The organism is Leptolyngbya sp. FACHB-1624 (assembly GCF_047649235.1).
GTDB lineage: Bacteria > Cyanobacteriota > Cyanobacteriia > Leptolyngbyales > Leptolyngbyaceae > Leptolyngbya > Leptolyngbya boryana.
Map to the genome: position 1 here is coordinate 1038090 of NZ_CP180258.1, position 57671 is coordinate 1095760.

The 57671-nt window shown below is 47.5% G+C and carries 41 protein-coding genes (2 of these 41 cut by a window edge); 28 read left to right on the forward strand and 13 right to left on the reverse strand.

Going from position 1 to position 57671, the window contains the following annotated elements; genetic code table 11:
- Positions 1–1469, forward strand: partial view of a GAF domain-containing protein gene (locus ACMUEV_RS04770; RefSeq protein ID WP_190653459.1) — the 3' portion only. The gene continues 604 nt to the left of window position 1, outside the view; 1469 of the gene's 2073 nt are visible here — the last part of the coding sequence; the start codon falls outside the window, past its left edge; the stop codon is at positions 1467–1469.
- A gap of 19 nt (positions 1470–1488) precedes the next feature.
- Here the strand turns inward: ACMUEV_RS04770 and pgsA are convergent, their stop codons facing one another.
- The 3 genes from pgsA to ACMUEV_RS04785 form a co-directional block, all read right to left on the reverse strand.
- Positions 1489–2010, reverse strand: coding sequence for a CDP-diacylglycerol--glycerol-3-phosphate 3-phosphatidyltransferase (pgsA, locus tag ACMUEV_RS04775; protein ID WP_190653458.1), 522 nt, complete (start codon positions 2008–2010; stop codon positions 1489–1491).
- An 87-nt stretch (positions 2011–2097) separates the two neighbouring features.
- Positions 2098–2814, reverse strand: coding sequence for a sugar transferase (locus ACMUEV_RS04780; RefSeq protein WP_190653545.1), 717 nt, complete (start codon positions 2812–2814; stop codon positions 2098–2100).
- A 179-nt stretch (positions 2815–2993) separates the two neighbouring features.
- Positions 2994–4052: a hypothetical protein gene (locus ACMUEV_RS04785; RefSeq protein WP_190653457.1), complete on the reverse strand. Its 1059-nt coding sequence runs from the start codon at positions 4050–4052 to the stop codon at positions 2994–2996.
- Between the two features lie 374 nt (positions 4053–4426).
- On the opposite strand from ACMUEV_RS04785, the gene ACMUEV_RS04790 reads away from it, so the two are divergent.
- Positions 4427–5131 carry a Crp/Fnr family transcriptional regulator gene (locus ACMUEV_RS04790; protein WP_017290414.1) on the forward strand — a complete coding sequence of 235 codons (705 nt, stop codon included), beginning with the start codon at positions 4427–4429 and terminating at the stop codon, positions 5129–5131.
- A 53-nt stretch (positions 5132–5184) separates the two neighbouring features.
- Here the strand turns inward: ACMUEV_RS04790 and glcF are convergent, their stop codons facing one another.
- Positions 5185–6513: a glycolate oxidase subunit GlcF gene (glcF, locus tag ACMUEV_RS04795; RefSeq protein ID WP_190653456.1), complete on the reverse strand. Its 1329-nt coding sequence runs from the start codon at positions 6511–6513 to the stop codon at positions 5185–5187.
- 2 nt (positions 6514–6515) lie between these two features.
- On the reverse strand, positions 6516–7781 hold the full coding sequence (locus tag ACMUEV_RS04800) for an FAD-binding oxidoreductase (RefSeq protein WP_190653455.1): 1266 nt from the start codon (positions 7779–7781) through the stop codon (positions 6516–6518).
- Between the two features lie 191 nt (positions 7782–7972).
- Between ACMUEV_RS04800 and ACMUEV_RS04805 the strand changes: the two genes are divergently transcribed.
- The 3 genes from ACMUEV_RS04805 to ACMUEV_RS04815 are packed head-to-tail and all read left to right on the forward strand — an operon-like array spanning position 7973 to position 12817.
- Positions 7973–10978 (forward strand): PAS domain S-box protein, encoded by a 3006-nt coding sequence (locus tag ACMUEV_RS04805; RefSeq protein ID WP_190653454.1) that lies wholly within the window; start codon positions 7973–7975, stop codon positions 10976–10978.
- A gap of 2 nt (positions 10979–10980) precedes the next feature.
- Complete coding sequence (locus ACMUEV_RS04810) at positions 10981–12111, forward strand: ATP-binding protein (RefSeq protein ID WP_190653453.1); 1131 nt, start codon at positions 10981–10983, stop codon at positions 12109–12111.
- On the forward strand, positions 12089–12817 hold the full coding sequence (locus tag ACMUEV_RS04815; protein ID WP_017290409.1) for a response regulator transcription factor: 729 nt from the start codon (positions 12089–12091) through the stop codon (positions 12815–12817). Before ACMUEV_RS04810 ends, ACMUEV_RS04815 begins: the two co-directional genes overlap by 23 nt.
- A 128-nt stretch (positions 12818–12945) precedes the next feature.
- Here ACMUEV_RS04815 and rpe read toward each other — a convergent pair whose 3' ends face one another.
- Complete coding sequence (gene rpe, locus ACMUEV_RS04820) at positions 12946–13641, reverse strand: ribulose-phosphate 3-epimerase (RefSeq protein ID WP_190653452.1); 696 nt, start codon at positions 13639–13641, stop codon at positions 12946–12948.
- Between the two features lie 127 nt (positions 13642–13768).
- On the opposite strand from rpe, the gene ACMUEV_RS04825 reads away from it, so the two are divergent.
- Entirely contained in the window at positions 13769–15370 is a 1602-nt protein-coding gene (locus ACMUEV_RS04825; RefSeq protein ID WP_242044833.1) for a S8 family serine peptidase, read from the forward strand.
- Between the two features lie 131 nt (positions 15371–15501).
- Positions 15502–16758, forward strand: a complete 1257-nt coding sequence (locus ACMUEV_RS04830) for a serpin family protein (RefSeq protein WP_242044831.1) — start codon at positions 15502–15504, stop codon at positions 16756–16758.
- Positions 16759–16815: 57 nt separating this feature from the next.
- Here the strand turns inward: ACMUEV_RS04830 and ACMUEV_RS04835 are convergent, their stop codons facing one another.
- Positions 16816–20328 carry an NB-ARC domain-containing protein gene (locus ACMUEV_RS04835; RefSeq protein WP_190653451.1) on the reverse strand — a complete coding sequence of 1171 codons (3513 nt, stop codon included), beginning with the start codon at positions 20326–20328 and terminating at the stop codon, positions 16816–16818.
- Between the two features lie 273 nt (positions 20329–20601).
- On the opposite strand from ACMUEV_RS04835, the gene ACMUEV_RS04840 reads away from it, so the two are divergent.
- The 9 genes from ACMUEV_RS04840 (at position 20602) to ACMUEV_RS04880 (ending at position 31096) form a co-directional block, all read left to right on the forward strand.
- Entirely contained in the window at positions 20602–21129 is a 528-nt protein-coding gene (locus ACMUEV_RS04840) for a helix-turn-helix transcriptional regulator (RefSeq protein WP_190653450.1), read from the forward strand.
- Positions 21130–21348: 219 nt separating this feature from the next.
- Entirely contained in the window at positions 21349–22521 is a 1173-nt protein-coding gene (locus tag ACMUEV_RS04845) for a DegT/DnrJ/EryC1/StrS family aminotransferase (RefSeq protein WP_190653449.1), read from the forward strand.
- A 46-nt stretch (positions 22522–22567) separates the two neighbouring features.
- Positions 22568–23443, forward strand: coding sequence for a cyanoexosortase B (crtB, locus tag ACMUEV_RS04850; RefSeq protein ID WP_017290402.1), 876 nt, complete (start codon positions 22568–22570; stop codon positions 23441–23443).
- A gap of 1 nt (position 23444) precedes the next feature.
- The gene (locus ACMUEV_RS04855; protein WP_017290401.1) at positions 23445–24122 is read left to right on the forward strand and encodes a cyanoexosortase B system-associated protein; all 678 of its coding nucleotides are present in this window, start codon (positions 23445–23447) and stop codon (positions 24120–24122) included.
- A 112-nt stretch (positions 24123–24234) separates the two neighbouring features.
- A complete protein-coding gene (locus ACMUEV_RS04860; RefSeq protein ID WP_242044826.1) occupies positions 24235–25455 on the forward strand; it encodes a polysaccharide biosynthesis/export family protein in 1221 nt (406 codons plus the stop codon).
- A gap of 34 nt (positions 25456–25489) precedes the next feature.
- Positions 25490–27667 carry a GumC family protein gene (locus ACMUEV_RS04865; protein ID WP_017290399.1) on the forward strand — a complete coding sequence of 726 codons (2178 nt, stop codon included), beginning with the start codon at positions 25490–25492 and terminating at the stop codon, positions 27665–27667.
- 135 nt (positions 27668–27802) lie between these two features.
- Positions 27803–29374: a B12-binding domain-containing radical SAM protein gene (locus ACMUEV_RS04870; RefSeq protein ID WP_190653448.1), complete on the forward strand. Its 1572-nt coding sequence runs from the start codon at positions 27803–27805 to the stop codon at positions 29372–29374.
- 4 nt (positions 29375–29378) lie between these two features.
- On the forward strand, positions 29379–30029 hold the full coding sequence (locus ACMUEV_RS04875; protein WP_190653447.1) for a glutathione S-transferase family protein: 651 nt from the start codon (positions 29379–29381) through the stop codon (positions 30027–30029).
- A gap of 683 nt (positions 30030–30712) precedes the next feature.
- Positions 30713–31096 (forward strand): hypothetical protein, encoded by a 384-nt coding sequence (locus ACMUEV_RS04880; protein ID WP_144056269.1) that lies wholly within the window; start codon positions 30713–30715, stop codon positions 31094–31096.
- A 55-nt stretch (positions 31097–31151) separates the two neighbouring features.
- Here the strand turns inward: ACMUEV_RS04880 and ACMUEV_RS04885 are convergent, their stop codons facing one another.
- Positions 31152–31316 (reverse strand): hypothetical protein, encoded by a 165-nt coding sequence (locus ACMUEV_RS04885; protein WP_017290395.1) that lies wholly within the window; start codon positions 31314–31316, stop codon positions 31152–31154.
- A gap of 126 nt (positions 31317–31442) precedes the next feature.
- Entirely contained in the window at positions 31443–33266 is a 1824-nt protein-coding gene (gene recN / locus ACMUEV_RS04890; protein WP_190653446.1) for a DNA repair protein RecN, read from the reverse strand.
- Between the two features lie 287 nt (positions 33267–33553).
- On the opposite strand from recN, the gene ACMUEV_RS04895 reads away from it, so the two are divergent.
- Both ACMUEV_RS04895 and ACMUEV_RS04900 read left to right on the forward strand, forming a co-directional pair.
- The gene (locus ACMUEV_RS04895; protein WP_017290393.1) at positions 33554–35518 is read left to right on the forward strand and encodes an ABC1 kinase family protein; all 1965 of its coding nucleotides are present in this window, start codon (positions 33554–33556) and stop codon (positions 35516–35518) included.
- 245 nt (positions 35519–35763) lie between these two features.
- Positions 35764–37650: an ABC-F family ATP-binding cassette domain-containing protein gene (locus ACMUEV_RS04900; RefSeq protein ID WP_190653445.1), complete on the forward strand. Its 1887-nt coding sequence runs from the start codon at positions 35764–35766 to the stop codon at positions 37648–37650.
- Between the two features lie 82 nt (positions 37651–37732).
- Here ACMUEV_RS04900 and ACMUEV_RS04905 read toward each other — a convergent pair whose 3' ends face one another.
- Together ACMUEV_RS04905 and ACMUEV_RS04910 are read right to left on the reverse strand one after the other, a co-directional pair.
- A complete protein-coding gene (locus tag ACMUEV_RS04905; RefSeq protein ID WP_190653444.1) occupies positions 37733–39355 on the reverse strand; it encodes a C39 family peptidase in 1623 nt (540 codons plus the stop codon).
- 171 nt (positions 39356–39526) lie between these two features.
- A complete protein-coding gene (locus ACMUEV_RS04910; protein ID WP_190653443.1) occupies positions 39527–39964 on the reverse strand; it encodes a peroxiredoxin in 438 nt (145 codons plus the stop codon).
- Positions 39965–40137: 173 nt separating this feature from the next.
- Between ACMUEV_RS04910 and psb32 the strand changes: the two genes are divergently transcribed.
- The 3 genes from psb32 to map all read left to right on the forward strand — a co-directional run bounded on the left by psb32 (position 40138) and on the right by map (position 42210).
- On the forward strand, positions 40138–40776 hold the full coding sequence (psb32, locus tag ACMUEV_RS04915; protein ID WP_263970837.1) for a photosystem II repair protein Psb32: 639 nt from the start codon (positions 40138–40140) through the stop codon (positions 40774–40776).
- Between the two features lie 216 nt (positions 40777–40992).
- Positions 40993–41394 (forward strand): acyl-CoA thioesterase, encoded by a 402-nt coding sequence (locus ACMUEV_RS04920; protein ID WP_190653442.1) that lies wholly within the window; start codon positions 40993–40995, stop codon positions 41392–41394.
- Positions 41395–41448: 54 nt separating this feature from the next.
- Positions 41449–42210, forward strand: coding sequence for a type I methionyl aminopeptidase (gene map / locus ACMUEV_RS04925; RefSeq protein ID WP_190653441.1), 762 nt, complete (start codon positions 41449–41451; stop codon positions 42208–42210).
- Between the two features lie 37 nt (positions 42211–42247).
- On the opposite strand, the gene ACMUEV_RS04930 is transcribed toward map, so the two are convergent.
- Positions 42248–42619 carry a hypothetical protein gene (locus ACMUEV_RS04930; protein ID WP_017290385.1) on the reverse strand — a complete coding sequence of 124 codons (372 nt, stop codon included), beginning with the start codon at positions 42617–42619 and terminating at the stop codon, positions 42248–42250.
- 108 nt (positions 42620–42727) lie between these two features.
- Between ACMUEV_RS04930 and ACMUEV_RS04935 the strand changes: the two genes are divergently transcribed.
- A complete protein-coding gene (locus ACMUEV_RS04935; protein ID WP_190653440.1) occupies positions 42728–43855 on the forward strand; it encodes an AI-2E family transporter in 1128 nt (375 codons plus the stop codon).
- A gap of 51 nt (positions 43856–43906) precedes the next feature.
- On the opposite strand, the gene ACMUEV_RS04940 is transcribed toward ACMUEV_RS04935, so the two are convergent.
- A complete protein-coding gene (locus ACMUEV_RS04940) occupies positions 43907–45643 on the reverse strand; it encodes an EAL domain-containing response regulator (RefSeq protein ID WP_190653439.1) in 1737 nt (578 codons plus the stop codon).
- 937 nt (positions 45644–46580) lie between these two features.
- On the opposite strand from ACMUEV_RS04940, the gene ACMUEV_RS04945 reads away from it, so the two are divergent.
- The 6 genes from ACMUEV_RS04945 to ACMUEV_RS04970 all read left to right on the forward strand — a co-directional run.
- A complete protein-coding gene (locus tag ACMUEV_RS04945; RefSeq protein WP_199329726.1) occupies positions 46581–47954 on the forward strand; it encodes an AAA-like domain-containing protein in 1374 nt (457 codons plus the stop codon).
- Positions 47951–51499 (forward strand): AAA-like domain-containing protein, encoded by a 3549-nt coding sequence (locus tag ACMUEV_RS04950; protein ID WP_190653438.1) that lies wholly within the window; start codon positions 47951–47953, stop codon positions 51497–51499. Before ACMUEV_RS04945 ends, ACMUEV_RS04950 begins: the two co-directional genes overlap by 4 nt.
- Positions 51500–51680: 181 nt before the next feature.
- Positions 51681–52961 carry a cytosine permease gene (codB, locus tag ACMUEV_RS04955; protein WP_190653437.1) on the forward strand — a complete coding sequence of 427 codons (1281 nt, stop codon included), beginning with the start codon at positions 51681–51683 and terminating at the stop codon, positions 52959–52961.
- A 98-nt stretch (positions 52962–53059) separates the two neighbouring features.
- On the forward strand, positions 53060–54244 hold the full coding sequence (locus ACMUEV_RS04960; RefSeq protein WP_190653436.1) for a sensor histidine kinase: 1185 nt from the start codon (positions 53060–53062) through the stop codon (positions 54242–54244).
- Between the two features lie 63 nt (positions 54245–54307).
- A complete protein-coding gene (locus tag ACMUEV_RS04965; protein WP_190653435.1) occupies positions 54308–56335 on the forward strand; it encodes a response regulator in 2028 nt (675 codons plus the stop codon).
- A 37-nt stretch (positions 56336–56372) separates the two neighbouring features.
- A protein-coding gene (locus ACMUEV_RS04970; protein ID WP_190653434.1) for an anthranilate synthase component I crosses the window boundary here: on the forward strand, positions 56373–57671 show its 5' portion. Its footprint extends 60 nt past the window's final position; the window shows 1299 of its 1359 coding nt (coding positions 1–1299); its start codon is at positions 56373–56375; its stop codon lies beyond the right edge, outside the window.

Below are 57671 nucleotides of genomic sequence, written 5' to 3' on the forward strand. Positions count from 1 at the left end.
AAATCACCAATCAAACCGCTTTACTCGCCGAAACCAAAGCTCAAACCAAAGCACTGCTCTACCAAAAAACTTTAGTCAAAATTACCAATCGCATTCGACAATCTTTCGATTTTGCGGCGATTTGTCAAATCGCTTGTGATGAAGTGCGGCAATTGCTCACAGCAGATCGAGTCAGTATCTATCGCTTTAACTCGGATTGGAGCGGCAACTTCTTATTTGAGTCAGTTGCAGAAGACTGGAAGCCGCTTGTTGGTGTGTCCCCAACCATTGAAGATACGCACTTAATGGAAACACAGGGCGGACGTTACGCAAAGAACGAAACCTTCGCTGTGCCCGATATTTATGAAGCGGGACATTCAGACTGCCATATTGCACTCCTCGAAGAATTTCAAGCCAGAGCGTACGCGATCGCGCCCATTTTTGATGGCGAACGTCTCTGGGGGCTTCTGACAACATTTCAAAATGCTGCACCTCGACAGTGGCAAGCGGATGAAATTGAACTGCTTGCCCAGATTGGCGAACAACTTGGTATTGCGCTACAACAAGCCGATTTTGTACGCCAAATTCAAGCTCAGGCAACCGAACTTAAAGAGACCCTAGAAGAACTACAACAGTCGCAGATACAACTCATCCAAAATGAAAAAATGGCAAGTCTGGGACAATTGGTCGCTGGAGTTGCCCATGAAATCAACAATCCAGTCAACTTCATTCACGGCAATATCGGGCATGTCAAGGGATACGCTCAAGATCTCCTGACTCTCGTTCGGTTATATCAACAACTGGATCCGACTTCTGAAACGGATCTCAAAGCATTACGTCAGCACATTGAAGCATTAGACATCGACTTTATTCTGGAAGATTTTCCCAAGACCATTGCTTCGATGGAAGTTGGAACCGATCGGATCAAACAAATTGTTCTATCGCTGCGTAATTTTTCACGGTTAGATGAAGCCTTAGTTAAAGTTGTGGATCTTCATGAAGGCATCGATAGCACGTTGCTGATTTTGGGACATCGCCTCAAAACTTGTAGCGATATCACAATTGAAGTGATCAAAAACTATGGCGAACTTCCTCAAATCGAAAGCTATCCAGCGCAACTCAATCAAGTGTTTATGAACCTTGTCGCGAATTCTCTCGATGCGATCGAAGAAGCGATCTCCTGTGGAAAACTTGGCAATTCGGATCAACCTTCACCGACGCTTTGGATCACGACTCAACCCTATGACTCCGATCAAGTTGAAATCCGGATTCGGGATAATGGAATTGGGCTAGCACCCGATACCGCAACTAAGATTTTTGATCACTTCTTCACGACGAAACCCGTTAGCAAAGGAACAGGGTTAGGCTTAGCCATCTCTCGACAAATTGTGGTTGAAAAACATAGGGGCAGTCTTGTCTGTACGCCCAATCCAGATCAAGGGGTTGAATTCACCATGCGATTACCCTGTAAGTTACCCATAGACTCTTAGTCTGCCCTGCCGAATTGATCTACTCTTTAGCTTTTTCGGGAAGGAGGTAAATTGCTCCTGAAATCCAGGTTAAAGCAACCGAAACCCAGAAAAGGCTGACCGCTAGACTCTGCCATTCTTTAGAAAGGGGTGCGATGAGCAGTGCGATCGCAGCAATCTGACTCACCGTTTTGAGCTTGCCCCAGAAATTTGCTCCTTGCACCGATTTTTGCAGATTCGGATCAACGCGCCATCCTGCGATCGTCAATTCCCGCGCCAAAATCATAAACACTCCCCAAGCCGGAATCTGCTGCAATTCTACCAACGAGAGTAAAGGAGCCAGCACCAAGAGTTTATCCACCAAGGGATCGAGAAATTTACCTAAATCCGTCACTTGATTGAGCTTTCGCGCCAGATAGCCATCGACCCAATCGGTTCCAGCAGCAATGAGAAAAACCCCGACCATTATCCAGCGAGTCTCGATCGTCGGAGACTGCAAGCCATAGAGCAAAATCGGCACACCGAGCAGGCGCGACACTGTAATCCAAGTTGGCAGATTCATAAAACGATTGACATAAAAAAATTGGAAGAATCCAAACAGGACTCTCCCAATTATCAAGCTAAAGGAGTTACCGAACGCTGGCAAGCCTTAACAAGCACCATCCTTCTTGAGGACAACTGCAACCGTCTTGAAAATTAATTGCAAATCGTAGAGTACTGACCATTTGCGCTGATATTCCAAATCCATTTCGACGATGCTTTCAAAATCGCTGACATTAGAGCGCCCGTTTGCCTGCCATTCTCCCGTAATGCCGGGTTTCACTCTCAAGCGTTTCCAGTGATGTGCTTCATAGGCTTTCACTTCGTCAACGGTCGGCGGACGGGTTCCAACCAGACTCATTTCACCTCGCAACACATTCCAGAATTGCGGAAACTCATCTAAGCTAGTGCGACGTAAAAACTTACCTACCCGAGTAATTCTCGGATCGTCTTTGCTCTTGAAGATATTGCCCTTCGCCTCATTCTGAACCAGATGCTTCAAATTCTCGGCATTCGTCACCATCGAGCGAAATTTCCAGATACGGAACGGACGACCATTTACACCGCAACGAATTTGGCTGTAGAAGACTTTGCCCGGATTATCAATTTGGATCGCGATCGCAATCGGAATCAAAATCAAGCCTGTGATCAATAAGCCAACCGCAGCGCCTAAGATGTCGATCGTACGCTTGAGTTTACTCTGCACTGAAGCATGAGGTAGACGGACTTCAGGACTTAAGCGGAGGGCATGGCGCGCTGAGGCACCTTCTTGAGAATTGAGATGAGAAGCAGGAAAGTGGGAGGGAGGAAGTTCAGTAAACGTCATCACGGAGATAGCCAGGTAGTAGGATTCGGAGAACTCATCTGTCACTATATTCATGCCTACTGATCCCGAACCTGACATCCCGTAAGGGTTTGTCTAAACTTTGAACTGCCGCTCAATTGTATGAAGTTTGAATGTTGATAAGGGAAAATCCGCCTTTTCAGTGATGAAACGCTTCCAACTCAGCCATTAGGCGGATTTTTCGATTCCTCAAGAAATAAATTTTCGATGCCCTCCAAGGTGAAAATAATGGGTTCCTCAGCACTCGGAGTGCTCTGAGACGAGTGAGGGACAGACGGATTTAACTGTTCTAACGTGGTTTCTTGGCTCAACTCGGAATAAGCCATTGCATCGATCGTCGGTTCAACCTTGGGTGAACCCGCCTGAAACAGACTTTTGAGGTCAGATGGGATGTCCCGACCACTGCTGATCCCGTTTTGAGGCGGGGCCGCTGGAATCGACAGTGGAAATTCATCGACTTCTACTTCTAATTGATCAATGAGTTGAGTCAATACAGTAATGGTTTCAAGCGAGGACGATCGTTCCGACTTGATCTGATTCGGGACGAATTCAGTCCCGGCATAAGGCATCCTGAAAGCCTCTGGTGAAATGGAGGGGTCAGAGGCTTGTAGAAAGGTCGAGGCATCTCGCCCCATCTGGGCTGCCAATCGCCCGACAATTCCAGAAAACATCGCTTCACTCTGCTGTCCCAGACTATGCAGTTTATCGATACCTTGGGACAGAGAATCCTGATACGCCTGAATGTCTTTTTGCAGAGATTCAAAGACGACATGCAGAGTTGTATCTAAAGTCGTCAGCGCTTGATCAGCTTGATTCACATCAGGTAGACCAGGTTGCGAAACTGCTTCAGTCGGCGCGGGTTGCTCTAGCATTTGGCGATGTGCTTCGAGTTGACGAATTTCTTTGGTGAGCGCGTTTCGCTGCTGCATTAAGGTTGCAACTTCAGCGTGCAGTGGATGTAGCAGGGTCGATCGCAAAGCATTCATTTCTTGGATCACAGATTGCATGACATCCTGAGCTTGAGCCTCAGTTTTCGTCGTCTGATCGGCTTGATTGAGGTGCGATAATACGGCTTCTAAATAAGCTCGAACTTGTTTGAGAACTTGGCGCTGCCGGGCAATTTGTGCCGCAGATCCCCAAGGCAATCGAGGACTCCGCTGAGCGAGAACATCTTGCACTTCCGTCAGCAAACGCTGAATTTGATCTTGATTAGCAGTCACAACAAAAAACCCTTGAGTAAAAATTCGGCAAGACCGGACTTGGCTTGACTCTCAACTTATCTTTAAGGTTGCCCGAACTGCGTCATCTGTTGCCAGTGTTACAGGGAATTACACGATCGTTCTATTTCACGAAACAAAGCTTTACGCCAAAATCAGGAGAATTTTCAGGTTGAATTTTAGATTTTGCGGTTTGGCGGGTGACGAATTTGGCTAAATTCATGCCAAATTCTACAAACCATCTAAAATATGTCTAAATTGCTGAGGAGCGCGGCTGTGCAATCGTTGAGGTGAATGGGCATTCTAGCCTCGTCCCTCATTATGTCATTTGGGTCATCTCGCGCTCATTTTCATGCCGCACTCTGGTTATACCCTCAATGGAAGACCGATTCACAACTCTCCGCGACACGACGATTAACGCTTCGATCCGCTCAGCCCCGTTCTTTGAGGGGTTGCCTGAAAGTGCGATCGAAAAAGCGATCGCCCATGTCGTCATGCGAAACCATCCTGCGAATCAAGTGATCCTGCTAGAGAATGATTGGGGTAGCTCGGTCTACTTCATTCTCAGCGGTTGGGTGAAGATTCGCACCTATAACCTAGATGGCAAAGAAGTCACCCTGAATATTTTGGGCAAAGGTGAGCTATTTGGCGAAATGGCTCCGCTCGATGAAGTTCCGCGATCGACCGATGTGATTACGCTGGCTCCCACCGTGATTGGCAATATGCCCGCTCAAGATTTTGTGCAATTGTTAGGGTCTGAGCCAGAAGCCGGAATTCGGTTGGCGCAATTAATGGCGCGACGGTTGCGCCAAGTGAATCGACGCTTGAGATTGCGCGAGTCGGATAGTACATCGCGGGTCGCGGACATTCTGTTGTTCTTAGCGGATGGTCAAGGGAAGCGCAGTCCATCTGGAACAGAAATTCCAAACTTACCGCATCGAGAACTCAGTAGTTTGAGTGGATTAGCACGTGAGACAGTAACGCGAGTGTTGAGCAAGTTAGAGAAAAAAGGACTGATCGTGCGAGATCGAGATGTGCTGTGCATTCCCGATGCTCATGCTCTAGAACGGCTCATGATTTAGCATCATGCGTCAAGATTTTAAGGCTCCAAGATTTGAGAAATCTTGGAGCTTTTTTATAGCTGAATGCCGCGAATCGAATAATCTAACAATTGCATCGGATGCAGCACCGGAACTGCTTTGCCCTGCAGTTTCAAATGTCGAGAAATTTGCACATAACAGCCAATATTTGCCGATGCGATGACACTCGCACCTGTATTCGTTAAATTCTCAACCTTTTGCTGCCCTAACTCATTCGCCACTTCTGGCTGAAGAATATTGTAGATGCCAGCACTTCCACAGCAGAGTGCAGCATCGATGGGTTCACGCAATTGTACGCCCGGAATCTTTCTGAGCAGTTGTCGAGGTTGAACGCTGATCTTTTGACCGTGCAGCATATGGCAAGCATCCTGGTAAACCAGAGTTAGCGGCTGTTCTTGTAGGGGAGAAAGCTTTGCCGTTAAGCCGACTTCGGCAAGAAATTCTTGCACATCTTTCACCTTTTTAACAAAGGCCTTTGCTGGCTCTGCATAATTCGGATCGTCTTGCAGAATGTGACCATATTCTTTCAGCGTATGACCGCACCCGGAGGCATTGACCAAAACGGCATCAACCTCAGTATTGGCAAAGGTATCAATCATCTGGCGGGCAAAGTGTTTCGCCTGTTCTTCTTGCCCTTGGTGATGAGACAGCGCGCCACAACAGCCTTGAGTTTGGGGCACAAGGACTTCACAGCCGTTTGCGGTTAAAACCCGCACAGTCGCATCGTTGACCTCTGGATTAAATAATCTCTGCACACAGCCGAGCAGCATTCCGACTCGATAGCGTTTTTCGCCTTGGGCAGGAATGAGAGCCGGAATGGTATCGGTAAACGCTTTCGCTGGAATATCTGGCAGAATTGCTTCCATCGCAGACAGTTGAGGCGCGATCGCGCTCAAAAATCCCATCGATCTGACGATTTTTTGTAATCCCGACTTCTGATAAATGCCCAACGGTCGCAGCAACGCCCGCATCCGATTCGGATAAGGAAAGACCGAGAAAATAAATTGGCGTAACAGCTTTTGCGGCAGCGATCGCGCATCTTGTCGCTCCACCTGCGGACGAGTCGCGGCAATGAGCTGGTCATATTGCACCCCCGACGGACAAGTCGTGACGCAAGCCAAACAGCCCAAACACGAATCAAAATGCTGAATCGTTGCGGGGTTCAGTGGAATCTCACCTTCGTTGATCCCATCCATCAAATAAATTCGTCCTCTGGGCGAATCCATTTCTTTACCGATGACCCGGTAACTGGGGCAGGTTGATAGACAAAAGCCACAATGCACACAAGAATCGATCAGCTTCGGATCAGGAGGATTTTGGGCATCGAAGCCGCCAGAATTTTTCGCTGGGTTAGAAGTTTGCATTCTTAAATTCCGCCGACAAAACGATGAGGACTAAACAGGGTTTGCGGATCAAATTGAGCTTTGACGCGCTGCATCACGTTCAGAGCATTGCCAGAATAACCCCAAACATCAAGCTGTTGCTTAAACGCGATCGAGCCTTGCAACACAGATAGATATCCTCCACTCGCGGCACAAATCGATCGGGCTTCGAGAATTTGCGTGGAGCGCGCATCAGGGACACTCAACTGCCCGATGCCGCTTCCGGCATGAATCACCACTTTCGCAGCAGGCAAAATGGATGCGAGTTGATCCAAAACTGTCACTGCGCTCGACGGTCTAACTCCTATTTTGCAAACAATTGTGTTCCTTTGGTCAGAGACATCCATACGATCCTGGAATGTCTGCCATAGATCTGCATCTGAAACGAATAAGCCTAGGGCAGTTGCGACTTCTGTGAGCCGCTGAATCTGTAAATTCACGCTTTCAGGAATGCTCTGAAACCGAACGAGTAAGCCCACCGTAGATTTCTCCGTGAGCGAGTTTGAGAGCAGATCAACACTGGTCGGAGTCAACGCTGAACTTAACAGCGTTTGAGCCGCTTGTGCTAGTGAATCTGAATCACCATAAACCAGAATTGATTGGGTATTTGCTGGGATGGGATAAACTCGCAGCGTCGCCTGCGCCAGAATTCCGAGCGTGCCATACGATCCGGTGAGGAGCTTCATCAGATCGTACCCTGCCACATTTTTCACGACTCGTCCGCCTGCTTTGACAATTTCACCATCGTAGCGAACAAATGTAATGCCCAGTAGCATGTCGCGCACGCTGTTGTAGCGATGTCTGAGCGATCCAGTATCTGCAGTTGCAATAATTCCGCCGAGCGTTGCCCGATCGCGAAATTGCGGATCGATCGCACAAAATTGACCGACTTTTCCCACGATCGCTTGCAATTGCGCAAACGAAATTCCAACTTCAGTCGTCACCGTCAGGTCGCCTTCTGCATGTTCGACTAAGCGATCGAGCTTTTCGGTACTTACAACCAGGGTCACTTCATCGATCACTCCGCCCCAATGCAACTTGGTCGCATGACCACAGGGTAAAATTCGCCATTGATGTTGATAGGCACAGGCGACAATCGCGCCCAATTCCTCGATCGTCGCGGGAGAAACCCAATAAATCCGATCTGGATGAACCAGCGATCGCGAGAGTTGTGTCTGCTGACATTCGGTCAAATCTTGCCAAGACCGAATTTCTGAAATAGAGCCGAGTGTTTGAAGAACTGCTTGCATCCGATAATTTACGTAAGTGCCCGTACGGGAAAATAGTGAGAGCTTTATGAGAAAAATTCGGTTCAGATCCCATTATCTAGGGAATAATGCGCTTATGTTCAAGGCAAAAGGCAAACATGAGAAAACTCGTCTGAATTTCATGTGAATTCTGAAATTCTTGGTTTGCCTTTTTTTATTCTTTGGAACGATCGATGCACCAGATTGATGCGCCGCCAACCCTGACTCAACTTCGCGACCTTTTGAACCGCTCAGATACTAATCTCGCGGAACCCTCTACGATCGAGCTTCTCCACTCGACTTTTACCCAACTCGAATCGACCATAGTTGCCCTTCAGCAAGAACTCCGCCAAGAGAGAGCCGCTCGGCAGCAAGCTGAAGCAGCCCTCCAAAATGCAACCCAACGTAATGACTCTACTGGGTTAAAACACTCTCTAGAATTGACGCAAGCAGTCCTTGAATCGATTACCGATGGACTTTTAGCGATCGACTGTGACGGTAAAATCCTCAGCCTCAATCAAAAATTTCGCCAACAATGGGGGCTTTTAGACCATCCCATGCAGAACGATAGGGATTCTGTCAAAGCATCCTGTGAACTGCTGGTCAATCCAGAGGCGTTAGATCAGCAAATTGAGGCTGAGTACGCAGATTTTGAAATCGAAAATCGTGCGGTAATCCAGTTCAAGGATGGGCGATTTTTGGAGCGATTCTCGAAGCCGTTACGCCTGAATCAAATCACGATTGGACGAGTCATTAGTACGCGGGACATTACAGAACAATACTGCGCTCAACTCGCGCTCACTGAAAGTGAACGGTTATTACGTACCGTTGTCACCAATACGCCAACGATTCTCTATGCGATCGATCAACACGGCGTTTACACATTGGCTGAAGGCAAAGGGTTAGACGCGATCAATCTAAAATCTAGCGATCTCGTTGGCAAATCGATTTACGAGTTCTATCGAGAGTTTCCCAACATTATTCAGGATATCGATCGCGTATTGAGCGGCGAAGAACACCGTTCTGTCTTAGACTTCGGAGGCGTAACGTTTGATAACCGCGCGACTCCCCTCTACAATGCCCAACACCAGGTCGTCGGCATGATCGGAGTGGCAACAGATGTCACGGCTCAGCGCCAAGCTGAACGAGCCTTGTATCGAGCCAAACAAGATTTAGAAGTGCGCGTGGCAGCCCGTACCGCCGAACTTCAAGCCTCCAATATCAATTTACAAAGAGAAATTAATCAGCGAAGACGCATCGAGCAAAGCCTGCTTGAGAAGCAAAATTGTCTGGAATTGTTGAATCGCCTCTCACAAGGAACGACAGCTGGATTGTCGGTAGAAGCATTGATCAAGTTAGCGATCGACGAAACCGCACAACTCTTTCCAGAGGTGCGCGTGCTCTATGGCGTGATCGAATCGCGGCAGATCAAGGTGCTTCATTCTGCACAGCGCGATGAGATGCCCGCTCTAACTGGAATCTTAGAAGGACTTTATCTCACACCTCAATACTTAGCACTGGTTGCCGAACGGAATCCGGTGCTGATCGAAGATGTACTGCAAGAGCCTGCCCTTGCATCTATGTCCACTGAGATGCTCAAGCGCAGAACACGCGCGATCGCTATGATTGCAGTGCAGCATACCGCCGATCAGATTGCCATTTTGTCACTCAATGCTGCCTATCCAAAACAATGGTCTTTCTGTGAAGCGCAGACGCTGACAGAAGTATCGAATTATTTGTCGATCGTGCTGCAAAAAATCCGCGCCCAGGAAGAACGCCAAAAAGCTGAAGAGCGCTTGAAGTTATTTAAGTCGGTTGTGATCAATGGCAATGATGCCGTCATTATTACAAATGCCGACGTTGATGAACCCAAGATTAGCTATGTCAACGAAGCGTTTATCGAATCAACCGGCTACACCCCCGAAGAAGTGATTGGAAAAACGCCACATATTCTGCAAGGAGAGCGAACAGATCGGGCGCAATTGGCACGAATTCGCGAAGCAATGCACGAAGGTAGAGCAATCCAAGTCGAGATCATGAACTATCGCAAAGATGGTTCAGAATACTGGGCAGATTTAAACATTGTGCCGATTTCAGATGCGCGTGGGACTTTGACTCACTTTGTCGCGCTACAGCGAGATATTACCGATCGCAAATGGTCAGAAAGAGCATTACTCGCGACTCAAGCAAGATTAAAGTATCTACTGTCTTCAAGTCCTTCTGTGATCTATACCTGCCAGCCGAAACGGAATCGAGCTTGTACCTTCGTAAGTGAGAATATCACGCGGCAATTGGGGTATGAGATCTGGCAATATCTCAAAGATCCGCATTTTTGGATTGATCATATTCATCCTGAAGACTTGCCTAACGTTTTAGAACATCTCGATCGACTCACAGAAACAGGTGGAGCCACGTGCGAGTATCGTTTCTTGCATCAAGATGGGTCTTATCGCTGGCTCCGAGACGATATGAAATTACTCAGTGATCAATCGGTCGAAGTGATTGGGTCGGTCGTGGATATTAGCGATCGCAAACGGGCAGAAGAACAAATTCGGGCATCGCTGCAAGAAAAAGAAGTGATGCTGAAAGAAATTCATCATCGAGTCAAAAATAACCTGCAAGTTGTGTCAAGTTTACTCAAGTTACAAGCAGGCTACATTGACGATAAACGCATTGTCGAAGTCTTTAAGGAAAGCCAAAATCGTGTGAGCGCAATGGCACTAATTCACGAAAAACTTTATCAATCTGAAGATCTAGCGAAAACTAATTTTTCAGAGTATATTCAAAGTCTGGTGACGGCTCTATTTCGGTCTTATTCCGCACATTCGCGTGCCATTCAACTCCGGTTAGATGTCCAGGATGTCAGGCTAAGTATCGATACCGCGATTCCTTGCGGTCTGATTATCAATGAGCTGGTTTCCAATGCTCTGAAATATGCATTCCCAGTTGGTGAGCCTGGCGAGATCTATATCAAACTTCAGGCGCAAGAAGTTGATGCCCACGAATCACTCCGATATCAACTTATCGTCGGTGACAATGGTCGAGGATTTCCTTCAGACCTCGATTTCCGTAATACAAAATCGCTTGGTTTGCAGCTTGTCTGCTCTCTCATTCGACAGCTTCGAGGGGAGATAGACCTCACAAGCAATTCGGGCGTTCAGTATACGATGTGCTTTATGGAACAGAAGATCAGGGTTTAGATATGTCTACTGCTAGGGTGTTAATTGTAGAAGATGAGAGTATTATTGCGCTGGATATTCAAACGAGTTTGCAATCAGCAGGGTATCAAGTGGTGTCGATCGCGGCGACTTCAGAAGAGGCTCTAGATGATACGGCAAATTTTCAACCCGATCTTGTGCTGATGGATATTCGCTTACATGGCGAAATGGATGGGGTTGAAACGGCTGAACAAATTCGCCAAAAGTGGCGGCTCCCTGTCGTGTTTTTAACCGCTCATGCAGACGAAAATACGCTATCTCGCGCGAAACAGTCTCAACCCTTTGGTTATATCTTGAAGCCCTTTGAAGATCGAGAGTTAGTCACCACGATCGAGATTGCGCTCTCGCGACATAAAGCTGAAACAGCAGTTCGAGCCGCCCTGGAAAAGGAGCGAGAAATGAGCGAACTCAAGTCTCGATTTGTTTCAGTGGTTTCCCATGAATTTCGCAATCCGTTAAATACGATTCTGTTTTCAACTGAGTTACTTCAACGCTACGGAACTCAACTCAGCGATCAAAAGAAAGAGACTTACCTCGAACGCATTCAAGGGTCGGTCAAACGCATGAATCAGCTTTTATCGAATGTGCTGACTGTCGGCGAAACCGAATCTGGAAAGCTGCAATTCTCTCCGCAACCGATCAATTTAGTTCAGTTTTGCCAGGAATTAGTAGACGAGTTTCATATCGAGGAAAAGCGATCAATTCAGTTCTCACACCGCTCCTCTGAGCCGAGCGATTCGTTATTTTGTGTAGACGATCGCTTACTGCGCCACATTTTGACCAATTTGCTCTCGAACGCGGTGAAATATTCTCCAAAAGGAGAAATTGTCGAATTTAAACTGAGCGTGAACCATCAAACCGCAATTTTCTGGGTTCAGGATTATGGAATTGGCATTCCTAGTGGGGATCAAGCTGACTTGTTTCAGTCATTTTATCGGGCGAGCAATGCGAGATCGATTCCAGGAACGGGCTTAGGATTGTCGATCGTCAAACAGTGCGTCGATCTACACGGTGGAACCATTACTGTAGAAAGCGAAGAGAATCAGGGAACTCTGTTTACAGTCACGCTACCGTTAAACAGACAGTCCAAGCATGAAAACAATCCTCGTTATTGAAGACGAACAGACGGTTCGGGAATCGATTTTAGATTTGCTGGAAGCCGAAGGATTTCATGGGATTGGGGGAGAAAACGGTAACGTCGGGGTGCAACTGGCTCAAGAACATCATCCAGATTTGATTTTGTGTGATGTGACGATGCCCGATCTCGATGGTTTCTCAGTTCTCTCACAACTCCGCAAGTCACCGAATACGGCAGGGATTCCGTTCATTTTTCTGACCGCTCGCGGAACAAAAGCCGATCAGCGTCAAGGGATGGAGCTAGGCGCGGATGATTATTTGACAAAGCCTTGTACAGCAACAGATTTGCTTGGTGCTGTGACGGGGCGCTTGGCGAAGTATGCGGCTTTGGCAGAGCGATATCGCCAGGTCTCTGAAGTCTCGCAACCTCAGAAGGCTGACGCGACTTTAGAACCTGTGGATCAGGCAGTTCCTGATTCGGCGAGTGACACAGGGGCGCGTGACGGATTGCTCAATCATTTCTACCAAGAACTTCGGAATCCACTCTCGAATATCAACATGGCGCTGCATTTGTTGAGAACGGAACGGATTGGCTACGAATCGACGATCGCAACGGTTCAACGAGAATACGCGCGGGAGTTGGCAGTGCTGCAAGAGGTTTATAAGTTGCAGGACTATTTGATACCGGAAAGCGCGGAGTTGTTGCGGTGTTGTAATTTGGCTAGTTTGGTTGAGGCTGCCTAGTCGTTGAGCAAATTTGTTGTGGGGAGTGGGGAGAACCCAGACAGCAACTGTTCCCTATCTTCCTATCAGTCCTAAAAAAAAGCCGATCGCGTAATGCGCGATCGGCTTTTTCTGATCTCTTCAGACAACTAGACTTTTGCAAGTTCAGGCGAGGGGCGCTTGCTGTTGCGGATGCCTTCGATCGCGGCTGCATAATCGGGGGCGTTAAATACGGCTGAACCAGCAACGATCGCATTTGCGCCTGCTTCGATCACTTGCCAGGTGTTGTTGCCTTTCAGACCGCCATCGACTTCGATCCAGGGGTCGAGTCCGCGCTCATCACACATCTGACGCAATTTGCGAATTTTCGGCAATACGCCAGGAATAAAGCTCTGACCGCCAAATCCTGGGTTGACACTCATGATCAACACGAGGTCACACAGTTCCAACACATAGTCAATTAGCTCCAAGGGGCTACCCGGGTTCAGAACAACACCCGCTTTTTTGCCATATTCCTTGATCTGTCCGAGCGTGCGGTGCAAGTGAGGCGAAGCGTTGTGCTCAGCGTGAACATAAATGTGATCCGCACCTGCTTTTGCAAAATCGCCGACGTACTTTTCAGGCTCTACAATCATCAAGTGAACATCGAGCGGCTTCTGAGTCACGGGGCGAATTGCTTCCACGATCAAGGGACCGATCGTGATGTTCGGGACAAAACGTCCGTCCATGACATCAACGTGAATCCAATCGGCTCCGGCTGCGTCAACGGCGCGAATCTCATCGCCCAACCGACTAAAATCAGCAGAGAGAATCGATGGTGCAACTACGATCGGTTTATTGGACATGACGGTTGGTTCCCCTTGAAAAGCTTGAGAATGTGTGATCAGTTTAACAAATTGTGAAGGTTTTCTCTCAGAATTTGGTCAGGGTTTGCACAAATTTTTAGGAATAAATACTTATTAGGGTTGAAAGATGAAGTGGATGGTTGGATTCGGCGGAGTTTTGATCGCGATCGCGGCACAGGCAACCCCTGTTTCAGAAAGCTCGATCGGGAAAGAAGGAATTGACGCACTCCGATTGCAGCAAGCTCCTTATGGCTTGACGGGAAAGAAAATCGCGATCGGACAAGTCGAAATCGGTCGTCCGCCGCAATTCGGCATCGATAAAGCAGGGGCGAATAACCAAGTAATTGATTTATCTCGCACTTTTTTCCGCAATCAACCCGCGAAGACGAACACCAATTTAGATACACATGCCGCTCAAGTTGCGAGTGTCATGGTTGGAAATAGCAAGGCTGTTTTAGGAGTCGCTCCCAATGCGCGACTCTTTTCTTCTGCTGCCGCCACTCCACAGCGCAGCGGACAATCAGAGGAATGTCTGTCTGCTCAACATATTGCTTTACAGAATGGGGGGGATGTCCGTGCCGTTAATTTCAGTTTTGGAGAAGCACTCCAGCAAGACCCACGCCCGAATGCGCGATTAGACGGCAATGCGCTCTTAACTCAATGTATTGATTGGCTCTCACAGACCCATAATTCGCTGTTTATTGTGGCGGGAAATCAGGGCAAAGGGGGAATTCCGATTCCGACGGATAACTTTAATGGCATGACTGTTTCATTCACCCGCCGAGTCGGAGAAGAATATACCAAGATCGATTTTTCCAATATTGGCGATACGCATCCTCGACTCTTGAAGCGCAATGATGGAATTGAAACGAGTTTGGGAGGTCGGCGATCGCTGTCTCTCACGGCACCGGGTAGCAAAATCAATGTCGCAAATCTCAAAGGTGAACAGACGAGCGCAATCGGGTCAAGTTTTGCGGCTCCTCATGTGACGGGAACGGTGGCATTGTTGCAGGAATTTAGCGATCGACAACTCCGACAAAGTTGTAAAGGCGGGTGTAAATTGCCTTGGACATTAGATGCCCGACGGCATGAAGTCATGAAAGCCGTGTTGATGAATTCGGCAGACAAAATTAAAGACAAAGGGGACGGTCGCGCTTTAGGAATGACGCGGACGATCGTTGAAAAAAATAATCAAACCTGGATTGATTCTGATGCGTATAAAAATCCGAAAATTCCTCTGAATATCCAGATGGGTGCAGGACAACTGAATGCGTTTCGCGCCTATCAGCAGTTTAGTGCAGGGCAATGGGCACCGAATAAGCCTGTACCTGCGATTGGCTGGAATTACGGCAAGATTGAAGCCGGAAAAGCTGCACAAGATTATATGATCGATCGACCGTTACTTCAAGGCAGCTATGTTGCAGCAACGCTCGCTTGGGATCGATTAGTGGAATTGAACGATAAGAACCGCAACAAAGTTTATGACTTAGGGGAAACGTTTCGCGATCGAGGATTGAATAACTTAGACATCTACTTAATGCGCGCAGAAGACAACGATATTCAGAAAAGTATCTGGTCATCAGTCAGCAGCATTGATAGTGTCGAGCACATTTTTTTCCCGGTTCCGAGTAATGGGCGGTACAAGATTCGCGTTGTTTTCCGTCAAAAAGCCAATGAACCTATTCAATCTTATGCGTTGGCATGGTGGACTGTTCCGTCGCAAAAATAGTAACGGTACCTCTACGCAATTCATTGAGCAGCTAATGTATCAATTAATAACGTGGCGATTTGTACACGATTGAGGTCAAACTATTCGGGATTCAGTCGCTTGAGTTCCGAATTTTCGTGGAGTGATTAACTATGAGAATATCTCAATGGATTGGCTATTCATGCGCTGTAATTCTTGCAATGACTGCGCTATCTTGTTCGACATCAGCAAATTCGCAGAATCCAAAGCAAGCCCTACCAAAACAGCAAGTTCCACCGTCGCTTGAAGCTCCTTCTGTGAATCCAAAATTAGTTGCAGCGAATACGAAGTTTGGATTCAAGTTATTTTCTGAAATTCTTAAAAAAGACAGTCAAAAGAATGTCTTTGTCTCACCTTCTAGCGTTGCGATCGCGCTTTCGATGACCTACAACGGCGCAAACGGCAACACGAAGCAAGCGATGGCAAATGCGTTGCAATTCCAGGGAATGACGCTGGAAGAACTCAATAATTCGCAGCGGAATTTGATGGCAAATTTGACCCAAGTTGATCCGAAAGTGAAATTGTCGATCGCAAATTCGCTCTGGGCAAAAGAAGGCATTGCATTTAATCTCAACTTCTTACAGCAAAATGAGAAATTCTATGACGCTAAAGTCAAAACTTTAGATTTTAAACGACCCACTGCATCTGATGAAATTAACGGTTGGGTCAAAGAAAATACGAATGGAAAAATTGAGAAAATTGTCGATCGCATTACTCCTGAGCATGTGATGTTTTTGATCAATGCCATTTATTTCAAAGGAGCATGGTCGAACGAATTTGATCAGAAAAACACCGAAAATCGTCCATTTTCCCTGATTAATGGAACAAAGAAACAAGTTCCACTCATGAAGCGGCAAGGAGAATATCGCTACTCAGAAACCGACCAGTTTCAAGCGATTAGTTTGCCGTATGGCAATGGGCGAATGAGCATGTATGTGTTTTTGCCAAAGTCAAATCTGACTGCATTTCAAAAGAGTTTGACGGCTGAGAATTGGCAAACCTGGATGAAGCAATTTTCCAGCCGTGAAGGTCAGATTCAACTGCCTCGATTCAAGATGGATTATGAGGTGGATCTAAAAACGGCGTTGTCCGCTTTAGGAATGGGCGTTGCGTTTCAAGATGCTGCAGATTTCTCGAATTTAAGTAAAGCTACAACGAAAATCAATGAGGTTAAACATAAGACATTCGTTGAGGTGAATGAAGAAGGAACGGAAGCGGCAGCAGTTACCTCAGTAGGAGTTGTTGCGACTTCGGCTCAAATTCAAGAAGAGCCGTTCAAAATGATTGTCGATCGACCGTTCTTCTGCGCGATTCGAGACAATCAAACGGGTGAAATTTTGTTCATGGGTTCGATCGTGAATCCAGAATAAGTTCTATGCTCAGCACTCCAAACTCTTTAGTATTTTAGAGTTCTGAGCATACGATCGCTACTCAACTGCACCCAAAGCTTTCAACGTTGTCTTTTGTGCATTCGTTACCCCGCTCACCTGAGTAATCTTCATTCCATCATAAGGTTGTGGTTTTTGCAGGACTTTCATACAGTCTCCCGATTCTACATTCCACAAACGCACCGTTTGATCTTCGCTGCCACTGGCAAGCATCGAACCGTCATTATTGAATTTAACTGACCAAATGCGATCGCGATGTCCTCTCAAAATTCGACATTCGCCCGTTTTGAGATGCCAAACTTTCACAAGCTGATCAATTCCACCACTCGCAACCCGATCGCCGTTTGGAGAAAATGCCACTGAAGCAATCCGCTCATCGGCTGGTAAGACCATCACGCATTCTCCAGATTTGATGTCCCAAATTCTCACAGTTCCATCTTCACTGCCACTGACTAACTGTTTGCCATCGGCTCGAAACGCGATCGACATTACCCGATTCGTATGTCCTTGCAAGGTTTTGATGCATTGCCCAGTCTGGGGATTCCAGAGATGAATATTGTGATTTTCTTCTCCACTGGCAAGGAACTGTCCATCTGAACTGTAATCGATCGCCCAAATTCGACTCTGAGCCGCAAGAATCTGTAAACACTCACCTGTTCTAGGATTCCATACTCGAATGGTTTGATCAAAGCTGCCACTCGCAACCGTTTCTCCATCCGGGCTAAAGGCAACTGACCAAACCCAGTTCGTGTGCCCGCGTAAAACTTTTAGGCATTGATTCGTCGATCGATTCCACACCCGAACCGTGTGATCAAAACTGCCGCTCGCAAGTAGTCGATCGTCAGGACTAAAAGCAACTGTCCAGACCCAATTCTCGTGACCGTAAAAACTATTGAGACAAACTCCCGTCGAACTATCCCAAAGATTAACCGTGTGATCAGTGCTAGTACTCGCCAGTAGAGAATCATCAAAGCTAAATGCAACGGATAAAACGAAGTTCGTATAGCCTTGCAGCGTCTTGCAACATTCTCCAGTTTGCGTATGCCAAAGTCGAACAGACTGATCTGCGCTCCCACTCGCAATCATGTTGCCACAAGGGCTAAATGTTGCAGAGCGAACTACGCCTCGATGCTGCTGTAATGTTTTGAGGCACTTGCCAGTTGTTGCATCCCAGAGCTTAATCGTTTCATCAAAGCTACTGCTGAGAATTGCTTGACCATCTGGGCTAAAAGTGACGCATCTCACTTGTTCTAAATGCCCTGAAAGCGTCTTTACACAGTGAGTGGTTTCAATATCCCAAAGCTTGATTGTGGCATCTTCACTCCCAGTAACAAGCATCAAGCCATCAGGACTAAACGCAACACTTCGGACGGTGTTCGTATGTCCTTCAAACGTTTTCAAACAGGCTCCAGTTTCCACATCCCAAAGCTTCATGGTGCGATCGTCACTTGCGCTGGCTAGGAATTTTCCATCCGGGCTAAAAGTAACTTTGCAAATCCAGTGCTGGTGACCTTCGAGTGTTCGGATCGGCTGACCCGTGTGCAAATCCCAAAGGCGAATCGTGCGGTCGGCACTACTACTCGCAATCATGCGATCGTCAGGAGAAATCGCGATCGAAATTGCCCAGTCTTGATGATCGCTGAACGTCCGCAAACATTCGCCTGTTTTTGCATGCCAAACTTTCACCGTATTGTCGCCACTTGCTGAAACGAGCCATTGACTATCTGACGTGAAAGCAACTTCACACACCCAATGCTGGTGTCCTTCACACGTGAGTAATTTCTGCCAATCCGAAACCCGCCAGAGATGAATGGCTCCAGCCGTATCACTCGCTGCCAAAATCTCGCCATCTGGACTAAAAGCAACCGACCAAACATTCCCCAACACTTCTGAGAACACAGACTTTCTCAAATCAGCTTGAGTAAAATTGACGCGATGTAAATCTACACCTTGCAAATAGGCTTGCCAAACTGCTAGCTCTGAAAAGTCGTAGCCTGTTAGATCCGTTTTCAAACAGCACAGCATATTGAGAATATTTCCGGCTGCATATCCCGGCGCGCAGCCTACTTGCTCTCGGAGCTTACCGAGCATTCGTTTGAGCTTTGCTTCGACATCCGTTTGACAGTGAAATGGAGCCAATAATCGATCGAGTAACGGCTGTAGGATCATGCGAATTTGACGATCGCGAATATGATCTTCCACATTCGCCTTCATCAACGCATGAGACATCAACAGTTGAACATTCTCGGTACAAAGCTCTTGAAAAATGCGATCGCTCAATCGCTCAATCACATATTCCATCACCACAGGCTGCAAGGTAAATTTCGAGCCTTGCTTTTCGACGATCGGGCGACGCGCTAAAGAAGCTAAAGCCTCAATTAAGTAACGCTTCGGAATCGCAGGAACAATATCCTCTGCTAGCTCAGATAAAGCAGTTCCATCGCGATTGATCGCAATCCAATACATAATGTGCTGCTCAAGCTGCGATAAGCGATCGAACTGTTCATCTAGCAAATCTGAAATTCCACCAAATACAGACGTTCCTTCAGTCAGAAATTCTGCCACACTGCCATCAAAGAGATCTTGAATGGTCGATGCCGCGATTTTTAGCGCGAGTGGATTACCACCATAGAGATTGTTCAATCGCGCAAAAATTGCAAAATCGACTCTCAACTGTTTCGGTTTCAGCAGTTCTTCTGCTTCTGACGTATCCAATCCGTCTAGGCGAAACGATCGCACAAACTGACCTTCTAATGCTGCGACTTCTTTCGGCTTTTCGCGACTCGTCAAAACGAGACAGCTTTGATGTACCGTTTCCCCAATCCGACGAAATAACTCTCCGTAAGATTCATACCCACTCGGGTAATGTCCAGTTCGATCTCCTCCCTCTAAAATAGATTCAACATTATCGAGGATCAACAGACAGCGCGACGATCGCAAATAGTACATCAGCCGTCCTAATTTCCCATCGACGGTATCGGGGATCTCAGTTTCCTGTTGGCGTGATAGAAATGGAATCCAGTCTGACAAGATGACATCTAAAGGGGGCGCATCTTGCAGCGATCGCCAAATTACCGCCTCAAACTTCCCTTGTACCTGCTGGGCTAACTTGACCGAGAGAGCCGTTTTGCCGATTCCGCCCATGCCGAGAATTGTCACAAATCGACATTGCTCTGCTGTCAACATGTGATCGAGTGCGCTAAGTTCTTGTGTCCGCCCACAAAAGCTAGACACATCCACTGCCTCACCCCAATCGACGAGCGATGATTCGATCACGGTTGGGATCGCTGGAATTTTTGCCTCTACCCATTGCCGGAGCACGACCCGAAAATTACTTTTCGTGACACGTTGTCCTAAGCGATCGGACAAGATTTGCCACAATTGTGAGCCAACGAGCTTCACATAATCCGGATCATAATCTTCAGTGGTTGCAATCTGTTCATAGGTCAGCCCTTCCCAGGCAGATCGAAACACTATCTCTTGTAAATGCGTCAAGCGATCCTGCTCGAACACCTGATCCAACACGCTGAGTGCATTCTCGATCGTAATCACGGTAGTTCACCCTTTCTGATTATTCTCGCTATGAGCGATATTGACAGCTTCAAGCGAAGTCAGGGAAATTACGGACACCTTAATTTTCCGCTAAGTTGCCGTGTCACGAAATAACGTTTTATAACCCTAAACTCCTAACTTTTTCTCACGGTCAAACGCGTTTAAATTGCGTACCTTCAGATTAGGCAAGGGTGAGTCGGGTGCATAAAACCAAAACATCAACCGTATTCAGCCTTATCAACAGTTCATTTGCCCCTGAAGATGATGAACATTATGGCTAACACTACCCCCAATGATTTCTTATTGTCTGTGCTTGAAGGCTTAGTTGATGGCATTTTAATTCTGAATCCGCAAGGTGAAGTCATATTCGCAAATACACCTGCAACGGAGCTATGTTATCAGCTCAATCCGACTGAGCAGTATCCCACTGAGGTCTGGCGTTCCTGCGAAGCGTTGATCGATAGCCGCCAGTGGTATGGCGATCGCCCTTTAGTCATCGAGTCCGAACTCAAAACCGAGGACAATCACACCTACCGTATCCAGGTTCAATGGCTCGAACTTGAGCAAGCCTGTCTCCTCGTGCGGCTCGAAGACCAACAGCGATCGCTGCAAAGTCTGGCTGTCACCGAGGCAAAGAAATTCGGTTTAACACCGCGCGAAGCCGAAGTCTGGTTTCTAAAACGCTGTAATCTTTCGCGCAAAGAAATCGCATCACGTCTCTTTATTACGATCGATACTGTGAAAAAACATTTAGGTAATATCCAATCCAAACGCCAAGCCCATCAAGAAGGCTGGTGTTAGCGAACTTACTGAAACCGCCATTTTTAAAATTGGGTACTCTGAGCCAGTTGACGTTTGTGACCGTCCGGTTTGAAGCCTAAGAGCTTCAAGTGGGGAGTAGGGAGTGGGGAAATCGAAAACGTTACTCCCCCACTCCCCACCCCCTACTCCATCACAAACCATTCTCCAACTTCCCTGAGTTTCCACTCGGCTTGCTCATCTTTCGTGGCGGCTTCAAGTATGCAGAGCGTCTCTCCTTCCATTCCTTTTGTCGATCTCGCACCTCTCCATCAACCGATTCAATCCCAGATTGAACAGGCAATTCAGGGCGTACTTCAACGTGGCGATTATGTCATGGGACAGTCTGTCCTGGAATTCGAGCAAGCATTTTCTAAAGCCTGTAGCGTGAGTCATGGTGTCGGTGTCGCTTGTGGCACAGATGCGATCGCGCTCGGTCTGCAAGCCTGTGGAATTGCTCAAGGCGATGAAGTGCTTTTGCCTGCCAATACTTTCGTTGCCACACTCATTGGAGTATTGCGTTGCGGAGCGACTCCCGTTTTAGTCGATTGCGATCCGAAAACGGCGCTGATCGATCTCGCTGCTGCAGAACGAGCGATTACGCCTCGAACGAGAGCAATTGTGCCTGTGCATCTCTATGGACAAATGGTTTCGCCTAGCCTTTTGCGAGATTTAGCACATACTTATGAACTGATTATTTTTGAGGACGCAGCCCAAGCTCATTTGGCAGAACGCGAAGGCGTGCGAGCCGGAGCGATTGGGTTAGCAGCAGCTTTTAGCTTCTATCCGAGCAAGAATTTAGGCGCATTGGGTGATGGCGGTATGGTCGTAACCAAAGATGAAGCGATCGCGCACAAAGTCCGCACCTTAAGAAACTACGGCGCGCCGCGCAAGTACTTTCACACCGAATTTGGCACAAATAGCCGCCTCGACTCAATTCAAGCGGCGATTTTGAATGTGAAACTTCCTCATTTAAAAAGCTGGAATCGCGATCGCGCTCAAATCGCAGAACAATATAACGCACTTTTGAAACCCTTACTTTCACGCGGTTTGATGCCAATTTCTAACCTGAGTGGGAAAGGGCATGTCTATCATTTATACGTGATGCGAGTCATGCAAGACCAAGCAGAATCGCTCGATCGAGAAACCCTGCAAAATCGCCTCGAAGCACAAGGAATTCAGACTGGAATTCACTATCCTCTCCCTTGCCATTTGCAGCCTGCATTCAAGCATCTGGGCTATCGAGAAGGAGCGTTTCCAGTTGCCGAAAATCTATGCAAAGAAATTCTTTCACTTCCGATGTACCCAGGTATGAGTGAAGCTCAGGTAATTCAAGTTGTCGGTGCGATCGAAGAAAGTCTCGCTACTCCTGCTGCTGTAAAAATGTCAGCTTGAACCTGATATTGACACCCCCATCCTGCTCTATTAGCTGCTCAAAATCATGCAAATCCGGCGTTCATCTTTCCTCGATCGATACTGGAGCGAATTCGTTCTCCTCGGACTTCTCGCCGTTTTATATGTCCCGCTTCTGATCCATTGGTACAACGGCTGGATTAAGAAATCGATCAGCATCGAACACGAATACTTCAGCCACGGCTTAATCGGACTCCCATTTGCTGCCTACATTGCTTGGTATAACCGCAAACGCTGGGTACGGCTCTCCGATGAAGTCGGGTCAGCTCGCTTTGTCAGTCTCGGCTTCATGATGTTGGCAGGCGTACTTTATCTTTCAGGATTGCCTGATCCGGTCAATCTTTCATTTCCGATTTTACTGACCGGAATTTGCTTGTGGCTCAAAGGTCTTCCAGGTCTGAAACTGCAATCGTTCGCCCTACTGCTCGTTTTTCTCGCAACGCCAAACGAGATTCCTTACTTACTTGCCCCGTACACCCTACCGCTGCAAAGTTTCATTGCTGGAACTGCAGGTTTTATCCTGAATCAGTTGGGAATGGATGTGACGGTTCAAAACATTTACATCTTCGTCAATCAGCGCTTAGTTGAAGTCGCACCCTATTGCGCTGGACTCAAAATGTTATTCACCAGTTTTTATGTCAGCTTGATGCTGTTGTACTGGACAAACAATTTACGATCGCGCAATTTCTGCATCACCTTCATCAGCCTCGCGCTGCTGACCAGCGTCATTGCAAACATTATCCGCAATACTATCCTCACCTTTTTCCACGGAACCGGACAAGATGCCGCTTTCAAATGGCTACATGACGGTTGGGGTGGAGATGTCTACTCAGCTGCAATGTTGGGCTTACTAGTACTGCTTATTAGTCCGCTCGAAAACCTGTTCAATCGCCCTGAATCCTAAAATGCTCACCTCACTCTCTAAATCGCTACGAGTCAATTTATCGAAAGTCGTGCTCTTGCTGATTGTGAGTGGATTAGTGCTTTTAGGCGCACTCCCCGGATATCTCTCGGGCGGCAAATGGCGTTGGACAGCTCCACCCGAGGTAAAAGTCTTATCGGAATTGCGATCGCTCAAAAAAGAGGGACTGAACATTTCAGGCTGGCAAACGATCGAGAAAAAAAACGTCCAAATCGGTGATCACAAATGGATGTACCAAGAACTCCAAGACGCATCACAAACGAAAGCCTCGGTTCTGTTTTATCCGCAAGCTCGATCGATTGACCAGCCCCAAGTTGAATGGACAGACCTAGAAGGCTCTCAAGGGTGGAAAACTGATTCCTATCGTCAGATTCAGATCGATTCCATCACAGTCGAATTTCATCGCGCCTGGACGCAAAATCAAACTTATGCCGTGATGCGGTGGTATGCCTGGGCGAACGGCGGACATCCTGCACCGATGCAGTGGTTTATCAGCGATCGACTGGCTCAATGGCAAAATCAGCGAGCCGCTTGGGTAGCCGTGAGCGTGATTTTACCGATTGAACCCTTAGAAGACATCGAACCGCATCGCAGCAGACTCGAACCCCTGGTGCAAACCGTACAATCCACCTTGACGAATCAAGTTCTGCGTTCAAATTAGCCAATCTGGGCATACTAAGCGCGGAAATCTCGGATGCCATCTGAGGTTAGCTCAATACAATGTAGCGATCGTAGTGAGCCAAATTCCCCGCTCTGACTGGATAGCTTGCCCCATGCGTTTAGTTGAACTCCATTTCTTTAAGTCCGCTCCGCGTGGATGGATTACGTCTCTTCTCATGGCAGGAGTGTACACGCTCACGCCAACACTCTCAATCTGGCTCAACACCCAACGGGCATCGGCTCAAGCTTCTGCACCTTTACCGACCGCACAAGCTCGCCCCACTCCTCTAGAACTGATCGAACAAGCGCGTCAGAAATTGCGCGACACTCCTGCAACACCGACCGCGCCTGCTACATCAACCGCACCTACTGTTCCACCGATCAAATCCTTCAATCTCTATCGCTTAGGAGCAGGAGATACGATCGCAGTGCAAGTGCAACGATTTGCCGATTTGAATTTTCAAGCTGCGATCGACCAAGAAGGCAATATTACGGCTCCACTCCTCGGTAAAATCTCGCTGCAAGGTTTAACGATCTCCGAAGCGCAAGAAAAAATTCGCCAAGCTGTGAATCGAATCGTCATCGATCCAGTTGTATTCGTCTCCCTAATCGGACAGCGCCCCGTTCTCGTCACCGTGACAGGCGAAATTGCTAAACCCGGACTCTACACGTTGCAACTCCCTAGAACTTCAGCCGCGCTTCTGCTTGCCGGAGGTGCAACGGGACGAGCGGATCTCAGAGCAGTACAAGTCAAACGAGTTTTAGCAGATGGATCAGTCTTAGAAGAAAAACTAGATTTAGTCACACCGCTACAAGATGGAACGCCATTGCCCGATCTGAAATTGCAAGATGGGGATGTCATGGTAATTCCGAAGCTTTCTGAGCAAGATCAAAATTACGATCGACTCTTAATGGGTCGATCAACGTTAGTCAAACCTCAAATTACCGTGCGCTTTCTCAGCTATGCCAGCAATGGGCTAGGAACACTGACGTTACCCAATGGTAGTACATTTCTCGATGCGCTCACTTCAGTCAGACCCGGTCCTGATAATGCAAATCTGCGCCGAGTCGCTTTGATTCGATTTGACCCGATTCAGAAGAAAGCCGTCACTCGCAACATCGATGCACGGAGCATTTTGCAGGGCAACATGGGAGAAAACATTGCGCTCGAAGACAATGACGTCATTGTGGTAGGACGGAATCTGATTGGCAGAATCACCTACGCACTCAACACCTTTACACAGCCATTCCGAGATGTTTTGGGCTTCTTATTGTTCTTCAGAGAACTGCAAAACGGAGCGGAGAACTTGTTTGGTCCAACTGGACGAGAGTAAATCATCTACCCCTATTTTCTAGTGAAGGCTTCTTATGGTTCCACCGATCGTGAAACGTTATCTACTCGCGGTTAATCGCTACAAATGGGTGATTCCGGCAGGGTGTGTCGTGGGTTTAGGAGCCAGTGGAGTGGTTGCAGTTCAGCCTGAACCGCCCATTGGCTATCTAGGAGAAGCGCAACTCGTCGGCAATGCACCTCCGATTACGTTTTCCACGATCGGCGCACAGGTTCGCCAACCGGTCGAAAGTTTTACAAAAGAATCTTTACTCACAGATGCAGTTCTAGAAGCAGTCGCTAAAGAAATTGGGATTGAGCCAAAAAGCCTTGTCAAAGGGTTAACCATCAAAATCACAGGGGGAGGTGATCCCAAAGATGCAGCTGCGGCAAAAGCGGAAGTCAATCTAACTTTTGCAGATAGCAATCCACAACGCGCTGGAGACATTCTGAGCTTATTGTCTCGAAAATTGATTGAACAAAGTCGATTGAATAATTCAGCGAGATTGCGAGCGATTATTGCTGAGATTGAACAACGCCTACCTAAAGTAAAGCAGGAACTTTTCCAAGCTGAACGAACCTTAGAACAATACGATCGCATCGAAGGTCCGCAGCTTTTTGCGGCGCAGGATGGCAATATTGTTAAATCAATCAGTGGTAGCCAACAGCAGCAACAGCAGCTTCGATTACAACTAGAAGGGATTAATGCTCAAATTGCCAGTCTTGAGCAAAAGCTAGGACTCAGTGCCGATCAAGCCTATGTGTCTTCCGCTTTGAGTGCTGATCCAATCATTGCAAGTCTCCGAGCACAACTTCAACAAATCGAATCACAAATGGCGGTCTTACTTAAAGATCTCCGTCCTGAACATCCGCAGGTCGAAACATTGAGGAAACAACAGCAAGCGTATGAGGAAGAGATTCGGAAACGAGCGGTTGAAGTTATCGGGGGCAACGGAAATGCGGCTCCCTTTATCGCCAATGTGCGGCAAGATAGCAGCCTCGATCCGGCACGGCAGCAGCTCGCAAACACCTTGGTGAATCTGAAAACGCAGCAAGAATCCATTCAGCAGCAGATTGTTTCCAGTGTGCGATCGGAGCAAGAACTGCGACAACAGTTTTCGAGCATTCCCAATAAGCAACTGGCTCGAACTCGGCTTGAAGATCAAGTCAAACTGAGAAAGAATCTCCACGATCAGATGCAGCAAAAGCTGGTTGATGCGAAAGCGGCTGAAGTCGAAATTGTTAGTAGTTTAGGCATGAGTAAGCCGCCCAGTGTCGCTCCAACCGGGGTCAAAGCTCCAAAAAGTATTCCCATGACGCTAGCAGTCGGGGCAATCGTGGGCTTAGTCGCAGGAGCAGGACTGATCTTCTTACTCGATACTCTCGAAGGCACAATTTACACGGCAGAAGATTTACGAGAAGCAATTCGTCAGCGAGATGTCGCAATTCTTGGAGTTTTGCCACAGGTGAAGTCTTTTATTCCAAATGCTTCGCCAATCTTGATCAAGCCCGATTCACCTTATGCGGAATATTATGAGCGATTCCGGAGTAATCTTCGCTTGACCGAGACGAAGAACTTGCGAGTGCTGATGATGATTAGTATTGTGGACGGCGAAGGTAAGACTGTGACCGCTTACAATTTGGCGATCGCATCGGCTCGTGCTGGAAAACGCACCTTATTGATTGAAACTGATCTGCGTTCTCCCTCATCGGCTCAGGGGGTGAATCTCACGGCTGATCCAGATAGTCAGATCGAACCCTTGCGATATTTTGGGCAAATTAGCGATTGTATTCGGCTTGCTCCTGATGTCGAAAACCTTTATATTGTCGCAAGTCCAGGCCCACAGGCGTCTGCGGCTTCCTTGCTGGAGTCGAGCGAACTCCGCCGCTTACTCGAAGATGCGAGAGCGCGCTTTGATCTTGTCGTTCTGGATTCTCCTTGTCTGAGTAAGTGTAACGATGCATTTATTTTGGAGCCTTATACAGATGGCATGATTTTAGTGACTCGTCCGGGGGTCACTCAGCAGAGCTTGCTAGAAGAAGCGATCGATCAACTCACCGAAAATGCAAATCTGCGACTACTCGGTGCAGTCACCAATGGCGTTGATGTACAATTGCCTCGCGCTGCAGAAGATGCGCTGATGAACGATGCACAAGAGTGGTTATTTACGACCAATTCTCAATCTGAAAATCAGGTCATCAGCAATCGAAATTAATTTTTGTCAGAAAACTTAACCGAATTACGGGATCTTAATTACGAAATACGAAGTCTCGAAAGCCAGCTAGAAGATCACGTTAAGCTTGCGAAAGCTTGCCGTTGAGTTCATAGTATAGGTTTATCGGGATTAACTATGCGTGTTTTGTTGCTCTATCCAGTCTTTCCACAAAGTTTTTGGTCGTTTGAAAAAGCGTTACAGCTTGTCGGACGCAAAGCAATGTTACCGCCGCTTGGATTGATTACGGTGGCTGCAATTTTACCGCAAGAATGGGAGTTTAAATTAGTCGATCGCAATCTCCGCGAAGCAACGGAAGCGGAATGGGATTGGGCAGATCTCGTGATCATGTCTGCCATGATTGTTCAGAAAGGCGATCTTTTAGATCAAATCCGAGAAGCAAAACGTCGCGGGAAGAAGGTCGCTGTCGGCGGCCCTTATGCAACGGCGTTACCGAATGAAGTCGCCGAGGCAGATTACTTAATTTTGGATGAGGGTGAGATCACCTTGCCGATGTTTATCGAAGCTGTGCAGAAAGGCGAGACACACGGGATTTATCGTGCAGGTGGAGATCGACCTGATGTTAGCACGACACCGATTCCCAGATTTGATCTATTAGATTTTGATGCTTACGATAATATGTCGGTGCAGTTCTCACGAGGCTGTCCGTTCCAGTGTGAATTCTGTGACATCATTGTGCTTTATGGGCGCAAACCTCGAACCAAAAGTCCTGAACAACTGCTAGCAGAACTCGATCGCTTATACGAATTGGGCTGGCGACGATCGATTTTTATGGTCGATGATAATTTCATTGGCAACAAGCGCAACGTTAAATTGCTTTTAAAGGCATTGAAAGAATGGATGATCGAGCATCAACATCCTTTTAGTTTGAGTACTGAAGCTTCTGTTGATTTAGCACAAGATCCAGAACTGATGGAGATGATGGTCGAGTGTAACTTTAACAGTGTGTTTTTGGGGATTGAAACCCCGGATGAGTCTAGCTTAACCTTAACGAATAAGCATCAAAATACACGCGATTCTCTGTCTGATGCAGTCGATGCGATCGCTCGGAAAGGATTGCGGGTGATGGCAGGTTTCATTATTGGATTTGATGGTGAAACATCGGGTGCGGGAGATCGTATTGTGCGATTTGTAGAACAAACCACAATTCCGATCGCAATTTTCTCAATGTTGCAAGCTTTACCTGATACGGCTTTGTGGCATCGCTTGAAGAAGGAAGGGCGCTTGGTTGAAGATGTCGCGAACATTAATCAGACAACACTGATGAACTTTGTTCCGACTCGCCCGCTCGAAGAAGTCACGCGCGAATACATTGATGGATTTTGGCGATTGTACGATCCGGTGAACTATCTCGATCGAGCGTATCGGCATTTCATGAAATTAGGCGCACCGAGACATCGATCGAAGCTGAGAAAAGTAACCTGGAAAGTAGTTCAAGCTTTTCTTACGATTTGCTGGCGACAAGGGGTCGTTCGAGAAACCCGCTGGATATTCTGGCATCATCTGTTTAGCATTTTGAGAAACAATCCCAAAGTAGTTGAACATTACCTAGCAGTTTGTGCTTTGAATGAGCATTTCTATGAGTATCGGCAAGAGGTACGAACTAAAATCGAAGCTCAGCTTGCTGACTATCTAGCTCGACAAAGATTAGAATCCTCGATCGAATCCGTCAACGCCCCAGTTGTCTAAAGTTATGGCTTTTCTTACTTTAATCATTGGCAATAAAAACTATTCATCTTGGTCATTGCGTCCGTGGCTTGCTTTGAAACAGTTTGGCTTTTCCTTTGATGAAGTTCGGATTCCACTTTATACACCGGAAGCTTCTGAGCAAATTCGCCAGTACTGCCCAAATGGAAATGGAAAAGTTCCCATTTTGATTCACGAATCTCGAACGGTTTGGGATTCAATGGCGATTTTCGAGTATCTGAGCGAGATGTTTCCTGAGCGATCGTGGTGGGCAGGCGATCGCTCTGCTCGTGCAATGGCGCGATCGATTTGTGCAGAGATGCATGCTGGATTTCTGCCGCTCCGAACTCAAATGTCGATGAATTGCCGAGAGCATTTTCCGAACTATGAGATTCAGGCGGAAGTTCAGAAAGATATCGATCGCATTACAACCATTTGGAAGTATTGCCGGGAAACATATGGAGCAGGAGGAGCGTTTTTGTTTGGCAGGTTTACGATCGCGGATGCGGTTTATGCGCCTGTTTTGTTGAGATTTCGGACATATGATGTGAAGCTTGATGCGGTTTGTCAGGCTTATGCAGATGCGATTTTGGCACTTCCAGCAATGCAGGAATGGTTAGAAGCAGCAAATGCCGAGACGGAAACGATTCAGTTTTAGCGCGTCCTACCTTGTGTGCAGGTGATGCGCTTCCTAAGTCCCCCAATTTTGGGGGATTTTGAGTTTTAGACCTTGATAATCGATCAGCATTTCTGTTGAAGTTTAAGTGCTGCCCTACGATCGACGTGCTGATTTTGCCCGTTTTGTCTTCTTCTGTTGCTCTATGGAAGACGGAACGGCTTAACCTGTTTGCAAACTTGCAACTTGCTCTCACGGCGAATTCGCAAACGCGATCGTAGCTGTCTCGGTTGTCGCATTCTCAGCGAACCCATCTGACGACTTGCACGCTGTTCTAGCTCCTGACGGCGTTGTGCTCAATTCAGTGCCGTAACTTTCAAGATTCGGTTGGAAATGAGGAGAAGGAAACGGCTGCAAGATATCGATCTCCCTGATCGCTGCTTAAAAAGATTTCGGATATTGCAACTGACTGCACTGCATAAAAGTCAGAAGTCCACCGTGTAGGTTGTTGGGTAGCAACATCAGACGAGACAGGATCTATTCAAGGCTCAATCCTTTGTTAGCTGAAACCTTTTTTAGGTAGGCTTTCTCGTCCTAGGTCACTATCCAGTTATCAACAATATCTAGTTCCAAAAGGAGAAATATTCATGGCTATCTGCAACACGCAATTCAGAGTTGATCCGCTGCACAACGCTACTCATCGCCGTGTACTAGCCGCGCTTACTATGGCACTAGCTGTCTCGTTCGGCGCTACCGTGCCGTTCGGCGCTACGTCGCCAGCTACCGCAGCCGGGGTCAAATGCCAAGCCACTGTGAAAGTAACAAATAAGAAGGGAGCCTCAATCAAAGTGCTTCGATTGCTGTACAAAGTCGGTGGCAACACAGTCTACACGGAAGGACTGCTTAACAAAGTCCTGACACCGAACGAAACTGAGACTTGGTCAAGCCAAACGCTAAACAATGCAGCGACTGGCGTTGTCGTCACCTCCACTGCGATCGAGTACAGGGACGACACGGGTAGAGGTTACGGGTCTCCGCGCACCTCGGAATGGTTTCCGCACAGCTTCACTTGTGCCCCAAATCATAACTATGTCCACGCGATTCAGTAGAAGTAATTCAGATTGAGTGAGCGCGATCGAGGTTTTCTCGATCGCTTTTTTGTACCTACTCAGATTCGGCTTGCTTCTTTTCCTGTCGTTTACGCTTTGCCCATTCCGCTTTGTATTTGCGGCGTTTTTCAGATTGCTCGAAATTGGTGCGTTTTTTCCATTCCTGCTGTCGATTTTCATGCACACGCGGTCTACCACGCTTGGGCTTGTCCTCACTCATTACGACCTCCGATGGTTATATCTCGACACAATCGCGCCAGTCTTGCCACAGTAGTAATCGCGCTTCTGTCTAAGATTGACCAAATAGAAGCCAGTCTCGCCATGATCGATCTGAAACAATATCAATCTACGATCGACGTGCCGATTTTGCCCGTTTTGCCTTCGCCTTCGGTTGCTCTGCTGGGGGCAAACCAGCTTGACCTGCTTGCAAACTTGCAGCTTGCTCTAGTAACGAATCTGCAAACGCGATCGCGGCTGCTTCGGTTGTTGCATTCTCAGTCGAACCCACCTGACCACTGGCAAGCTGAGCTAGTTCCTGACGGCGTTGTTCTCGATCAAGAGGAGTCACCTTTACGATCGTTCTCAAATCCGCACCTTTACCATTCTGTGACTTGTGCAGTTCAACCACTTGCTTCGCAACATTGAAATGCTGGTCAGCCATTGCTGCGACAATTGGCTGGTGCGTCACACAGAGAACTTGGTGATGGCGACCGAGATGATAGAGCTTTTCAGCGATCGCTTGCGCCACCCGTCCCGATACACCCACATCAATCTCGTCAAAGACTAACGTTTCCGCAGAATCGACTTGAGAGAAACAGGCTTGAAGCGCCAGTAAAAATCGGCTCATTTCTCCACCGGAAGCAATTTCTGTTAGAGGCTGCAACGGTTCGCCAGGATTCGGACTGAAGAGATAAGTAATACGATCGCTTCCGGCAGCAGTCGGAGCAATGGGTGTAATTCCAACTTGAAATTGCACCTTCTCCATTGCTAACGGCTTCAATTCGGCAACTAATCGCGCTTCTAACCCTTGTGCGGTTGATTTGCGCAATTGAGTCAGATGCTCAGATGCTTCAATCAATGCAGCTTTACGAGTTTCAGTGAGTTCAGCGAGTTCTTCGATCGATTGTCCTGCACCAGTCAGTTCTTCCAGTTCGGATTGGAGAGATTGTTGCAGTGCGATCGCGTCGGTTAAAGTTGGTCCATATTTACGACAAATTTGCTTGAGTTCGAGGACGCGATCTTCTACTTCTTGCAGCCGTTGTGGATCGGTTTCGAGATCATCGCCGTAAGCATTCATTTGCTGCCCTGCTTCTTCAACAAGAGCAAGCGCCGAAGTGACAATCTCCAGAATCGGCTGAATTTGCTCGTCATATCGAGCCATATCCGTCAGCAAGTTTTCTGCTTTTCCGAGCAAATCGGCACAAGCATCTTCGCCATTTTCATTCTGATAAAGCGCTTGATAAACCTGATAGCTTTGCTGCTGCAATTCGACACTATGGCTCAAACGCTTCCGTTCTTGCTCTAATTGATCCAATTCATCGGGATCGGTCAGATTTGCCGCATTCAATTCCCGCAACTGATACTCAAACAGATCAAGCTGTTGGAGACGCTGCTGTTCTGAATGGCGACGTTTCTCTAATGCTTGAGCCGCTTGCTGATAGGTTGTAAATGCCTGACTGACAACTTCACGCGCCTTGAGCAGAGCAACGCCCCCATAACTATCGAGCCAATCTCGCTGAAGGCTAGGCTGACCTAATTGCACCGTTTGCCCTTGCGCGGTAATTTCGACTAAGCGATCGCGCAATCCCTCCATCTGTTGCTTGTTGACCAATACCCCGTTAATTCTCGATCGATTCCGCTGACTACTGCCCAGAGCCACAATCTCGCGACTACAGACGGCAATATCCTCATCGAGTAAATCAATCTGTTCCTGCTCAAACCAGGATTTGAGGAGATCATTGACGCGGAACGTTGCCTCGATCGAGGCTCTTTCCTCTCCCGTTCGGACAGCCCGACCTGTGACCTTGCCACCTAGTGCGGCATCGATCGCGTCTAAAATAATCGATTTCCCTGCGCCCGTTTCGCCAGTCAAAACGTGCAGTCCTGACCCAAAGGTAAGGTCAAGATGGTCAATCAGTGCAAAGTTTTCGATCCGCAGAGACAATAGCATGAAGGCTCACAAAAGATGATCCACACCCTTTAATGTTAGCGGGGACGGCTAGGAGTACAAGAGAGATTTGATCTCGATAATAGTAAATCCGTTCTGATGAAGCGTCAAGAGAATGAGGCAGAAAATTCAAGGTCTCGCCCTTTTTCGGGATTTCTCTGCTGTTTTGATACGGTAATCTGGCGATCAAACTTCTCCCAATCCTTGGAACAAGATGATTTACTGAGAATATTAACTCTCGCAAAGCTTCTTGTTACAATAGTTTACATTGCCGTATCCGGTGCCGATCGATGAATGGAACTCCCACACGCCCCGCAATCTCTACTGAAGCTCAGATCCCGGATGCTCTGCCGTTTATTCGGACAGAGAACGGCATGATTACGTCAGAACTCGCGCTGATCCCAAATCAGGCGGATATGACAACTTTGCGATATGACCCAGATTTAATCGCAGCCTATTACCGAACTCGCACGCTCAAGGTTTGGCAACGGACGGCTGGAATTTTCTTGCCCTTTTTATTTTTTGCGACTCGGTTATGGTGGGATCGCATCACGGGCCAAAGTGTGGCACATCAGGAACAACAGGCAGTACATCTGCGAGAGATGTTGACCAAACTGGGTCCTGCCTTTATCAAAATCGGTCAAGCGCTTTCGACACGACCCGATCTGGTGCCCCCGATTTATTTAGAAGAATTAACAAAGCTTCAGGATCAGTTGCCACCATTTCCGAATGAAGTCGCCTTTCAATTTATTCAAGAAGAATTAGGCAAAACTCCTGATCAGATTTATGCAGAACTTAGCCCGATGCCGATCGCGGCTGCGTCTTTGGGTCAGGTTTACAAAGGCAAGCTGAAAACGGGAGAAACGGTTGCAGTCAAGGTTCAGCGTCCCGGGTTGGCGCAAAGTATTGCCTTGGATATGTTTATCCTGCGCCGCTTGTCAGCATGGGCGATGAAGAATATTAAGCGTATACGGAGTAATTTAGTCGCGATCGCTGATGAGCTAGCGACCCGCATCTTCGAGGAGATGGACTACACCCAAGAAGGTCACAACGCTGAACGGTTTGAAGAACTTTATGGACATCTGCCTGAAATCTATGTGCCTAAGATCTATTGGGAGTACACCGGGCGGCGCGTACTCACGATGGAGTGGATCACAGGGACAAAATTGACTCAGCTAGAAGCGATTCGTGAACAAGGAATCGATGCAACGCACCTCATCGATGTTGGGGTGCAATGTTCACTCAGACAGCTTCTAGAGCACGGATTCTTTCACGCTGATCCTCATCCAGGGAATTTGCTAGCGATGCCGGATGGACGCTTAGCTTATCTGGACTTCGGCATGATGAGCCAGGTAGAACCCTATCAGCGATATGGATTAATTGAAGCGATCGTGCATTTAGTCAATCGCGATTTTGAAGGGTTAGCCAACGATTACGTGAATCTAGGATTTCTATCGCCGACGATGGATCTCACGCCGATCATTCCAGCATTTGCAGAAGTGTTTAACGAAGCATTAGGTGCTTCCGTTGCTGAAATTAATATCAAGAGTATTACGGATAAATTATCGGCATTGATGTACGAATATCCGTTTCAAGTGCCTGCCTTCTTTGCCTTGATTATTCGATCTCTGGTCACCTTAGAAGGGATTGCCATCAACGTTGATCCCGACTTCAAGGTGCTGAGTAAGGCTTATCCTTATGTTTCTAAGCGATTACTCACCGATCCAGCTCCAGAATTGCGGGCATCTTTGCGCGACTTGTTGTTCAAAGATGGCAGCTTCCGCTGGAATCGCTTAGAGAATTTGCTGAAAAACGCCAAAGACAATTCTGATTACAACTTGGATCAGGCATTGGATCAAGCGACGGAATTTTTGTTTAGCGATCGTGGTGAATTTATCCGCGTCAATTTAGTCAATGAAATCGTCAAGAGTTTAGATTCGCTGTCTCAAGCGGCTTGGCAGAATTTAACGTATGGTTTCCGCGAGCGAGTTGGCTTAGCCGTAGAACGTCCTGCTTTAGCGCCTGAGAATCAAGCTACTTTAGACCACCTCAAAAAAGTCTGGGAAATTTTGAGACAGAGCCGTGGTTTTGATCAAACTAAGATGCTGGCTTTGATTCCGCGCTTGTTAACAAAACCGGAAACTCAGAAAATGGGGCAGCAAATTGTCGGAGATTTCACGCAGCGAATGGCAGCCCGATTGATTCGAGAAGTTTTGCTCAAAGATGAAAGAGCCGCTGTTCGAGCCATGAATTAAATCCAGATACTTTCTGCGCCTTGCGAATGGAATTCGCGGCAATGTAAACAAAGCCCGTCGTTGCAGACTAAGAGCACTCAAAATCTCTTGAACTTGCGGAGGCGGGTTTTGTCTGTATAGCTGCTGTTTCAACCGCTAAGCGAGAGGTGCTCACCCCGTCGCCTTTGCAGAATTCATGCTGAGCGCAGCAGAGTTTTTGGCTTCCGGAGGTTAGAATCAAACTTCAGTCCTAGATCAAACCCCCTATGCCCGTACTCGCGCTCAGATCCGTTAAAAAAGACTTCGGCATCAAAGAAATTGTTCGAGATGCGAATTTCACCCTAGAAGCTGGTGAAAAGGTCGGTTTGATCGGAACCAATGGATCAGGCAAATCGACTTTGCTGAAGATGGTCGCTGGAATGGAATCGATCGATAGTGGTCAACTGACCACCAGTTCTGGCAGTCGGATGATTTATTTACCGCAGCAACCCGACCTCGATCCAGAACGCACCGTTTTAGAACAAGTGTTTGCCGACAGCGGCGAGCAGATGGCATTGGTGAAAGAATATGAGCATCTCTCTGAACAATTAGCGCATGGCAATCAAGATGCAGTGATGGCGCGATTGTCTCAGGTCACGCAAAAAATGGATGCAATCAATGCTTGGGAACTCGAGACAAAAGCGAAGATCGTTCTGTCTAAGCTAGGCATTCAAGATTTAGAAGCCAAGATTGAAAAGCTTTCCGGTGGATATCGTAAGCGGGTCGCATTAGCAACTGCATTGCTTGCGGAACCTGATGTCTTACTCATGGACGAGCCGACGAACCATTTAGATGCTTTGTCGATCGAGTGGTTACAAAGCTATCTCAGTCGCTATCGTGGTGCATTGTTGCTTGTGACTCACGATCGCTATTTTCTCGATCAAGTGACGAATCGAATTATCGAACTCGATCGCGGCGATCTCTTCAGCTATAGCGGCAATTACTCGTACTATTTAGAGAAAAAAGCAGCACAAGAAGCGTCTGAAGCAAGTTCACAACGCAAGCATCAAGGGGTATTGCGCCGAGAATTAGAATGGCTCAAACGAGGAGCAAAAGCACGCAGTACCAAGCAAAAAGCTCGAATCGATCGCGTCCATGAGATGCAAGAAACTGAGTTTAAGCAAGTTCAAACTAAAGTGCAGATTTCAACCGCAGGACGAAGAATCGGCAAGAAAGTAGTTGAACTCGAAAAAGTAACCAAGGGATTCGGCGATCGTACTCTGATCAAAGAGTTCACCTACAATTTCAACCCAGAAGATCGCGTTGGCATTATTGGCGGAAATGGCGCGGGGAAATCGACTTTACTGAATTTGATTACAGGCAGGCTCGAACCCGATTCAGGCACGATCGAGACGGGCAGCACGATTCATTTCGGGTACTTCGATCAACATTCGGATGATCTGCTCGTTAATGAAAATCAGCGGGTGATCGAATATCTCAAAGACGTAGCCGAGTTAGTCAAAACGGCAGACGGTGAAGTGATTACTGCGTCTCAAATGTTGGAGCGGTTTCTTTTCTCACCGAATCAACAATATGCGCCGATTAATAAGCTCTCCGGTGGAGAAAGACGGCGTTTATTCTTACTGCGCGTTTTAATGAGTGCGCCGAATGTTTTGATTCTGGACGAGCCGACGAATGATTTAGATGTGCAGACGTTAGGCGTTTTAGAAGAATACTTAGAAGATTTCAACGGCTGTGTGATTGTGGTTTCGCACGATCGCTATTTTCTCGATCGCACCGTGGATAAGATTTTCGCGCTCGAATCCGGTGGAACCGTTCGAGAATATCCCGGCAATTATTCTGTGTACTTGGATTTCAAAAAAAACGAAGAAGTCACAGTCGAGAAACCACAAGTCGAGAAGAAATCCGAGCCAAAGCCCGCTTCAAACAAGCCGCGTAAGCTTTCTTTCAAAGAGAAGCGCGAACTAGAAGCTTTAGAGACGCAAATTCCGCAGATGGAAGAGGAGAAATCCACGATCGAGCAAAAGCTCTATCACAATCCACCCGCCGGATTCAGTGAAGTTCAGAAACTTTCTGAGCGACTCGCTGAACTCGACGAGCAGATTGAAACAGCAACGATTCGCTGGATGGAACTCTCAGAGATTGAAGCTTAGGATCAAGAATTCAATTCATCTAGATTTTGCTAATCAACCGGAAATTGTCGGGCAAGTTGAACTCATGATCCTGAGTCTTCTCCTATCTCCGTCGAATAAAATGCGCCCAAACTTCTCCATCAGGGCCACACACTCGATTCGTGTAGCCATAGGGATAAAGTAACTTACGCCCCTCAGTATTCGAGTAACCTGTCAAAGCATCACCCCAAGGATCATTCACAATGAATCCATCGGGTGTGTACCCAATGACAGTCACAATATGACCGTAGGACGTGAACATTCCACATAAGACAACGGGGCGACCATTGATCAATTCTTCCCTAATGTCTCGGAATGTCCATCTCGTACTAAAGATCCCGTCATATCCATAGGCATTAATCAAATTCGTCAGCGTATTGTGATTGATCTGCGACCCTTGTCCGTCTTTGTTAAAGCACCATTGCAAAAGCTCATCTTCTAGCTGGCTCCCCCAGCGCGCACGAGTTCCCAGATAGTACATGCACATCGCGATCGAGGTGACATTACAAGTAGACCAATAGAAACGCGGATTGTCTCGCTGTGAAAAGTACGGCACATTTAACTCTACTGATCCAGGGATCGGGTTAAACGATCGATTACCGCGACTCATTCGCACAAAGTCTGGAAACAGATAGCCTGTATTGCCAAATCCTGGAAGCTCCTCATTCAGCGAAACTTTGATGTGCCCACCCTCGATCATGTAGCTCGAGACACTGTAGAACTGATTCGCATTGAAGGTCGCTCTCTCATCGGGTTGAAGTTGTGACGACTCGACAGGACGTTTCTTGATGATGGTATCGCGCAAGGCTGTCACTGTCAGAGAACTCGAATCATAAGGAATTTCCTTTCCGTTGCGTTTGATCTGAGCATATTGCCAGAAGATAAACCCTCGATTGCCAAACCCTGGAATCGGATCTTTCAACGTCACTCTGAAATGTCCCTGCGTAAACGCATAGCCTATGATTTGGAACACTTGACCTTCTAGCACCTGGGTTCTCTGATTCGCAGCTAACGCCGACGAATCAGCCGCAGAAGTTTTTAAGAAGGTTGTTTGACGAATTAAAAGCTGCGCAGCCAAGGGAATATCTGGGACATCATCGAGCGAAAATCTGAAAATCTGCGATCCCTTGCTCAGTTGGACATGATCTTCATAGAAATAACCGAAATTGCCGATCGGTGCGATCGCACTGGCTAGATCTAACTTCAAATGTCCATCAATAAATCCATAGCGATTGACCGTGTAAGTCTGTCCCGCTTTGACTAAAATTTTCTGCTGATTGTTCAACCGGGACGAATCATCGGTCGAGACTTTGAAAAACGTATCTCGAAGCACTTTCACAGTCAAAGCTTGTCCAACCGTCAGCGGATCGCGACTAACGGTAATGTAAAACACTCGATTTTCAACCAGTTTATTATTACCATCGAAACCTTTTAGCCTCAACCAGCGTGCGCCTGGTGTTGAAAATCCCCTCGGCATCGAAACTTGCCAAGTTCCATTATTCAGCGTCACGCCTAAATTGAATTTATCCTCTGCCATGACGGTGATACGCCGGATGCGCCGGGCATCATAACTGCCTTTAAGCACAACAGGTTTATTCACTAAAACTTCTTGTGGTCCGGCATAAGTTGGAGGTGCACTGCCGCCCCCGGATGTAAGCGATTCTGTCGCGATCGTGCTGTCAGTCATGTGGATATCCCTGAATTAGTTCCGACCAGTTCGCCTCTTAATATACTCATGCTTTTTGAAAGCGAAAAAAATCTGACCATCGATAAATCTTTCGATCGTCAGATTCTTCTTAAAATTGGTGGAATGAGGGAATAGGAGCATGGGGAGCAAGCACTTCACTCCCCACTCTCCCTAAGCCCCTATCGCCTGCAAAATATCCGTCGCATGCGTATCCGTCTGAATCGTCGTAAACACCTGAGCAATCTTGCCATCTGACCCAATCACGTAAGTCACGCGCTTCGAGTAGCCGCCGCCATCGACATCATACGCCTTGGTAATTGCCCCATCGGTATCTGCCAATAAAGGGAACGGCAAGCTGAATTTCTCTGTAAAGCGCTGGTGAGAGACTTCATCGTCCATGCTCACTCCAAACACGGGAATCCCCTTGCTGGTGTACTGTGCGTAATTATCGCGGAAACTGCACGCTTCTTTGGTGCAGCCTGGGGTATCGTCTTTCGGATAGAAATACATCACAACCGTTTGACCCGCATAATCTGAGAGTTTCACGGTATTGCCGTTCGTATCTTTGACAGTGAAATCGGGGGCGGTATCGCCTACATTTAACGGCATGAGTCTGACTCCTGAACAAAATTAATTTGCTTCACAAATTGTAATCTCTTTAGTTCTGCGATTTAATTTGAATTGAAGATCGCTCTCAGAGGCAGTGTATTTTGAGAGAAAACCAAAAAATCGCAATTATGAAAAAGCTCCTCCATTCTTTTTTGAGAGGGTTGCTGCTAGCAATGGTTTTATTCACCTCGCTATCTGCGGCTCCTGCCTACGCTACCAGTTTGTATGAAGTGCCGCCAGTCTCTGAGGAGACACGAGTGGTCGATTTAGGGGACATTATTAGCCGTTTTAATGAAGGCAAGCTGACGGATACCCTGAATGATCTGGCAGATAAAACAGGTCAAGAAGTCCATTTTGTGACGATTCGCCGCCTCGATTATGACGAGACGATCGAGAGTTTTACGACCAAGCTGTTCCAACAGTGGTTTCCTACGCCTGAAGCGGGTGCAACTCAGACGATCGTGGTTTTAGACAGTTTGACGAATAATTCTGCGATCGCAACCGGCGAAGAGGTAAAAGCCTTGATGTCGGATGAAGTTGCGAAAAGCGTGGCTCAGGAAACAATGCAGGCTCCTCTGCAAAAGGGCGATCGCTATAATCAGGCATTTTTGGATGTGAGCGATCGTTTAGTGGCAGTGTTATCTGGTGAGCCTGATCCAGGTCCTCCAGAAATCGTAGATAACGTGAAGACAGAAGGCACGTTTGCATCGCGCGAAGAAACAGCGCAAAGTAATGCGGTTCCCTGGGTGATTGGATTGTTGATTGCAGCAACGATTATTCCGATGGCGACCTATTACTGGTATGTGCGGTAGGAGAGTGGGGAGTAGGGAGTGGGGAGATTAGGAAAAACAAGGGACATAATTGTGGTTCTTATTTCCCTAGCAGTTCATACCCATTCCCAACGTTCATTACAGACGCTCAAGGGTCTTCTAGGCGAGTAAAACAGACTACCGTTTGATTTTGGATGGAATTCAGACCGTATAGAAATTCCCGTCTGAGTTGATTTTCTCTTTTACAATGCAGCCTTTATGGGATTTACTTACGATCGAACCATTCATTTCTCCGAAACTGATGCAGCCGGAGTCGTCTACTTTGCGAATGTGTTGACGCTTTGCCATGAGGCTTACGAGGCATCATTAGCTGCCAGCGGGATTTCAGTGCGATCGTTCTTTTCTGGGCAAGACATTGCCGTGCCGATTGTTCATGCTGAAGTCGATTTTTTTAGTCCGATGTTTTGTGGGGATCTCATTACGATTGAATTAACTCCTCACCTGCTAAAACCGAGTGAATTTGAGATCCGATATCAGTTGATGCAGGATTCAAAGTCGGTTGGGAATGCTTTGACGCGGCACGTTTGTATTGCGACCAAGACGAGAACCCGAATCGAACTTTCGGAACAATTGCAGTGTTGGGTCGATCGCTTTCGGTAAGAGCCTCCGAAAAACGTCTACAATCGGAAACGCTTAGCCACACTCTTCACAGACATGGAACAAGAAGTTATTACCCTCCTTTCGAGTCGCGAAATTGAGAAAATGCGTCGGGCTGGGAAGCTTGCAGCGCAGTTATTACACCATTTAGAGCCGTTTGTTAAGCCTGGGGTGAGTACCCTCGAACTCAATGACGAGGCAGAACGATGGACACAGGCACATGGCGCAAAAAGTGCGCCCCTGGGATATAACGGATTTCCAAAATCGATTTGCACGAGTGTGAACGAAGTCGTTTGTCATGGGATTCCCAATGCCAAGCAGATTTTGAAGGACGGCGACATTATTAATATCGATGTCACGCTGATTGTGGATGGGTATCACGGAGACACGTCGAAAATGTATTTCGTGGGTGAACCTTCTCCTTTGGCGCGTCGGTTGGTTGAAGTCACCGACAAGTGCCGCCAGTTAGGCATGGATGAAGTGAAACCTGGGGCAAGAATTGGCGACATTGGAGCGGCGATTCAAGAGTATGCAGAATCGCAAGGATTCTCAGTTGTGCAAGATTTTGTCGGGCACGGTATTAGCCATATTTTCCATACCGCACCGCAGATTCCTCACTATGGGAAGCGGGGAACTGGGAAAAAGTTAAGACCGGGAATGGTGTTTACGATCGAGCCGATGATCAATGAGGGCACTTGGGAAGTTGAGGTGATGTCCGACAAGTGGACAGCTTTGACGAAGGATCGCAAGCTGTCAGCGCAATGTGAACATACGATCGCCGTTACTAGCACAGGCTACGAAATTTTGACGCAGGCTTAGGTGATTCTTCCCGCGAGAATGGAAAGGGTTGGGAATGTCACAGTAAGCGACCAACCTTTCCAAGCAGAGGTAGAGCAATCACCTTACGCTGCCATAGCCGTACCATGAGCAACACATTCAAGCCGAAATAGCCTGAAGTCATAAAACTAGCAGTCAGCAGCAACGGTAGGGGAATCGAGTCTGCATTGATGGCACTGGCTCCGAGCAAACCATAGAGCAGCAGCCAGCCCATCGCCATTTTGATCACAAATCGACTCAAGGCGCGTTCTTGCCGACTTCCGGCGTGACGATAAAGCGTCCAAACTGCTGGAAAAAATCCAAAAATCGGAACAAGGTAGAAAAATAGCCGCACGTGCCGAATTGCATCCGGTTCAATCTCGTCAAGTTGGAGATCATCAAATTCTTTCATCGGTTAAATCACAGGGAAGGAAGATGTACCACGAATCAAAACGCGATAATAATAACTAGAGACTGCCCAAAATCGTCTCGTGATTTAACTGTTGTTCATTGATGCATCATGCTTCATCGCAATAAGCTGTGGATTTGGTGGGATGCGTTGTCCCCCGTGTCAAAAGCGATCGCATTCGCGTCGTTTGCTCCCTTACTCGTTCTCAATGCCTGGGCAATTTCCTCGATTTTTGGATATTTCCATTCGCTGTTAGCGATCATTGTGGGTGCGTCTTTGCTGACGTTTTTACTGAACTATCCCGTCAGTTATATGCAGCAGCATGGAACTACACGAGGACGAGCGGCAATTATCGTCTTTCTGTTTACGATCTCGGTCTTACTCGCGATCGGCGTCACGCTTGTTCCGCTCGCCCTACAACAAGCGCAACAGTTAGTGACCCGGTTGCCTGACTGGATCGACTCCGGTCAGCGACAATTGATTCTGCTCAACGATCAGATCGAAAAAGCTGGATTTCCAATTAGCTTGGACGTTTTAGCCGATCAAATTACTGCACCCCTAAAAAATCAACTCCAACGATTGGCGGGTGACATTTTAGGACTGGCAGTGATTACGGTGACGAGCCTTCTAGATTTACTGCTGACGTTGGTGCTGACGTTTTATTTACTTCAACACAGCGATCGACTTTGGCAAAGTTTGGTGGAATGGCTGCCGCATCAGATTCGCGATCCGTTTAGCGATACCTTACGGCTGAGTTTTCAGAATTTCTTTTTTAGCCAGTTGATTTCTTCGACGTCGATGGGCTTTGTGTTGACAGTCATCTTTCTGACGTTGCGTGTTCCATTCGGATTGCTGTTTGGATTGTCCATTGGAACAATGGCACTGATTCCATTTGGTGGATCGGTAGGAATTGCGATCGTGTCACTCCTAGTCGCGCTGCGCGATATTGGCTTAGGCGTTGAAGTGTTGATTGCATCTTTAATTGTGCAGCAGATTATTGAAAATCTGATTATGCCAAGAATTTTGGGTAGCTTTACAGGCTTAAATCCGGTCTGGGTGTTTATTTCGATCCTGATGGGCGCACGCGTCGGAGGACTGCTAGGAGTGGTTGTCGCTGTCCCCATTGCAGTCGTGATTAAAAGCATTTTGGTCTCTTTGCGATCGCCGCATTCGGCAATTATTATGTCGAGTGATATCCAACTCGCAGAAATTCCTGCAGGTCAGACCTCTGAGCCTTGAAGTCGAACCGACTTGAGGTCAGAACAAAGGCACAGATCGAGGATTTGTGCCTCAAGCGCTCGCAAAATGAAGACGGCGATCGGACAGGAGCAACGCCTCCATTTCAATCGCTGAAATGGGTGGGCTGTACAGAAAGCCTTGAATCGCATCACAGCCCCGTTTACGGAAAAATGCGAGCTGTTCCTTGTCTTCAATGCCTTCAGCGACGATATGCAGCTTTAAGCCTTTTGCCATGCTGATAATGGCATCGGAAATTGCGATCGCACCGGCGCTGACGCGAATCTGTTTGACGAAACTGCGATCGATCTTTAAAGCATCGATCGGCAGTTGATACAGATGATTCAACGACGAATATCCTGTACCAAAATCATCGATCGAAATCTCAATTCCGAGCTTTTTCAACGCTTTTAACGTCAAGATTGTTGCTTCGACATCGTGCATCACGCAGCTCTCGGTCAACTCCAACGTCAATAGCTTCGGATCAAGTCCCGTCTCTGCCAAAATTGCTTCAACTCTCTGCGGTAAATTCGGCTGCTGAAACTGCCGCATCGACAGATTCACAGAGACACGCAACGGCTGCATACACAGAATTTGCCAACGCTTCGCATGCTGACATGCTGTTGTCAAAATCCACTCGCCCAACGGCACAATTAACCCCAACTCTTCCGCGATCGGAATAAATTTGGCAGGAGAAACAACCCCCCGCACCGGATTGTGCCACCGCACCAGCGATTCCATGCCGACAACTCGCCCCGTTTGCAGATCGACTTGCGGCTGATAATGAACCTGGAACTCTGCCCGTTCGATCGCTTTGGTCAAATCCATCTCGATTAAGCGCCGCTCGACCTCTAACGCATCCAACTCGGCATCATAGAGGCGATAGCGATTCAGCCCAGGCTGCTGACACCAATGCTGCGCGGTTTCAGCCTGCGTCAGTAGATCCTGCGGTGTCCCCTGCGGCTGATCCGTCCAAGTCATGCCGACATTGGCGTGAAATCGAATCTCATGTCCATCAATCATGCAGGGCAGTGTCACGCGATCGAGCAACAGTTGAGCAAACTCACCTAGCTCCTCTTGTGCCACATCTTTCAGGACAATCCCAAACTGGTCTCCATTCAGTCGAGCTAAAAATCCATTCGCCTGTACGACTTTACTCAGCCGATTTGCGACCATCTGCAACACAATATCGCCCGCAATATGCCCGAACCCAGAATTAATCAAGTGAAATCGCTGCAAATTTAAGCAAAGAATTGCAATTCCCCGTGAAGACGGAAACTGCGCAAATGAAGCCATTAAATGATGCAAGTGCTGATATAACAATCCACGGGTCGGTAGATGCGTCAGTGGATCTAACATCGCTCCCCGCCGAATTGCCGCTGTCGCCTGCTGTTGCTGCTCTGTGTAGCGTTCGATGAGAACAGCCTGTTTCTTTAATCGGGATGAAATTGCTCCCAGCAATTCACTGACCGAGCAAGGCTTGATGAGATAATCATCTGCGCCTGAATTCATACCTTGCCGCACATCACTTTTATCACTCTTGGCGGTGAGAAAAATCACGGGCATCGTCGCAGTTTGGACATTTGAGCGAAGCTCTTCAAGCACGCCATAGCCATCTAACTCCGGCATACAGACATCACAAAGCACTAAATCGGGATGGTAAGCACGAGCTTTTTGTACCCCGATTCGACCATTTTCTGCTTCGATCGCTCGAAATCCCTCGAACTCTAAAATCTCTAGCAGATTGTTCCGAATCAACTCATCGTCTTCAATTATCAAAATGGTCTTCATGGGTCAGAGCAGCCTAGCGAATCATCAAAGGGCAAGGAAAGTCCATCGCAGCGACTTTCTTAAAAAGAAATTAAAAGAAGAGATTAAAATGGTAGGCAATCATACAATTGAGTACTGAACCGTTCCACAAGAATTGAATGAAAGGCAATACCTACTGAGTACAGAGCTGTTAATCTAATCTATTCTGTAATCTCCAAGAGGATATAGTTGACACCATTGCTCCACCTGATATACGGCAGTCCTGATCGATACTGTATTCACGCTTTTTGCATCCTGTAACATAGAACTTATTTACGCCGAAATTCAGGAAGGTTGTCACTCTTTTGTCTCTTTCTATAGCAGAATTAAAGCGCAAATTTGACTTTTGCTCAGAAATATTTCCGATTCTGCACATCTAGTTCATCGCTGGGTTGCTGATGAAACCACTGAAATAGAGCTTGCTAGAGACTACTGGATTAGTTTGCCCCTGAAATCCATAATTGGCTACTAAAGATCACAACTTAAGCAACCAATTTAATCTTCAGATGATCCTGTATGGTCATAGAACTCAGTCAAGTCCTTAGAAATTGCCAATCGAGCCTTTAATCCCTTTTAAAACACACAATTCGTGATTTTCTCTGAGACAGCGATTGATTGCGAGAATATCTTGAAGTTTAGAGATTTAAATGCGAAATTCTACGGATTCGTTACGAATTTCAACTGAGACCGGATTTACCGCAGAATCACGCTGTAAAATGTCGCAATCTCTCACTCTTGAGACAAGAGTCGCATCAGTTTCACAAATTAGCTGCGAGTTTAAGCCATCAACTCCTCCGAAGTCTTACGGATAAACTGCTGCAATTAAAATCAGTTAGCGTATAATGCTGAGTCTAATCAATCGCAAATTGATCTCAAAGCGTCAAGTTGACTCAACAGTTACGCTAATAGGACTCACTTGATGGTTTCTGTCTCTATGTCACAGTTGTTCTCCATGTCACACTCTCAGCCCCCTCGACCTCCCGTGAAGCGAAAACGAGGAATTATCCTCAGCACCCGAGGCTGGCAGCGCCTTCAAGCTGCTGAGCAGAGATCCGTCACTCAAGATAATTTTGGCAAGTCTTACACTCTGCAAGACCTGAGTGAACGCACTGCGCTGAGTCCGAATACACTAGCACGGGTTCGCAGCCGCAAAGTGGCAGTCGATCAACAAACTTTAGAAAACTATTTTCGGGCGTTTGACTTGTTGCTCACGCCGGATGACTACACGGATTCGGAAACTGCAACGCTCAGTAACCGCCAGCATATTCTACTGAGTGGACAGCTTCCCGTCGATTCGCCATTTTACGTCTATCGTCCGCCGATCGAGAATATTTGCTACGAGTCTTTGCTCAAACCTGGAGCACTGGTTCGGATTCGCGCCCCGCGGCAGATGGGGAAGACTTCTCTAACGGCAAGAACACTGACTCAATTGAGAGAGCAACAGCAGTTTCTCACCACGATTACGAGTTTACAGTTGGCAGATGCGTCGGTTTTCCAGGACTTGAAGCGGTTTTTGCAGTGGTTTTGTGCGATCGTCACGCAGAATTTGGGACTGCCGAATCAGCTCGATCGCTACTGGGATGATCTGTTTGGGAACAGCTACAACTGCACGAACTATTTTGAAAGTTACGTGCTAGCAGAAATTAATGCCCCGATCGTGCTGGCTCTCGATGAAGTAGATGCGGTGTTTGACCATCCAGAAATTGCCACCGATTTCTTTGGGATGTTACGGGCTTGGTATGAAAAATCGCGCTACGGCGATGCGAAAAGCGAGCTTTGGCAGAAACTGCGATTAGTACTGGTGCATTCGACCGAAGTTTATGTGCCGCTCAACTTGAATCAATCTCCATTCAATGCCGGTTTAGCGATCGAACTTCCAACCTTAACGCTTGAAAATGTGATTGATTTAGCTCAACGCTATGGAATCGAGCAGGCAGAAGAAACCGCCGCAGCGCTCTTAAACCTGACTGGGGGCAATCCTTATCTGGTACAAGTCGGACTGCATCATCTCAGTACTCAGGTTGTCAGCCTTAACGAACTGCTCGAATCTGCTGCGACGAGCGATGGCGTTTATGCCAATCATCTGCGCAATTTACTGTGGGATTTACAAAAGTATCCAGAGTTAATGTCAGCCTTTAAGCGCATCGTTTTGGCAGATAGTGCGGTTGAATTGGAGCCGATTCTGGCATTTAAATTGCAGAGTAAGGGATTGGTCAAGATCAAAGACCCGATGATCCAGCCCAGTTGCCAACTGTATCGGACGTACTTTCAGCAAGCACTCACGACAACGTGACTCTTCAACTTCTCAATTTGCGCTATCAAGTCGGGGGCAGTTTGCCTCCAGATTCAGCCTGCTATGTGCAACGGCAAGCCGACCAAGACTTATATGAAGCGCTCTTAGCAGGAGAGTTCTGCTATGTGTTCAATTCTCGACAGATGGGCAAATCGAGTCTGCGGGTGCGATCAATGCAGCGACTGCGAGAAGCAGGGGTCGCGTGCTGTACGGTTGACATGACCGGAATCGGAGTGCAGCAGGTGAGTGCTGAACAGTGGTATGCCTCGATCGCGGCTTCGATTGTCAGCAGTTTTAATTTGCAGATTCAGTTTGGTCAGTGGTGGCGCGATCGAGCACATCTCACATTTGTCAATCGGCTGGAACTCTTGTTTGAAGAGGTGTTACTGAAGCAAGTACAGCAGAACATTGTGATTTTTATTGATGAGATCGACAGTGTGCTGGCACTGAAGTTTCCGGCAGATGATTTTTTTGCCTTGATTCGGGCGTGCTATGACCAGCGATCGGAAAAGCCCGCTTTTAATCGCTTAAGTTTTGCGCTCTTAGGAGTGACGACCCCCGCAGATTTGATCAGTAATAAACAACGTACACCGTTTAATATTGGGCGCGCGATCGAGTTAAGTGGGTTTCAATTTGCAGAAGCAACGCCATTGCTGGATGGACTGAGCCGGGTTGCAAAAAATCCAGAATCCGTGTTGCGACATATTCTGAACTGGACGGGGGGACAGCCTTTTCTGACTCAAAAGCTGTGCGATTTAGTCGTCCGAGAGGTCACAGACCACGATCCATTTGCGATCGAAGTGGCTCAGCCGATCCACATTTCAGAACTCACGTTAGAGCATTTGTTTCATCTGCGCGTGATCGAGAATTGGGAAGCGCAGGATCGCCCTGAGCATTTAAGAACGATTCGCGATCGCCTCTTGAGCAACGAAGATCAAACCGGGCGATTGCTTGAGCTATATCAGCAAATCTTACAGTCTCCAAAAATCCCCCACACGGAAGACTATCCCCTGTTTCAGCAGCGGCATCAAGGCATTGCGATCGATCATCGTTCTGAGCAAATTGCCCTCACGCTGTCTGGATTAGTAGAAAAAGTAGATGGATATTTACGCATCAAAAATCCAATTTACGAGGCAGTCTTTAATTCAAACTGGATCGACCGTCAGTTCGCCAAACTGCGTCCTTATTCAGAAGCTTTGAATCAGTGGAAGCAATCCATGTATCTTGATACATCGCGGTTGTTGCATGGACAAGCCTTGATTGATGCCAAAGAATGGTCAACCGGAAAGCGTTTAAGTGATGAAGATTATCGTTTTCTGACCGCGAGCCAAGCCTTTCAGGAAGAACGGTTGCGGCGCAGTCTCGAAGTCGATCGCGCTCAAGAGATCGCTGCCCGTCTACAGCTCGAACACCGTAACACACGACTCCAGCGACGACTGCTCGCACTCCTGAGCGCTGGACTTTTGACTTCATTGATGCTCGGAACGGTTGCTTTTTTGCAATATCGCAGAGCCTCGCGCAACGAAGTGAATACCCTGACCAGTAACGCCGAACTGCTCTATATGATGGGCAAAGGGTTAGATGCAATGGTCGTCGCATTGCGGGCGCGTGAGAAAGTCAACGCTCTGAACTTACAGGATCAAACTACCCTCAGAGAAGTCGATCGCGTGTTGCGACAAGCCGTTTATACAGCCGCAGAGTCGAACCGATTTTCTGCTCATACGGGCAGCGTTCGCTGTGTCGCTTTTAGTCCCGATGGAGATTTTTTTGCGACCTGTTCTGAGGATCAAACGATCCGACTTTGGCATACCGATGGTGCGCCAGTGGCAACCTTAAAAGGACATAGAGGCGGCATTATAGCGGCGACGTTTAGCCCTGATGGCAAGCTGATTGCAACGGGGAGCGCAGACAATGCCGTGCGATTATGGAGCCATGATGGGTGGCAAGTCGATCGATTGCTCGGGCATCATGGCAGTGTGCAAAGCGTCGCTTTTAGTCCAGATAGTTCAGTGTTAGCGACAGCAAGTGCCGATCATACGGTTAAACTCTGGACACGATCTGGAGCCTTGATTCGCACGCTGATGGGGCATCAGAGTGGCGTGAATGCGGTTGCGTTCAGCCAAGATGGAGAAAGGCTTGTCACGGCGAGTAATGACCAAACGATTAAACTTTGGACAAGAGACGGGGTATTACTGAAAACTCTGACTGGACATCGCGATCCAGTGCTGAGCATTGCGTTTAGTCCAGAGGGTGAAGAATTCGCCTCTGTTAGCCTCGACGATACGATGCGAATCTGGACACGAGACGGAAAATTGATTCGCACCATTCAGACGCAGAGTGATGGGTTGACGAGTTTGGCTTGGAGTCCAGATGGGCAAACGATCGCGACGGTCGGATTTGATAAAGCTCTGAAATTGTGGCGGCGCGATGGCATTTTGCTCAGAACATTACGGGGACATGAGCAGACGATTTGGAGTGTGGCATTCCGCCCGAATGGAGATTCGATCCTGACAGGGAGTGCCGATAAAACGGCTCGGCTTTGGCGAATTGCCAATGGATTGCTGACTCGGTTAGAGGGGCATACCAGCGATGTGAATCAAGTTGAATTTAGCCCCGATGGGCAGCAACTTGTGACGGCGAGTAAGGATCGATCGATTAAACTTTGGTCACCGGGGGGCAGTTTGATCCGAGAGTTGGTGCGGAATTTTGCCTGGAAATATGATGCGAAATTTAGTCCGAATGGAGAAGAGGTGCTATCGGCTGGTTTAAGCGGCTCCTTGCAGCGTTGGCGCTTGGATCGCACAGTGAGCGCGCCGCTTTTAACACCGTCGGCAGAGGGGATTCAGAGTATTGCTTATAGTCCAAAAGGGGATTTGATCGCGGCAGGGGGACAGGATAAGCACCTGCGAATTTGGCAGAAGAATGGCAAGTTGGTGCGATCGTTGAAGGCTCACGAAGCTCCGATTCAAAAGGTGGCATTTAGTCGCGATCAGCAGATGGTTGCCACAGCGGGTGCTGAGGGAACGGTCAAGTTGTGGCAAGTCAAGAGTGGAAGATTGCGATCGACCTTAGTCGGGCATGAGGGGGATATTAGCGCGATCGCGTTTTCGGATTCGCTGATTGCGACAGGAAGTAGCGATCGCACCATTAAGCTGTGGCGATTTGATGGAACGTTGATTCGGACTTTAGAAGGGCATCAGGATAATGTGCTCGGTCTTGCTTTCAATCCCGATGGCAAGATTATTGCTTCTGCCAGTCTGGATAAAACCGTGCGGCTTTGGAAGGTAGAGGGTGCTCTAATTGCGACATTAAGCGCTCATACTGAGGGGGTTCGGAGTGTTGCGTTTCATCCGGATGGCGGCTTGTTAGCGTCTGCAAGTAACGATAATACGGTGATTTTGTGGAATCTCAATCAAGTGTTACAGACTGATCCTGAGATTGCGGCTTGTCGCTGGGTACAAGAGTATTTGGCAACGAACTCTGCACTTTCGGAAAGTGATCGATCGCTGTGTTGGACGATCGAGCCGAACAAATCTAGGTTCTAGCATCCTCTAGTTCATTCCATTGAGGTCATGGGAATCAGCAGAACCAGACTTGAGATCAATGGCATCCTACAGCTTACTGTTCCAATCCCCCACTCCTCAATTTGCTAAGCGTAGTCCAGAATACTATCCAAAACATAAAACAATTGAACAATAGCAGCATCAATTACTAGGCAATTTTCCTATGAGTCTTCTTGGTGAATCACAGGTTGCCGATCGCACTCAGGCAAGCCAGGACTATCCGCTTGCTGCTGTTCCCATGAGCGATCGTAAACCTCTCTGGTCGCTAGCACCCTTGTTAATGGGATTCGCCCTCACTTCAACGACTTTGCTGGCGGGAGGAACATTAGGATCTTCTCTGCGCTTTGCAGACATGATCTGGGTCATGCTGATTGGGAATGCAGTACTGGGTGCATATTGTGCTGCATTGGCATATATTGCATCAAAAAGTGGTCTGAGTACCGTCTTAATGGCGAGATTTAGCTTTGGAGCAATTGGGTCACGGTGGGTCGATTTCATCCTCGGCTTTACTCAAATTGGTTGGTATGCAGTGACGAATGCCTTTATTGCACAGGCATTACTCAAACTCCTGAACTTACCTCCGACTTGGGAATGGCTAGGGATTATCTTTTTTACCTATGCCTTCTGTATCACAGCGTATATGGGCTATACGGCAATGGATTGGCTGAGCCGCTTAGCAGTGCCAGCGATGTTGATGCTGATTGCGCTCAGTTTGACTCTGGGATTCCGGGATGCAGGTGATTTATTTGCGCTAGCTCCCACAAAGTCGCTCGGGATGAATGAAGCGATCGCAATTGTGATCGCCACGTTTATCTCAGGTGGAACCCAAGCAACAAACTGGAGCCGATTCGCAGATTCAACGAAGAATGCAGTTTGGAGTACATGGGCTGCATTTTTCTTTATCAATGGACTCCTCATCTTTACAGGCGCATTCTGCACCTTAGTCTATGGCACAAACGACTTAATTGAAGCGATGGCAAAACAAGGGCTACTGCTTGGGGGCTTAGTCTTGCTGATTCTGAATGTTTGGACAACGCAAGACAACACGATTTATGCCTTCTCGATTGCTGGAAGTAACTTTTTTCGCACCTCAAAGCGCACGGCGTTTGTTCTCGGTGGCTCAACTCTTGCTTTAGCCCTAGCATTAGGGGGTATCTACGGAAAAATAATTCCATTTCTGCTCTTTCTGGGAACCGTCATTCCTCCGGTGGGCGGCATTATCATGGCAGACTACTGGTTGTGTCGAGGTAGCAGATTTCCGTCGCTCGATACTCAACTGCCAGCTTTTAACTGGGCAGGCATCATTGCTTACATCGTTGCATCTGCGATCGCATACTTCTCAGGTTTAGCCGGAGTGGGCGTTGCACCGATCAATGGTGTGATTTCAGCAGCAATTCTTTATGTGATTCTGAGCCGTATTCTTCCGAACTCGATGCATGTATAACCTGAGTGAATTCCAAAGTCGAAAACTTTTTCAGAAAACGCAATAAATTATTGATAAAGTTTGCTGTAGACTTTGGACTTCACGTAGGACTAGACGAGATGGCGGCTCATGGTCTTGAATTGGAAGCTCGTGTGCAAGCTTTCAAGCAACAGATTCAAGAATTTCAGCACTATTTAGATACAGTTTCCAACGCAAATCAGCCGTTGATTGAGCGATCGCTGACCAAGATTTTGACGCAGTTGGATACATTGGTTGAGCCGAATCCTGTCGCGCTAGACATCTCGCGAACCATTGAAGAACAATGGTCAACCCTGAGTACTTGTCTGCCTTTTGGCATCTTTAGCACGGATGCGCAAGGACGATGTACCTACATCAATCCCCGTTGCCAAGAAATGATCGGCTACATGCTAGAAGAAAAGCTAGGAGAAGGCTGGTGCGATTTTCTGCATCCTGAAGATTGCGATCGCGTTCTCTTGGCTTGGACAGAGGCAATTTCCAAGGGCATTCCCTACACAAATCAGTTTAGAGTGATCACGCCACAAAAAGAAACGTGTTGGCTCTCGGTTCGCACCACCCCCACTTTTTCAGATGCCGGAACCGTACAGGGACATCTTGGAACGATCGAAGATATTACTGCACAAAAATTAGCAGAAGAACAAATCAAACTCTCTCTACGAGAGAAAGAAGCGCTACTCAAAGAAATTCATCATCGGGTCAAAAATAATCTTCAAATTATCTCCAGCTTGATTTACTTGCAGGCACAGCGCATCGAAGATCCAGAAGTACGACAAATCTTTGAAGATAGCCAAAGTCGAATTAGCTCAATGGCGTTAGTGCATGATAGTTTGTATCGGTCTCAAGATTTTGCGCGAGTTAATCTTTCTGAATATGTGCAAACCCTGACATCGAGCCTATTTAATGCTTACCGGACGCAGCCTGAAGAAATTCATCTCATCGTTCAAGTCGATCCTGATGTGATCGTCAGCTTAGAAAAAGCGATTCCTTGCGGTTTAATTCTGAATGAACTGATGACGAATGCCTTAAAGCATGGGTTTAATGGTGAGGAAACCGGAGAGGTGGCGGTCAAACTCGAAACCCATTCTTCTCAAGTTTTTCTAATGGTAGAAAATAGCGGAAATAATCTACCTGAAAGTTTCCAACTGCAAAAAATTCGTTCAATGGGTCTGCGACTTGTGAATGCTCTTGTCAATCAAATTAATGGACAACTTAGCGTTGAAAATGCTCAGAAAACCCGATTTAAAGTAGAATTTAATGCGGCTTAAATATTTGCTGAAATAAATGCGCCACAGCCTACAATGATGGGAATTTAGTGAGCGAGTGGAACATTGAAAGCAGCAAGAATTCTCGTTGTGGAAGATGAAAGCGTAGTGGCTTGGCATGTGCAAGAAGCGTTGCAGAGCTTGGGTCATGAAGTCATTGCGATCGCTACAACTGCTCGCCAAGCGATCGATATTGCCAGATCCCATCACCCAGATCTGGTGTTAATGGACATCTGTTTACAAGGAAAAAATGATGGGGTATACGCTGCCGAAGAACTCTATCTGAAACTGAATGTTCCTGTTGTCTTTCTGACCGCACATTCTGATGAACAGACGCTCGGATATGCGATGAAGACTTCTCCTTTTGGATATCTCGTCAAGCCCTTCAAAGACGCAGATCTACATTTAGCGATTCAGGTTGCTTTACAGCGGTATCGCTTGGAAGCGGCAATCAAAGCAACTCAGCGCTGGTATGCTACAACTTTAGTCAGTATCGGAGATGCAACGATTGCGACCGATGTCGATGGATTTATCACCTTTATGAATCCTGCGGCGGAATTTTTTACAGGATGGACACAAGAACAAGCCCTGGGGGAATTTGCAGGTCGTGTTTTAAACTTAGTGCATGAAGAGACAGGTGAAGCGATCGACAATCCGATTTTGGCAGCGCTGTGTCGGGGTGATACGATCACCTTACCGAGTCGTGCTGCTTTACGATCGCGAGATGGAACGGAACGACCCGTTGGCGATAGTGCCTCCCCGATTCGGGATCGAGATGGAGCGATTATCGGTGGCGTTATGGTGTTTCAAGATATGAGCGATCGTCGCCAACGCGAATCGAAACTTGATGCCCAGCGGCAGATTTTAGAAGCAACCCAGAGTTTGCTGACACAGCAGTTAAAATCTCGCACGGAGCAACTGCATTTCTCGATCGCGGCAGATCGATTGCGACGGCATCTTCTGGAGCAGTGTCGCACAGAGCGCAGCGATTTTCTGCAATGGATGCTGCAAGAAGTGGTTACCATTCTCAAAGCCGAGCGAGGTTGGATCGCGTTCTACGATTCTGCCGCAACTGTGGCAACGATCATTGGCGAATTTAATCTGCAAGAGACCGATGTGCGCTCACGGCTGCAAGAGACGATCGAGATTGCAGAATTTCCTGCGTTTTACTTGCAACTGTTCAGACAGCAATGCTGGATTTGCCCACCGCTTGAAGTGATTCCTCCAATTTATGCCACTGCGAATCCTTTGATCGTCTGCCCGATTCAAGGTAAACCAACTGCGATCGGCGAGATTGGACTCGTTTTACCCGAAGGAACTTTGTGGACAGATTACAAAGCTGATTTGATCGGAGAGATTGTTACTCAAGTTGTCCAAGCGTATCAAACCGAACAGCAAACTCGAACCGCCCAAGCAAAAGTGCGGGAATTAGAGCATTTAAAAACGCTGCAAGATGACTTTATCGAGGCGCTTTCTCACGAGTTGCGCACTCCTTTGACGAATATGCGGATGGCGATCGAGTTGATGCAGCGCATGGTCGAACAAGGGCAAAATCTAGAAAATCCCAATCCTCAGCATCAGCGACTCGAACAGTACTTGAAAATTCTCCAGCAAGAATGGCATGAAAGTTATAATCTCGTGACCGATTTGCTGGTGTTTCAAACTGCATCTGCTACGAACAATACTCTGCCGATGAGTGAGATTCATTTGCAAAATTGGCTCGCGATCGTGCTCGATCGGTTTGCCAGCCAAACGGGAATTGCCGTGCAGCTTGTTCCCGCTTCAGAAATGCTTCCGAATATTTGGGTTCACTTACCGACGTTGGAGAAAATCTTGTCGCAGATGTTGGCGCACTTACATCATGCCAATCCTGCATTAGTGATCCAACTGCAGACTTCCGCAACTGAAACCGCACTGCATCTGTCGGCAAGCTGCCAAGCCGAGGAGGGTGTCTCTCAACGCCAGCAGAATGTTTCGAGTTTGCGGTTGGCGTTGCTGAGAAGATTCGCGATCGAGCTAAATGCCAAAATCGAGTTAGACCAGCAATTCGGAAGTACAACTTTGACCTTGAGCTTACCCATTCGCGCCGAATAAAGCCTTAAAATCCTCAGATTGGTTTAATTTGTGCCCTATGACTTTTTTGGCTCCTTGGATTTGGCGATCGCTGCCCCTGAACGAACGCACAGGCTCAGAAGTCTTTGCCGCTGGTTTTCTGAATCACGAAATTGCGACACTGCTCGAAAGTCCTTATCCTGCCTCCTCGGATTATCCGCAGCTAGGACGATTTTCGATTTGTGCAGGTGCGCCTCGCCAAGTTTGGACTCCGAGCATTGGTGAAATTCTGCCGTTTCTCAGCGATCTGATTCAACAACAATCCAATTCAGCCGAACCTGAGCATTTGCCGTTTACTGGGGGTTGGCTCGGCTGGCTTGGGTACGACTTAGCTTGGGAAATTGAAAAGCTACCGCATTTAAAAGATGACAAATTGCCGTTTCCAGTCGCGTTTTGGTACGAGCCAGACTGCTTTGCTGTGCTAGATCATGAGCAACAAACCCTTTGGCTTGCAGCAAGGAGTGAAGCTCAGTTAGATCAGCTTGAACAATCCACTCAACAAGCTAATCAATCTAATCGGGGTAAGACTCCGCAAACGGGTGCTGCATTTCAGACTGAGTTTTGTATGAGTCAGACGGAGTACGAAGCGATCGTCCTCAAAGCAAAACAGCACATTCAAGCAGGCGATATCTTTCAGGCAAATTTGTCTTTGCGATTTGAGGCAAAAACAACAGCAGAGAGTTGGAGCATTTATCGCGCGCTGCAATCGATTAATCCCTCGCCGTTCTCAAGCTATTGGAAAACTCCTTGGGGGGATGTGATTAGTTGTTCTCCGGAGCGATTAGTAAAGTTGAGCGATCGCATTGCAGAAACTCGCCCGATCGCTGGAACTCGTCCAAGAGGGCTGAGCATTGAACAAGATCATCAATTTGAGCAAGACCTGTTAGACAACACGAAAGAACGTGCCGAACATATTATGCTCGTTGACCTGGAGCGTAATGATTTAGGTCGCGTGTGTGAGTGGGGTACGGTAGAGGTAGATGAGCTACTCGTGATTGAGCGATACAGCCATGTGATGCACTTAGTTAGTAATGTCGTAGGCACAGTGCGATCGCAGTTTACACCGATTGATGTGATCCGCGCTTTGTTTCCAGGTGGAACGATTACGGGATGCCCGAAAGTGCGCTGTATGGAGATCGTAGAAGCATTAGAACCTGTGCGGCGTAGTTTGTTTTATGGATCTTGTGGGTTTCTCGATCGACGTGGAAATTTGGATTTGAATATTTTAATTCGCACGTTGTTGTATGCAAAATCGGGAGAGGTCGCAACAGTTTGGGGACAAGTTGGGGCGGGAATTGTTGCCGATAGTGATCCGGAG

Bases quoted from the DNA above. Each gene is read 5' to 3' on its own strand.
- pgsA (WP_190653458.1), bottom strand. From the start codon at position 2,010: ATGAATCTGCCAACTTGGATTACAGTGTCGCGCCTGCTCGGTGTGCCG.
- ACMUEV_RS04780 (WP_190653545.1), bottom strand. From the start codon at position 2,814: ATGACGTTTACTGAACTTCCTCCCTCCCACTTTCCTGCTTCTCATCTC.
- ACMUEV_RS04790 (WP_017290414.1), top strand. From the start codon at position 4,427: ATGGAAGACCGATTCACAACTCTCCGCGACACGACGATTAACGCTTCG.
- glcF (WP_190653456.1), bottom strand. From the start codon at position 6,513: ATGCAAACTTCTAACCCAGCGAAAAATTCTGGCGGCTTCGATGCCCAA.
- ACMUEV_RS04800 (WP_190653455.1), bottom strand. From the start codon at position 7,781: ATGCAAGCAGTTCTTCAAACACTCGGCTCTATTTCAGAAATTCGGTCT.
- ACMUEV_RS04805 (WP_190653454.1), top strand. From the start codon at position 7,973: ATGCACCAGATTGATGCGCCGCCAACCCTGACTCAACTTCGCGACCTT.
- ACMUEV_RS04810 (WP_190653453.1), top strand. From the start codon at position 10,981: ATGTCTACTGCTAGGGTGTTAATTGTAGAAGATGAGAGTATTATTGCG.
- ACMUEV_RS04815 (WP_017290409.1), top strand. From the start codon at position 12,089: ATGAAAACAATCCTCGTTATTGAAGACGAACAGACGGTTCGGGAATCG.
- rpe (WP_190653452.1), bottom strand. From the start codon at position 13,641: ATGTCCAATAAACCGATCGTAGTTGCACCATCGATTCTCTCTGCTGAT.
- ACMUEV_RS04825 (WP_242044833.1), top strand. From the start codon at position 13,769: ATGAAGTGGATGGTTGGATTCGGCGGAGTTTTGATCGCGATCGCGGCA.
- ACMUEV_RS04830 (WP_242044831.1), top strand. From the start codon at position 15,502: ATGAGAATATCTCAATGGATTGGCTATTCATGCGCTGTAATTCTTGCA.
- ACMUEV_RS04840 (WP_190653450.1), top strand. From the start codon at position 20,602: ATGGCTAACACTACCCCCAATGATTTCTTATTGTCTGTGCTTGAAGGC.
- ACMUEV_RS04845 (WP_190653449.1), top strand. From the start codon at position 21,349: ATGCAGAGCGTCTCTCCTTCCATTCCTTTTGTCGATCTCGCACCTCTC.
- crtB (WP_017290402.1), top strand. From the start codon at position 22,568: ATGCAAATCCGGCGTTCATCTTTCCTCGATCGATACTGGAGCGAATTC.
- ACMUEV_RS04855 (WP_017290401.1), top strand. From the start codon at position 23,445: ATGCTCACCTCACTCTCTAAATCGCTACGAGTCAATTTATCGAAAGTC.
- ACMUEV_RS04860 (WP_242044826.1), top strand. From the start codon at position 24,235: ATGCGTTTAGTTGAACTCCATTTCTTTAAGTCCGCTCCGCGTGGATGG.
- ACMUEV_RS04865 (WP_017290399.1), top strand. From the start codon at position 25,490: ATGGTTCCACCGATCGTGAAACGTTATCTACTCGCGGTTAATCGCTAC.
- ACMUEV_RS04870 (WP_190653448.1), top strand. From the start codon at position 27,803: ATGCGTGTTTTGTTGCTCTATCCAGTCTTTCCACAAAGTTTTTGGTCG.
- ACMUEV_RS04875 (WP_190653447.1), top strand. From the start codon at position 29,379: ATGGCTTTTCTTACTTTAATCATTGGCAATAAAAACTATTCATCTTGG.
- ACMUEV_RS04880 (WP_144056269.1), top strand. From the start codon at position 30,713: ATGGCACTAGCTGTCTCGTTCGGCGCTACCGTGCCGTTCGGCGCTACG.
- ACMUEV_RS04885 (WP_017290395.1), bottom strand. From the start codon at position 31,316: ATGAGTGAGGACAAGCCCAAGCGTGGTAGACCGCGTGTGCATGAAAAT.
- recN (WP_190653446.1), bottom strand. From the start codon at position 33,266: ATGCTATTGTCTCTGCGGATCGAAAACTTTGCACTGATTGACCATCTT.
- ACMUEV_RS04895 (WP_017290393.1), top strand. From the start codon at position 33,554: ATGAATGGAACTCCCACACGCCCCGCAATCTCTACTGAAGCTCAGATC.
- ACMUEV_RS04900 (WP_190653445.1), top strand. From the start codon at position 35,764: ATGCCCGTACTCGCGCTCAGATCCGTTAAAAAAGACTTCGGCATCAAA.
- ACMUEV_RS04905 (WP_190653444.1), bottom strand. From the start codon at position 39,355: ATGACTGACAGCACGATCGCGACAGAATCGCTTACATCCGGGGGCGGC.
- ACMUEV_RS04910 (WP_190653443.1), bottom strand. From the start codon at position 39,964: ATGCCGTTAAATGTAGGCGATACCGCCCCCGATTTCACTGTCAAAGAT.
- psb32 (WP_263970837.1), top strand. From the start codon at position 40,138: ATGGTTTTATTCACCTCGCTATCTGCGGCTCCTGCCTACGCTACCAGT.
- ACMUEV_RS04920 (WP_190653442.1), top strand. From the start codon at position 40,993: ATGGGATTTACTTACGATCGAACCATTCATTTCTCCGAAACTGATGCA.
- map (WP_190653441.1), top strand. From the start codon at position 41,449: ATGGAACAAGAAGTTATTACCCTCCTTTCGAGTCGCGAAATTGAGAAA.
- ACMUEV_RS04930 (WP_017290385.1), bottom strand. From the start codon at position 42,619: ATGAAAGAATTTGATGATCTCCAACTTGACGAGATTGAACCGGATGCA.
- ACMUEV_RS04935 (WP_190653440.1), top strand. From the start codon at position 42,728: ATGCTTCATCGCAATAAGCTGTGGATTTGGTGGGATGCGTTGTCCCCC.
- ACMUEV_RS04940 (WP_190653439.1), bottom strand. From the start codon at position 45,643: ATGAAGACCATTTTGATAATTGAAGACGATGAGTTGATTCGGAACAAT.
- ACMUEV_RS04945 (WP_199329726.1), top strand. From the start codon at position 46,581: ATGGTTTCTGTCTCTATGTCACAGTTGTTCTCCATGTCACACTCTCAG.
- codB (WP_190653437.1), top strand. From the start codon at position 51,681: ATGAGTCTTCTTGGTGAATCACAGGTTGCCGATCGCACTCAGGCAAGC.
- ACMUEV_RS04960 (WP_190653436.1), top strand. From the start codon at position 53,060: ATGGCGGCTCATGGTCTTGAATTGGAAGCTCGTGTGCAAGCTTTCAAG.